General features: G+C 67.2%; 56 protein-coding genes, 1 tRNA gene and 1 riboswitch (2 of these 58 only partly in view). Of the genes, 23 read left to right on the top strand and 34 right to left on the bottom strand.

The features are described from left to right. Positions 1 to 152: the start of a hypothetical protein gene (locus MKI84_RS12770; RefSeq protein ID WP_241619968.1), read on the bottom strand. Its footprint begins 622 nt before the window's first position; the window shows 152 of its 774 coding nt (coding positions 1-152); it begins with the start codon at positions 150 to 152; its stop codon lies off the left edge, out of view. Here MKI84_RS12770 and MKI84_RS12765 point away from each other — a divergent pair, their 5' ends adjacent. Together MKI84_RS12765 and MKI84_RS12760 are read left to right on the top strand one after the other, a co-directional pair. Beyond that, positions 153 to 635: a hypothetical protein gene (locus tag MKI84_RS12765; RefSeq protein ID WP_241619966.1), complete on the top strand. Its 483-nt coding sequence runs from the start codon at positions 153 to 155 to the stop codon at positions 633 to 635. A 107-nt stretch (positions 636 to 742) separates the two neighbouring features. Then, a complete protein-coding gene (locus tag MKI84_RS12760) occupies positions 743 to 1,339 on the top strand; it encodes a superoxide dismutase (protein ID WP_241619965.1) in 597 nt (198 codons plus the stop codon). A gap of 96 nt (positions 1,340 to 1,435) precedes the next feature. Here MKI84_RS12760 and aqpZ read toward each other — a convergent pair whose 3' ends face one another. The 3 genes from aqpZ to MKI84_RS12745 all read right to left on the bottom strand — a co-directional run bounded on the left by aqpZ (position 1,436) and on the right by MKI84_RS12745 (position 3,720). Next, positions 1,436 to 2,134, bottom strand: coding sequence for an aquaporin Z (gene aqpZ / locus MKI84_RS12755; protein ID WP_241619963.1), 699 nt, complete (start codon positions 2,132 to 2,134; stop codon positions 1,436 to 1,438). A gap of 186 nt (positions 2,135 to 2,320) precedes the next feature. Next, positions 2,321 to 2,662 carry a hypothetical protein gene (locus tag MKI84_RS12750; RefSeq protein WP_241619961.1) on the bottom strand — a complete coding sequence of 114 codons (342 nt, stop codon included), beginning with the start codon at positions 2,660 to 2,662 and terminating at the stop codon, positions 2,321 to 2,323. 68 nt (positions 2,663 to 2,730) lie between these two features. Further along, positions 2,731 to 3,720 (bottom strand): zinc transporter ZntB, encoded by a 990-nt coding sequence (locus MKI84_RS12745; RefSeq protein ID WP_241619959.1) that lies wholly within the window; start codon positions 3,718 to 3,720, stop codon positions 2,731 to 2,733. A gap of 179 nt (positions 3,721 to 3,899) precedes the next feature. Here MKI84_RS12745 and MKI84_RS12740 point away from each other — a divergent pair, with 179 nt between their 5' ends. After that, the gene (locus MKI84_RS12740; RefSeq protein WP_241619957.1) at positions 3,900 to 4,265 is read left to right on the top strand and encodes a hypothetical protein; all 366 of its coding nucleotides are present in this window, start codon (positions 3,900 to 3,902) and stop codon (positions 4,263 to 4,265) included. A gap of 60 nt (positions 4,266 to 4,325) precedes the next feature. On the opposite strand, the gene folK is transcribed toward MKI84_RS12740, so the two are convergent. Then, the gene (gene folK, locus MKI84_RS12735; RefSeq protein ID WP_241619955.1) at positions 4,326 to 4,892 is read right to left on the bottom strand and encodes a 2-amino-4-hydroxy-6-hydroxymethyldihydropteridine diphosphokinase; all 567 of its coding nucleotides are present in this window, start codon (positions 4,890 to 4,892) and stop codon (positions 4,326 to 4,328) included. Next, positions 4,882 to 5,733, bottom strand: a complete 852-nt coding sequence (gene folP, locus MKI84_RS12730; RefSeq protein WP_241619953.1) for a dihydropteroate synthase — start codon at positions 5,731 to 5,733, stop codon at positions 4,882 to 4,884. The genes folK and folP overlap by 11 nt, the downstream gene beginning before the upstream one ends. A gap of 160 nt (positions 5,734 to 5,893) precedes the next feature. Between folP and MKI84_RS12725 the strand changes: the two genes are divergently transcribed. The 3 genes from MKI84_RS12725 (at position 5,894) to MKI84_RS12715 (ending at position 9,817) form a co-directional block, all read left to right on the top strand. Continuing rightward, a complete protein-coding gene (locus MKI84_RS12725; RefSeq protein ID WP_241619951.1) occupies positions 5,894 to 7,426 on the top strand; it encodes a helicase HerA-like domain-containing protein in 1,533 nt (510 codons plus the stop codon). A 137-nt stretch (positions 7,427 to 7,563) separates the two neighbouring features. Beyond that, a complete protein-coding gene (locus MKI84_RS12720; protein WP_241619949.1) occupies positions 7,564 to 8,946 on the top strand; it encodes a M20/M25/M40 family metallo-hydrolase in 1,383 nt (460 codons plus the stop codon). A 10-nt stretch (positions 8,947 to 8,956) separates the two neighbouring features. Then, a complete protein-coding gene (locus MKI84_RS12715) occupies positions 8,957 to 9,817 on the top strand; it encodes a branched-chain amino acid aminotransferase (RefSeq protein ID WP_241619948.1) in 861 nt (286 codons plus the stop codon). Positions 9,818 to 9,881: 64 nt separating this feature from the next. On the opposite strand, the gene MKI84_RS12710 is transcribed toward MKI84_RS12715, so the two are convergent. Further along, on the bottom strand, positions 9,882 to 10,085 hold the full coding sequence (locus tag MKI84_RS12710) for a CsbD family protein (protein ID WP_241619946.1): 204 nt from the start codon (positions 10,083 to 10,085) through the stop codon (positions 9,882 to 9,884). 97 nt (positions 10,086 to 10,182) lie between these two features. On the opposite strand from MKI84_RS12710, the gene meaB reads away from it, so the two are divergent. The 3 genes from meaB (at position 10,183) to MKI84_RS12695 (ending at position 12,379) form a co-directional block, all read left to right on the top strand. After that, positions 10,183 to 11,175, top strand: coding sequence for a methylmalonyl Co-A mutase-associated GTPase MeaB (meaB, locus tag MKI84_RS12705; protein WP_245404763.1), 993 nt, complete (start codon positions 10,183 to 10,185; stop codon positions 11,173 to 11,175). Between the two features lie 146 nt (positions 11,176 to 11,321). Continuing rightward, positions 11,322 to 11,729 (top strand): response regulator, encoded by a 408-nt coding sequence (locus tag MKI84_RS12700; protein ID WP_241619944.1) that lies wholly within the window; start codon positions 11,322 to 11,324, stop codon positions 11,727 to 11,729. Positions 11,730 to 11,746: 17 nt separating this feature from the next. After that, positions 11,747 to 12,379 carry a pyroglutamyl-peptidase I gene (locus tag MKI84_RS12695; protein WP_241619943.1) on the top strand — a complete coding sequence of 211 codons (633 nt, stop codon included), beginning with the start codon at positions 11,747 to 11,749 and terminating at the stop codon, positions 12,377 to 12,379. Here MKI84_RS12695 and MKI84_RS12690 read toward each other — a convergent pair. Together MKI84_RS12690 and MKI84_RS12685 are read right to left on the bottom strand one after the other, a co-directional pair. Beyond that, entirely contained in the window at positions 12,357 to 12,686 is a 330-nt protein-coding gene (locus MKI84_RS12690) for a c-type cytochrome (RefSeq protein WP_241619941.1), read from the bottom strand. The two genes, MKI84_RS12695 and MKI84_RS12690, sit on opposite strands and share 23 nt — an antisense overlap. Before the next feature lie 80 nt (positions 12,687 to 12,766). Further along, positions 12,767 to 14,077, bottom strand: a complete 1,311-nt coding sequence (locus tag MKI84_RS12685; RefSeq protein ID WP_241619939.1) for a PQQ-dependent sugar dehydrogenase — start codon at positions 14,075 to 14,077, stop codon at positions 12,767 to 12,769. A gap of 320 nt (positions 14,078 to 14,397) precedes the next feature. Here MKI84_RS12685 and MKI84_RS12680 point away from each other — a divergent pair, with 320 nt between their 5' ends. Together MKI84_RS12680 and MKI84_RS12675 are read left to right on the top strand one after the other, a co-directional pair. Then, the gene (locus tag MKI84_RS12680) at positions 14,398 to 15,324 is read left to right on the top strand and encodes a sulfite exporter TauE/SafE family protein (protein ID WP_241619937.1); all 927 of its coding nucleotides are present in this window, start codon (positions 14,398 to 14,400) and stop codon (positions 15,322 to 15,324) included. Continuing rightward, on the top strand, positions 15,321 to 16,094 hold the full coding sequence (locus MKI84_RS12675; protein WP_241619936.1) for a TIGR02186 family protein: 774 nt from the start codon (positions 15,321 to 15,323) through the stop codon (positions 16,092 to 16,094). Before MKI84_RS12680 ends, MKI84_RS12675 begins: the two co-directional genes overlap by 4 nt. A gap of 6 nt (positions 16,095 to 16,100) precedes the next feature. On the opposite strand, the gene MKI84_RS12670 is transcribed toward MKI84_RS12675, so the two are convergent. Together MKI84_RS12670 and MKI84_RS12665 are read right to left on the bottom strand one after the other, a co-directional pair. Beyond that, positions 16,101 to 17,537, bottom strand: a complete 1,437-nt coding sequence (locus MKI84_RS12670) for an AtzE family amidohydrolase (RefSeq protein ID WP_241619934.1) — start codon at positions 17,535 to 17,537, stop codon at positions 16,101 to 16,103. Beyond that, positions 17,534 to 17,740, bottom strand: coding sequence for a DUF4089 domain-containing protein (locus MKI84_RS12665; RefSeq protein WP_241619932.1), 207 nt, complete (start codon positions 17,738 to 17,740; stop codon positions 17,534 to 17,536). Before MKI84_RS12665 ends, MKI84_RS12670 begins: the two co-directional genes overlap by 4 nt. A gap of 180 nt (positions 17,741 to 17,920) precedes the next feature. On the opposite strand from MKI84_RS12665, the gene MKI84_RS12660 reads away from it, so the two are divergent. From MKI84_RS12660 to MKI84_RS12645, 4 genes are all read left to right on the top strand, one after another. After that, positions 17,921 to 17,997: transfer RNA gene (locus tag MKI84_RS12660), tRNA-His, on the top strand. Between the two features lie 206 nt (positions 17,998 to 18,203). Beyond that, complete coding sequence (locus tag MKI84_RS12655; protein WP_241619930.1) at positions 18,204 to 19,250, top strand: c-type cytochrome; 1,047 nt, start codon at positions 18,204 to 18,206, stop codon at positions 19,248 to 19,250. Positions 19,251 to 19,342: 92 nt separating this feature from the next. Next, on the top strand, positions 19,343 to 20,797 hold the full coding sequence (locus MKI84_RS12650; RefSeq protein WP_241619929.1) for a DHA2 family efflux MFS transporter permease subunit: 1,455 nt from the start codon (positions 19,343 to 19,345) through the stop codon (positions 20,795 to 20,797). A 105-nt stretch (positions 20,798 to 20,902) separates the two neighbouring features. After that, entirely contained in the window at positions 20,903 to 21,190 is a 288-nt protein-coding gene (locus MKI84_RS12645; protein WP_241619927.1) for a hypothetical protein, read from the top strand. 107 nt (positions 21,191 to 21,297) lie between these two features. On the opposite strand, the gene MKI84_RS12640 is transcribed toward MKI84_RS12645, so the two are convergent. Beyond that, positions 21,298 to 22,131 (bottom strand): universal stress protein, encoded by an 834-nt coding sequence (locus MKI84_RS12640; protein ID WP_241619925.1) that lies wholly within the window; start codon positions 22,129 to 22,131, stop codon positions 21,298 to 21,300. A 193-nt stretch (positions 22,132 to 22,324) separates the two neighbouring features. Here MKI84_RS12640 and MKI84_RS12635 point away from each other — a divergent pair, with 193 nt between their 5' ends. From MKI84_RS12635 to MKI84_RS12625, 3 genes are all read left to right on the top strand, one after another. After that, positions 22,325 to 23,113, top strand: a complete 789-nt coding sequence (locus MKI84_RS12635) for an ABC transporter permease (protein WP_342593634.1) — start codon at positions 22,325 to 22,327, stop codon at positions 23,111 to 23,113. A 60-nt stretch (positions 23,114 to 23,173) separates the two neighbouring features. Beyond that, entirely contained in the window at positions 23,174 to 24,364 is a 1,191-nt protein-coding gene (locus MKI84_RS12630) for a winged helix-turn-helix domain-containing protein (protein WP_241619923.1), read from the top strand. Between the two features lie 47 nt (positions 24,365 to 24,411). After that, positions 24,412 to 24,530: riboswitch (TPP riboswitch) on the top strand. 83 nt (positions 24,531 to 24,613) lie between these two features. Next, entirely contained in the window at positions 24,614 to 25,561 is a 948-nt protein-coding gene (locus MKI84_RS12625) for an ABC transporter substrate-binding protein (protein ID WP_241619922.1), read from the top strand. A 71-nt stretch (positions 25,562 to 25,632) separates the two neighbouring features. Here MKI84_RS12625 and MKI84_RS12620 read toward each other — a convergent pair whose 3' ends face one another. The 6 genes from MKI84_RS12620 to phnC form a co-directional block, all read right to left on the bottom strand. Continuing rightward, the gene (locus MKI84_RS12620) at positions 25,633 to 27,375 is read right to left on the bottom strand and encodes an ABC transporter ATP-binding protein/permease (protein WP_241619921.1); all 1,743 of its coding nucleotides are present in this window, start codon (positions 27,373 to 27,375) and stop codon (positions 25,633 to 25,635) included. 172 nt (positions 27,376 to 27,547) lie between these two features. Next, entirely contained in the window at positions 27,548 to 27,760 is a 213-nt protein-coding gene (locus MKI84_RS12615; protein ID WP_241619920.1) for a hypothetical protein, read from the bottom strand. A gap of 145 nt (positions 27,761 to 27,905) precedes the next feature. Next, complete coding sequence (locus MKI84_RS12610; protein WP_241619919.1) at positions 27,906 to 28,142, bottom strand: hypothetical protein; 237 nt, start codon at positions 28,140 to 28,142, stop codon at positions 27,906 to 27,908. 129 nt (positions 28,143 to 28,271) lie between these two features. Beyond that, complete coding sequence (gene phnE, locus MKI84_RS12605; RefSeq protein WP_241619918.1) at positions 28,272 to 29,099, bottom strand: phosphonate ABC transporter, permease protein PhnE; 828 nt, start codon at positions 29,097 to 29,099, stop codon at positions 28,272 to 28,274. 182 nt (positions 29,100 to 29,281) lie between these two features. After that, a complete protein-coding gene (phnD, locus tag MKI84_RS12600; RefSeq protein ID WP_241619917.1) occupies positions 29,282 to 30,283 on the bottom strand; it encodes a phosphonate ABC transporter substrate-binding protein in 1,002 nt (333 codons plus the stop codon). Positions 30,284 to 30,297: 14 nt separating this feature from the next. Continuing rightward, a complete protein-coding gene (gene phnC / locus MKI84_RS12595; RefSeq protein ID WP_241619916.1) occupies positions 30,298 to 31,158 on the bottom strand; it encodes a phosphonate ABC transporter ATP-binding protein in 861 nt (286 codons plus the stop codon). A 335-nt stretch (positions 31,159 to 31,493) separates the two neighbouring features. Between phnC and MKI84_RS12590 the strand changes: the two genes are divergently transcribed. Beyond that, complete coding sequence (locus MKI84_RS12590; RefSeq protein ID WP_241619914.1) at positions 31,494 to 31,958, top strand: DUF6790 family protein; 465 nt, start codon at positions 31,494 to 31,496, stop codon at positions 31,956 to 31,958. Between the two features lie 48 nt (positions 31,959 to 32,006). On the opposite strand, the gene MKI84_RS12585 is transcribed toward MKI84_RS12590, so the two are convergent. Then, positions 32,007 to 32,378, bottom strand: coding sequence for a nuclear transport factor 2 family protein (locus MKI84_RS12585; protein ID WP_241619912.1), 372 nt, complete (start codon positions 32,376 to 32,378; stop codon positions 32,007 to 32,009). Positions 32,379 to 32,510: 132 nt separating this feature from the next. Next, the gene (locus tag MKI84_RS12580) at positions 32,511 to 34,169 is read right to left on the bottom strand and encodes an electron transfer flavoprotein-ubiquinone oxidoreductase (RefSeq protein ID WP_241619910.1); all 1,659 of its coding nucleotides are present in this window, start codon (positions 34,167 to 34,169) and stop codon (positions 32,511 to 32,513) included. A 106-nt stretch (positions 34,170 to 34,275) separates the two neighbouring features. Here MKI84_RS12580 and MKI84_RS12575 point away from each other — a divergent pair, with 106 nt between their 5' ends. Then, on the top strand, positions 34,276 to 35,148 hold the full coding sequence (locus MKI84_RS12575) for a uracil-DNA glycosylase (RefSeq protein ID WP_241619908.1): 873 nt from the start codon (positions 34,276 to 34,278) through the stop codon (positions 35,146 to 35,148). Here the strand turns inward: MKI84_RS12575 and MKI84_RS12570 are convergent. After that, positions 35,145 to 35,798, bottom strand: coding sequence for a ribonuclease HII (locus MKI84_RS12570; RefSeq protein WP_241619906.1), 654 nt, complete (start codon positions 35,796 to 35,798; stop codon positions 35,145 to 35,147). The two genes, MKI84_RS12575 and MKI84_RS12570, sit on opposite strands and share 4 nt — an antisense overlap. Before the next feature lie 142 nt (positions 35,799 to 35,940). On the opposite strand from MKI84_RS12570, the gene MKI84_RS12565 reads away from it, so the two are divergent. Then, positions 35,941 to 36,564, top strand: a complete 624-nt coding sequence (locus MKI84_RS12565) for a MarC family protein (protein ID WP_241619905.1) — start codon at positions 35,941 to 35,943, stop codon at positions 36,562 to 36,564. Between the two features lie 7 nt (positions 36,565 to 36,571). Here the strand turns inward: MKI84_RS12565 and MKI84_RS12560 are convergent, their stop codons facing one another. From MKI84_RS12560 to MKI84_RS12540, 5 genes are all read right to left on the bottom strand, one after another. Continuing rightward, positions 36,572 to 37,453, bottom strand: a complete 882-nt coding sequence (locus MKI84_RS12560; RefSeq protein WP_241619904.1) for a dienelactone hydrolase family protein — start codon at positions 37,451 to 37,453, stop codon at positions 36,572 to 36,574. Positions 37,454 to 37,920: 467 nt separating this feature from the next. Next, the gene (gene groL, locus MKI84_RS12555) at positions 37,921 to 39,561 is read right to left on the bottom strand and encodes a chaperonin GroEL (protein WP_241619902.1); all 1,641 of its coding nucleotides are present in this window, start codon (positions 39,559 to 39,561) and stop codon (positions 37,921 to 37,923) included. A 74-nt stretch (positions 39,562 to 39,635) separates the two neighbouring features. Further along, positions 39,636 to 39,932, bottom strand: a complete 297-nt coding sequence (gene groES / locus MKI84_RS12550; protein WP_013165451.1) for a co-chaperone GroES — start codon at positions 39,930 to 39,932, stop codon at positions 39,636 to 39,638. A 265-nt stretch (positions 39,933 to 40,197) separates the two neighbouring features. Beyond that, positions 40,198 to 40,683 carry a phasin gene (locus MKI84_RS12545; RefSeq protein WP_241619900.1) on the bottom strand — a complete coding sequence of 162 codons (486 nt, stop codon included), beginning with the start codon at positions 40,681 to 40,683 and terminating at the stop codon, positions 40,198 to 40,200. A 255-nt stretch (positions 40,684 to 40,938) separates the two neighbouring features. Next, positions 40,939 to 41,304, bottom strand: a complete 366-nt coding sequence (locus MKI84_RS12540; RefSeq protein ID WP_241619899.1) for a phasin family protein — start codon at positions 41,302 to 41,304, stop codon at positions 40,939 to 40,941. Positions 41,305 to 41,606: 302 nt separating this feature from the next. Between MKI84_RS12540 and MKI84_RS12535 the strand changes: the two genes are divergently transcribed. Then, positions 41,607 to 44,462, top strand: a complete 2,856-nt coding sequence (locus MKI84_RS12535; RefSeq protein ID WP_241619897.1) for a PAS domain-containing sensor histidine kinase — start codon at positions 41,607 to 41,609, stop codon at positions 44,460 to 44,462. Between the two features lie 5 nt (positions 44,463 to 44,467). Here the strand turns inward: MKI84_RS12535 and MKI84_RS12530 are convergent, their stop codons facing one another. Then, the gene (locus MKI84_RS12530; RefSeq protein ID WP_241619895.1) at positions 44,468 to 46,267 is read right to left on the bottom strand and encodes an AsmA family protein; all 1,800 of its coding nucleotides are present in this window, start codon (positions 46,265 to 46,267) and stop codon (positions 44,468 to 44,470) included. A 264-nt stretch (positions 46,268 to 46,531) separates the two neighbouring features. Between MKI84_RS12530 and MKI84_RS12525 the strand changes: the two genes are divergently transcribed. Next, positions 46,532 to 48,499 carry an acetoacetate--CoA ligase gene (locus MKI84_RS12525; RefSeq protein WP_241619894.1) on the top strand — a complete coding sequence of 656 codons (1,968 nt, stop codon included), beginning with the start codon at positions 46,532 to 46,534 and terminating at the stop codon, positions 48,497 to 48,499. Positions 48,500 to 48,508: 9 nt separating this feature from the next. Here MKI84_RS12525 and MKI84_RS12520 read toward each other — a convergent pair whose 3' ends face one another. The 7 genes from MKI84_RS12520 to MKI84_RS12490 all read right to left on the bottom strand — a co-directional run. Beyond that, the gene (locus MKI84_RS12520) at positions 48,509 to 48,892 is read right to left on the bottom strand and encodes an Ig-like domain-containing protein (protein WP_241619892.1); all 384 of its coding nucleotides are present in this window, start codon (positions 48,890 to 48,892) and stop codon (positions 48,509 to 48,511) included. Between the two features lie 107 nt (positions 48,893 to 48,999). Continuing rightward, a complete protein-coding gene (locus tag MKI84_RS12515) occupies positions 49,000 to 50,664 on the bottom strand; it encodes an ABC transporter permease (RefSeq protein WP_241620160.1) in 1,665 nt (554 codons plus the stop codon). A gap of 106 nt (positions 50,665 to 50,770) precedes the next feature. Then, positions 50,771 to 51,754, bottom strand: coding sequence for a Fe(3+) ABC transporter substrate-binding protein (locus MKI84_RS12510; RefSeq protein ID WP_241620158.1), 984 nt, complete (start codon positions 51,752 to 51,754; stop codon positions 50,771 to 50,773). Between the two features lie 254 nt (positions 51,755 to 52,008). Then, positions 52,009 to 52,485, bottom strand: coding sequence for a bacterioferritin (bfr, locus tag MKI84_RS12505; protein ID WP_241619890.1), 477 nt, complete (start codon positions 52,483 to 52,485; stop codon positions 52,009 to 52,011). 142 nt (positions 52,486 to 52,627) lie between these two features. Continuing rightward, entirely contained in the window at positions 52,628 to 52,864 is a 237-nt protein-coding gene (locus MKI84_RS12500) for a (2Fe-2S)-binding protein (RefSeq protein ID WP_241619888.1), read from the bottom strand. Positions 52,865 to 53,023: 159 nt separating this feature from the next. Next, complete coding sequence (locus MKI84_RS12495) at positions 53,024 to 53,686, bottom strand: GNAT family N-acetyltransferase (protein WP_241619887.1); 663 nt, start codon at positions 53,684 to 53,686, stop codon at positions 53,024 to 53,026. Between the two features lie 35 nt (positions 53,687 to 53,721). Beyond that, positions 53,722 to 54,039 carry the end of a M16 family metallopeptidase gene (locus tag MKI84_RS12490; RefSeq protein WP_241619885.1) on the bottom strand. Its footprint extends 972 nt past the window's final position, so 318 of the gene's 1,290 nt are visible here — the last part of the coding sequence; its start codon lies off the right edge, out of view — the gene reads right to left on this strand; the stop codon is at positions 53,722 to 53,724.

Genomic DNA, 54,039 nt, shown 5'->3' with positions numbered 1-54,039 from the left:
TCGGGCTCAAGGCGACGGGCGCTGACAGGAGCGGGCGCCGGCTCGGGCTCGGGCGCCGCCGGACGAGCCGGCGGAAGCGGGTCGAGCCTCAGCGGCGGCATCGTCGGCGCCGGCTTATGTTCGGGCTCGGGCTCGTCGAGGCGCGCGGCCATATGCCGTTCCTCATGCCCGCCCAGACCGGCATGGTCGGCATCGAGATGATCGGGATGTTCCTCGTCGGGCTCGAAATGCAGCACGCCGTCCAGCTTGTTGGCAACATCAACGACCGCGCGCTGAATGAAGCCGAGCGCGAAAAGCACCAACCCGCCGACGAAGACAATACTGCCGACCGTAAACAGGGCGGCCCCGGAAGTTGTCTCGGACGAACCGAACCCAATAGCGCCCAGGACGATACCGATGGCGGCAACCGCAACGCCGACGCCGATGATGACTGCACCCATAAAGAAACTCCGCCGAGCCGATTCGCCGTCGGCTTTTTCTACGCGACTTTACGTCCAGCACGGACTTTACGAAAGCTCTGCGGTGCGCCTGCACGATCGAAGCGGCATTCTTTGGGCGACAACGATCGGAAACGGCACTTTCCCCACTCCATCGGCAGTCATTTCGTCGCAAGCGACACTTTTGGTTGTCGGTGAGCCAAGACCGACCTATCTAAATCAACGCCGATCCCGCGCGGTGCTCCCCGCATCCGTCGGGAAAGCCGCGCTGCGGCCGGCCGGATTTCATTTTGCGGAGAGCTTCAATGTCCTTCTCGCTGCCCGACCTGCCCTATTCCTATGACGCACTTGCGCCGTACATGTCGCGCGAGACGCTCGAATACCACCACGACAAGCACCATCTCGCCTACGTGAACAACGGCAACAATCTGCTGAAGGGCACCGAGTGGGAAGGCAAGTCGCTGGAGGAGATCGTCAAGGGTTCCTTCGGCAAGAACGCCGGCCTGTTCAACAATGCCGGCCAGCACTACAACCACCTGCACTTCTGGAACTGGATGAAGCCCAATGGCGGCGGCGCCATTCCGGGCGAGCTTGAGAAGAAGATCGTCGAGGACCTCGGCTCGGTCGAGAAGTTCAAGGAAGACTTCATCCAGGCCGGCACCACCCAGTTCGGCTCCGGCTGGGCCTGGCTCGCCGTCAAGGACGGCAAGCTCGTCGTCGCCAAGACCGCGAATGGCGAAAGCCCGCTGGTCACCGGCGCCACCCCGATCCTCGGCGTCGACGTGTGGGAGCACTCCTACTACATCGACTACCGCAACCGTCGCCCGGACTACCTCAAGGCGTTCGTCGAGAACCTCGTGAACTGGGACTACGTGGCCGAGCTGTATTCCAAGGCGGTCTGAGCCCTTTCATCGAACCTGCGAAACCGCCGGCGCCTCGCGCCGGCGGTTTTGTTTTGCCCGGTCGGTCGAGGGCCGGTGGCGCCGGCCTTGCGGGCATCAGTCCTCAGTGTGCAGCCAGCGCGCCACGAAGCCGGCAATGACCGCTCCGAGAATCGGCGCCACCCAGAACAGCCAGAGCTGGCCGACATATTCGCCCCCGGCGAACAGCGCCGGCCCCGTGCTGCGCGCCGGGTTCACCGATGTGTTGGTCACCGGGATCGAGACGAGGTGGATCAGCACCAGCGCGAGACCGATCGGAATGCCGGCAAAGCCCACGGCAGCACCCTTGGAGGTGGTGCCGATGATGATGAACAGGAAGAAGAACGTCAGCAGCGTTTCGATCGCGAAGGCCGAACCGAGGCTGTACTTGCCCGGGCTCAGATCGCCATAGCCGTTCGAGGCGAAGCCGCCCGGCGTCCAGCCGGCCTGGCCGGAGGCGATGACATAGAGCATGGCCGCCGCTGCGATGGCGGCGATCACCTGCGCGACGACGTAAGGCAGGACACCGCTGGCGGGAAACCTCCCGGCGGACCACAGCCCCACCGTCACCGCCGGATTGAAATGTCCCCCGGAAATATGGCCGACGGCATAGGCCATGGTGAGAACCGAGAGGCCGAACGCGAAAGCGACACCGAGAAAGCCGATGCCCAGCTCAGGAAAAGCCGCCGCGAGCACGGCAGAGCCGCACCCCCCGAAGGTTAGCCAGAAAGTGCCGAAGAATTCCGCGGTCAGTCGACGTGAAAGACTGGACGTCATGGTGATTTCCTCTTGGACATCCCCCCACGGTTACGTTACTCCAGTACCAAGCCCTAAGCAATGCGCGGCGCGTGACCGCCCGAGCCGGTCGCGGCGACTTGGGCGGCGCCTATCCGCCCCTATCCCAGCGAACACGCGGCGTCAGCTGGACATGATTGCCGTTTGGGAAGATCTGCCGTCCGTCACTCAGCCGGCATAAGGCCGGCGCGGGCGCGGCTGGTCGCTCAACACGCAGTAATCGTTCCAGAAATTGTACTGGAACGCCGAGCGCCACTGATAAAGCCAGTTGTCGCACTCCGCGCGCGTGCGGAAGCATCCCGAGACGGTGCGCGTGTCGAGACGGTTGAGATTGAGGCCCCATTGGCGCTGGCCGGTGAAATGCCCGTACCATAGCTTCGAGGGCGGGATGCTCCGCGCCATCGCGGTGCAGTCGCCACCGGGAAAGGTCCCGGTGAATTCGTAGGCTTCCGCCGCCCCTCCGAGCCCGGCCGCCAGCAGGCCGGCGGCAAGCACTGTGCTCACGCGCATGATCGAACTCCCGCCGGCCACCGCCGGCGCGCCATTCTACGCCGGCAAGGGCCACCGTGCCATCGCGTTCAGATCCAGCGCGCCCAGCGGAACAGCCCGACGGCCATGGCGACCCCGGCGAGCGTCGCGAGCACCGTCACGGTCCAGAACCCGCCGGGATCGTCGGAGCCGGGAATGCCGCCCACATTCATGCCCATCAGCCCGGTCATCAGCGTCAGCGGGGCGAACACCACGGTCACCACGGCGAGAATGAGCATGGAGCGGTTCATCTGCTCGGCGCGCCGTTCCACCATCTGGTCGTAGATCACCGCCGCGCGGTCGCGCACCGAATCCAGTTCCTCGGCGAAGCGCGTCACCCGGTCCGCCGCCTCGCGCAGGCGGTTGCGGTCGCGCCCGGTCAGCCAGGCGGCATCCTCGATCGAGAAATGGTTGAGCGCCTCCCGCTGCGGGGCGATGTAGCGGCGCAGGATGATGGCAACGCGCCGCAACTCGGCGACCTTCGGGCTGAGTGTGGACAGCGTCATGTTGAAGACGTTCTCCTCCAGCTCGTCCGCCTGCTCCGCCAGCGTGGTGATCACCGTGTCCATGCGGTCGACGAGGCGCAGCGACAGGTCGGCGATGAATTCGCCCGGCGTGCGCGGCGCCCGCCCGCGCGCGAGCGCATCCTCGAAATCCGCCACCGCCGACAGCGCGTGGGTCCGCACCGAGATGATGCGCGTCGGCTCGACCCAGAAGCGGATCGAGTGCATCTCGTCGGGCAGCGAATAGGGCATCAGGTTGATGCCGCGCAGGTTCAGGAACGCGCCGCTGTCGAACAGCAGGCAGCGCGGGCGCGTCTCCTCGGCGGTGAGCGATTCCGCGATGCCCGGCTCGATGGCGGGGTCGGCCTGGAGCCAGGGCTGCCGGCGCCGTTCCAGAAGTTGCAGGCTGATCCAGACGAAGGACCCGTCATCGGCCCGGCACCCGGCGCGAACCTCGTCCCAATTCAGGCGCCGCGCCCCGCCCCGCCCGTCGAACGCCCAGGCCGAGATCACGCCTTCGCTGTCGTAGTCCGGCAATCGTGAAGCTCCGCGATGGATGGGAATGAACAGGCGATGAATAAGGGCACAGCCATTCGTTCAGTTTGATGAACCTTTTGCAACAGCCGGTTCAGTTTGGGTTCGCGCAGGCAAGCGTAGCGTCCCCTTCACAGACGGCCATTCCGGCCGGAGCGCACCGCGAACGCCCAGAGGACATCATGATCCGCTTCGCAAAGGCTACCAAGATTGCCGCCCTCGCCTGTGTCGGCCTCACCCTCGCCGCCCTGCCCGCCGCAGCGGGCGGTCGCCATGGCGGCTGGGGCGGGCCGGGTTATGGCGGTCCGGGCTGGGGTGGTCCCGGCCCCGGTTACGGCCGTGGCTGGGGCGGGCCGCCGCGCGGCTATTACGGCCCGCGCCGCAACAATAACGGCGCCGCCATCGCCGCCGGCGTCATCGGCGGGCTGGTGCTCGGCGGTATCGCTGCCTCGGCCTACAACAACCAGCCGCGCTGCTGGGTCCAGCCCCAGACCTTCTATGACCGCTACGGCCGCCCCTTCTACCGGGACGTCGAAGTCTGCCGCTGAGTGTTTTCAGTTGAAGCGGTCGCAAGAGGCGGTGGAGCGATCCACCGCCTTTCTGCGTTTTCAGGCGCCGTCGAGCGGGTCGAGCTTGACGATGCCTGAGCGGTCGAGCCCCGCCAGCGCGTCGGTCACCTTCACGCCGCCGATCACCAGATCCGGCGCCAGCTCGCTGAGCGGGATCAGCGCGAAGGCGCGCTCCATCATGCGCGGATGCGGGATTTCGAGGTCGGGCTCGGCGATCACCTCATCGCCATAGAGCAGGATGTCGATATCAATGGTGCGCGGCCCGAAGCGCACCTCGCGGGTGCGGTCGCGCCCGAAGGCGTGCTCGACGCCGAGCGCCATGTTGAGCAGCTCCCGCGCGGAGAGTTCGGTCTCCACCGCCACCACGAGGTTGAGATAGGGCCCCTGCGGCACCGGCCCCCAGGGCGGGGTCTCGTAGAGCGAGGAGCGGGCGATGATCTTCAGCCCGATCCGCGCGATCAGCCCCACCGCCTTGGCCATGGTGCCGGCGCGGTCGCCGAGATTGGAGCCGAGGCACAGATAGGCGATGCGCTTGTGCACATGGCGCGGCCGGCGGACGAAGAAGTCGGGCGGCGAGGATTTAGCGGGCCGATCTTTAGGAAGCATTTCGGATCGCCTCCGTCACCCGCGCGGCCTGCACATGCTCGGCAACATCGTGGACCCGGATCATCGCGCAGCCGGCCATGATGCCGATGACGTTGGAGGCGATGGTGCCCGGCAGGCGCTGCGCCGGCGTGGTGTCGATCACCTTGCCGATCAGCGATTTGCGCGAGGTGCCGAGCAGGATCGGGAAGCCGAGCCGGCCGATTTCGTCCAAGCTGGCCAGCGCCTTCAGATTCTGCTCGAAGGTCTTGCCGAAGCCGATGCCGGGATCGAGGCTGAGGCGGTCGGGCCGGATGCCGGCCTTGGCCGCGCGCTCCAGCGCCTGCTCGAAGAAGGCGAGCATGTCGGCCACGATGTCGACCGAGCCATCCACCACCGCGCGATTGTGCATCGCCACCACGCCCGCCCCATGCGCGGCCGCGACCGGGGCCATTTCCGGGTCGCCCATCAGCCCCCAGATGTCGTTGACGATATGCGCGCCGCGCTTCAGCGCCGCTTCCGCCACCCGCGCCTTCTGGGTGTCGATCGAGATCGGCACGTTCACCGCCTCATCGCCCGCCAGCGCCTCCAGCACCGGCAGCACGCGCGCCATCTCTTCCTCGGCCGGCACCGGCGTATGGCCGGGCCTCGTCGATTCGCCGCCGATGTCGAGGATATCCGCGCCCTCCGCCACCAGCCGCCGGGCATTCATCAGCGCGTCGTCCAGCGCCGCGCTGCGCCCGCCATCGGAGAACGAATCCGGGGTCACATTGAGAATGCCCATCACCAGCGTGCGCCCAGCATAGTCGAGCGTGCGGCCGCGCGCGTCGAACTGGCGGTGCGGAGGTGGGGAAAGCGCGGGCATGGCTGAACCGGTATTTGAAGAAACCGCCCTTCCAATCGCCCGCACCGGCGTGGAAGGCAAGCGTTTCCGCCGGCCCGCCGTTCTTCCTCTCAAGGCGACTTGCCGAACCCGGTCGGGCTGCGCTCTATAGGCACACGAAGTACGGTCGCGGGAGAAGCGCATGTCCGGGGATATCGACGGCAAGATCTATCTCGGTCTGTCCGAAAAGCCGGAATATCTGACCCTCAAGCTCGCCAACCGCCACGGCCTCGCCACCGGCGCCACCGGCACTGGCAAGACGGTGACTCTGCAGACGCTGGCCGAGGGGTTTTCGCGCGCCGGCGTCCCCGTCTTCGCCGCCGACATCAAGGGCGACCTGTCCGGCGTCTCCATGCCCGGCGAGGGTCAGGACTGGATCCTCAAGCGCTGCGAGGAAATCGGCGTCGAATACATGCCCGACGAATTCCCCGTGGTGTTCTGGGACCTGTTCGGCGAGCAGGGCCACCCGGTGCGCGCCACGGTCTCGGAAATGGGCCCGCTGCTGCTGGCACGGCTGATGAGCCTCAACGACGTGCAGGAAGGCGTGCTGAACGTGGTGTTCCGCATCGCCGACGAGCAGGGCCTGCTGCTGCTGGACCTCAAGGACCTGCGCGCCATGCTGGCCTTCACGGCCGAGAACGCCTCCAAGCTCACCACCACCTATGGCAATGTCTCCTCCGCGACGGTGGGCGCCATCCAGCGTTCGCTGCTGGTTCTGGAAAATCAGGGCGCCGACAAGTTCTTCGGCGAACCGGCGCTGAAGATTTCCGACCTGATGCGGGTGGACCGCCGCTCGGGTTACGGCACCATCAACCTTCTCGCGGCCGACAAGCTGATGGGTTCGCCCCAGCTCTACGCCTCGTTCCTTTTGTGGCTGCTGTCGGAACTGTTCGAGGAGCTTCCCGAGGTCGGCGACCCGGACAAGCCGAAGATCGTGTTCTTCTTCGACGAGGCGCATCTCCTGTTCGACGAGGCGCCCAAAGCCCTGCTGCAGAAGGTCGAGCAGGTCGTGCGCCTCATCCGCTCCAAGGGCGTCGGCGTCTATTTCGTCACCCAGAACCCGCTCGATGTGCCGGAGAGCGTGCTCGCCCAGCTCGGCAACCGGGTGCAGCACGCGCTGCGCGCCTTCACCCCGCGCGACCAGAAGGCGGTCAAGGCCGCCGCCGACACCTTCCGCCCCAACCCGAAGCTGAACACGGCGCAGGTTATCACCGAGCTCGGCAAGGGCGAGGCGCTCATCTCCATGCTGGAGGGCAACGGCACGCCCTCCATGGTGGAGCGCACGCTGATCGCCCCGCCGGCCGGGCGCGTCGGGCCGGTGACGCCGGAACTGCGCAAGCTCGCTATCGAGCGCTCGCCGCTCAAGGGCATCTATGACGAGACGCTGGACCGCGAGTCGGCCTATGAGGTCCTCACCAAGCGCGCCGAGGCGAACGCGGCAGAGGAAGCGCCGCCGGCCGGCACGATCAAGCCCGGGCCCGACAAGGCCCCGGTGGAGGCCGATTCTGGCGGCGGCGGGCTGCTGGGCAGCGTGCTCGGCGGCATTTTCGGCACGCCCTCGCGCGGGCGCATGAGCATGGGCGAGCAGGTCACCCGGCAGGTCGCCCGCGAGGTCACCAATCAGGTGACCAAGGCCATTCTGCGCAATGTGCTCGGCGGCGCGCGACGACGATAGTTCCGCTCACCTTTTCAACGCATCCCGGCCGTCGCAAGGGCGAGGCCGGGCCCGCTTATCGTGCTGCCGGTCCCGGACATGGCCTTTCGGCCGCCGCGATGACGGCAGACAGAATTGAAGAACAAAGGACACTTCCGATGACCGATCTCGACCGCGTTCTCGCGCAGGTGGACGCCGATCTCGACGCCAGCCTTGAGCGTCTGTTCGCCTTCCTGCGCATCCCGTCGATCTCGACGGACCGCGCCTATGCGCAGGAGTGCCGCCGTGCCGGCCAGTGGCTGGTCGACGACCTCGCCTCGCTCGGCCTCAAGAGCACGCTCAACGACACGCCCGGTCACCCCATCGTCACCGGCCGCTCCGAGATGGGCGCGGCCAAGCGCGTGATGTTCTACGGCCATTACGACGTCCAGCCGGTCGACCCGCTGAACCTGTGGGACAACCCGCCTTTCGAGCCGAAGATCGTCGACGGGCCGGACGGCACAAAGCGGATCGTCGCGCGCGGCTCCTCCGACGACAAGGGTCAGGTCATGACCTTCGTCGAGGCCTGCCGGGCCTATCTCAAGGTCGCCGGCACGCTGCCGGTGGACGTGACCATCATGGTCGAGGGCGAGGAGGAGAACGGCTCCGGCAACCTGCCACCCTTCCTCGCCGCCAACAGGGACGCGCTCAAGGCCGACCTCGCCCTCGTCTGCGACACCGGCATGTGGGACCCGCAGACGCCCTCCATCGTCATCTCGCTGCGCGGGCTGATGCATGACGAGATCGTCATCACCTGCGCCGATCGCGACCTGCATTCGGGCTATTACGGCGGCGCCGCCGCCAACCCGCTGCATGTCCTCGCGAAAATCCTCGGCGAGGTCCACGGGCCGGATGGGCGCATCACCATTCCCGGCTTCTACGACGGCGTGATCGAGCCGCCGGATCATGTGAAGGCGGAATGGGCGAAGCTCGACCTCACGCCGGAGAACTTCCTCGGCCCGATCGGCCTCGCCAATCCCATCGGCGAACAGGACCGCTCGCTGGTCGAGATGATCTCCTCGCGCCCGACTTTCGAGGTCAACGGCATGTGGGGCGGCTATCTCGGCGAGGGCTCCAAGACCGTCATCCCGTCCATCGCCACCGCCAAGATTTCCTGCCGCCTCGTCGCTGATCAGGACCCCGTGCAGGTGCGCGACGCCGTGCGCGCCTATGTGCGCTCCCGTCTCCCGGCCGATTGCAAGGTCGAGTTCCTCGGCGGCGAGGGTTCGCGCGCGGTGGCGGTCTCCCACGACAACCCGGACCTCGCCAAGGCGGCGCAGGCTCTGGCGGACGAGTGGGGCAAGGCGCCGGTCACCGTCGGTGAAGGCGGCTCGATCCCGATCGTCGGCCATTTCAAGAAGACGCTCGGGCAGGACACGCTGCTGGTCGGCTTCGCGCAGGATGACGACCGCATTCACTCCCCGAACGAGAAATACGATCTCGCCTCGTTCCACAAAGGCATCCGCAGCTGGGTGCGCATACTCGCCGCGCTGGCGGCGTGAGGACAACATCATGAGCAACTGGTCGCAGACCTGGACCTTTCTCGACGGCGAATGGCAGGAGGGCAATGTCGCCATCATGGGCGTGCGCACCCACGCCGCCTGGCTCGGCACCTCGGTGTTCGACGGCGCGCGCTATTTCGAAGGCGTGATGCCGGACATCGATCTCCACGCCGCCCGCGTGAACCGCTCGGCCGTCGCCATGGGGCTCAAGGCCGTTGTGCCGGTGGAAAGGTGGATCGAACTGGCGTGGGAAGGCGCGAAGAAGTTCGCGCCCGAGACCGCGCTCTATATCCGCCCGATGTACTGGGCGGAGAGCCCGGGCGCGCGCACGGTCGACGCCGACCCGGAGTCCACCCGCTGGTGTCTCAGCCTCTACGAGGCGCCGATGCCGGAGCCGGGGCGCGGCACCTCGATCACGCTCTCCCCGTTCCGCCGCCCGACCATCGAATGTGCGGTGACCGACGCCAAGGCCGGCGCGCTCTATCCCAATAATGGCCGCGCGCTGGTCGAGGCCCACAAGCGCGGCTTCGACAATGCCGCCCTGTGCGATTTCCTGGGCAATGTCGCCGAGCTGGCCACCGCCAACGTGTTCATGGTCAAGGACGGCGTCGCCTTCACGCCGGCGATCAACGGCACCTTCCTCGCGGGCGTCACCCGTCTGCGCAGCATCGGGCTGATGCGCGAGGCCGGCATCGAGGTGCGCGAAATGGCGCTGAAGTGGGACGACTTCAAAGGCGCGGACGAGGTGTTCACCACCGGCAATTATTCCAAGGTCGCCCCGATCACCCGCGTCGAGGACCGCGACCTCCAGCCCGGCCCGGTGTTCCGCAAGGCCCGCGAACTGTACTGGGATTTCGCGCACGGGCGCTGACAACGCGAATGGCCGGGACAAGCCCGGCCATGACGTCGTTCGCTGGTGCCGTGGCGAGGCCGCGTCACATGCGGAAGCGGCTGCCCCAGTCGTCGACCTGCCGCTTGGCTTCGTCCTTGGCGATGCCATAGCGCTCCTGCAGGACGCCTTCGAGTTCCTCGCGCTTGCCGTGCAGGCGGTCGAGGTCGTCATCGGTCAGCTTGCCCCACTGCTGGCGCACCTGGCCCTTGACCTGCTTCCAGTTTCCTTCGATCCGATCCCAGTTCATCGCTGTTCTCCTGATGTTGGGGGAATGGTGTCAGCCTCGCCTCGTCAGGCGAATATCCGGCTGCTAGCATTGCCGGGATAACGCGCAGGTCCGGCTTTTGATCCAGAGCACCCTCCTTCCCACGCCCGAACAGCTTGCCGACGGCGTGCGCGGAGGCAGCCGCGCCATGCTGGCGCGCGCCATCACGCTGGTGGAATCGCGCAAGGAGAGCCACCGCGCGCTGGCCGAGCAACTGCTGCAGCTGCTGCTGTCGGAAACTGGCCGTGCCACGCGGGTCGGCATCACCGGGGTTCCCGGCGTCGGCAAGTCGACCAGCATCGATGCGCTCGGCGCCTATCTGCTGGGCGAGGGCCACCGGGTGGCGGTGCTGGCGGTCGACCCCTCCTCCACCCGCACCGGCGGCTCGATCCTCGGCGACAAGACCCGCATGGCGCGGCTGTCCATGGATGAGCGCGCCTTCGTGCGCCCCTCCCCGTCCGCCGGCACGCTTGGCGGCGTCGCGGCGCGCACGCGCGAGACCCTGCTGCTGTGCGAGGCCGCCGGCTATGACGTGGTGCTGGTGGAGACGGTCGGCGTCGGCCAGTCCGAGACCGCGGTCGCGGACATGACCGACACCTTCCTGGTGCTGATGCTGCCGGGCGCCGGCGACGAGCTTCAGGGCATCAAGAAGGGCATCATCGAGCTCGCCGATATCGTCGCGGTCAACAAGGCGGATGGCGAGAACGCGCTCCGCGCGCGGGCGGCGGCGAGCGAATATCGCGCCGCGCTCCATGTGCTGGGCGGACGCGAGGCACATTGGCAGGTGCCGGTGCTCACCTATTCGGGCCTCACCGGCGAGGGCATTGCCGCGCTCTGGGGGCAGGTGCTGCTACATGGCGAGCGGGCGCGGGCAGCAGGCGCGTTCGACGCCAAGCGGCAGGCCCAGCAGGTGAAATGGATGTGGACCCTGTTCGACGAGCGGCTGCGCGCCCGCATGCACGGCGACGCCGCCCTGCGTGCCCGGGTGCCGGAGATCGAGCGGGCGGTGGCCGACGGCCGGCTGGCGCCCACGCGCGGCGCGGCGGAAATCGCTCGGCTGCTGGGACTCTGAGACCAAAATGCCGCACTCGCCGTAGTTCGACCGTATAGTTGTGCAAACTTCTGGTAGGCAGGAATTCACCGCGCCCTCCCCCGGCTTGTGTCGGATCTATCCACCACTCATCCGGCGACCACGCCGGAGAAGGGAATGGCGACACGATGACAATTCCGAACCCGCTGAATGGCGCGCGCATCTTCATCGTCGAGGACGAGTCGCTGGTGGCCCTGATGATCGAGGCCATGGTCGAGGAACTCGGCGGCCAGGTGATCGGCAGCGCCCGGCGCATCGATGAAGCGCTGGATTTCGTCGGCTCCAGCCACGAACAGATCGACATCGCCCTGCTCGACATCAATCTCGGCGGCATGCACAGCTACGAGATCGCCCAGGCCGTGACCGGGTGGGGCATCCCGCTGGTATTCTCAACCGGCTATAATGACGGCTCGATCATCGAGGAATGGCGCAGCCAGCCGCTGCTGAGCAAGCCATTCCAACTCGCGGAGCTTCAGGCGGCGCTCGGCAACGCCATCGCCTCCCGCACCTCTGCCTCGCGCACCTCCGCCGCCTAGCTGCCGCGCAGCCTGCGATGGACGCGATCGGGCCGCGCATCCTCATCACCGGCTTCGGCCCCTTCCCCGGCGCGCCGGTCAATCCGTCCGCCGCCCTCGCGCGTCTGCTGGTTCGGCCGGGCAAGAGTGCGCGCGAGCTTCTGGTGCTTCCCACCACATGGGCGCAAGCGCGGGGCTTCGGCGAGGAGCTGGAGCGCCGCCAGCCGGACATCGTGCTGATGATCGGCCTCGCCGCGCGCCGGCGCGCGCTGTGCGTCGAGACCCGCGCGGTCAATCACGCCGGCGGCTTCCCGGACGTACGGCGTCGTCGGCCCGCCAGCCGCGCGCTGCGGCGCTTCGGCCCGCGCGAGATCGCCTGCGCGGCAGCGCCGGTGCCGCTGGTCCACGCGCTGCGGCAGGCCGGCCTTCCGGCGCGGGTCTCGCGCGATGCCGGTCGCTATATCTGCAACGCGCTCGCCTTCGAGGCCTATGGCTGGGCGGCGCGCGATTCCGGCCGGCTCGCCATCTTCGTGCACATCCCCTCGCCACGCTCCGCCCTGCCCCGCGCCCGGATGGCGCACGGCATGGCAGCGCTGCTCAAGACGCTGGAAGCGCAGTTCGCCGCCCGGCAGCGGGCCTCGCGCGGGCCTATGGCGGCGTCTGAACGGTAATCTCGATCGAGGCGTACCAGGCGGCGAGGTTGGCGATATCGGAATCGCTCAGATCCTTCACCACCACCGTCATCATCTCGTTGCTGCGCTTGCCGGAGCGGAACTCCTCCAGCGCCTTGGCGAGATACATCTCGACCTGCCCGGCGAGATTGGGCGCCTCGGGATGCTGCGACATCCCGTTGGTGCCGTGGCACACGGCGCATTGGGCGGAAGCCATCGTCCGCCCGGCCCGGGCATCCTGCGCCTGGACGGGCGCGCAGAGCATGATCGATACCGCCGCGAGCGGCACGGCATAAAGTCGCGTCATAAAGGTTTCCCGGCGTAGGTCAGAACGAGGAAATACTCCGCCCCGCGGCCCCTCATGCGGCCGCGGGGCGGTCGGTTTGATCACTCGCCGTAGGAAATGCGGTAAATCGCACCCGACGTATCGTCGGCGACCAGCAGCGAGCCGTCATTGAGCTGCGCCACCGAGGCGGGCCGCCCGAGATACTCGCCGTTCTTCAGCCAGCCTTCCGCGAAAGGCTCGCTCTTGGCCGCCGTGCCGTCCTCGTTCAGCGTGGTGAACATCACCCGCGCACCGACCGGGGTCGTGCGGTTCCACGAGCCGTGCTGCACCGAGAAGATGCCGCCCTTGTACTTCGCCGGGAACTGGTTGCCGGTGTAGAACGTCATGCCGAGATCGGCGGCATGGGCCACCATCTCGACTTCCGGCTTCACCGAATCCGCCGGCGGGGTCTTGTCCTTGTACTCGGCCGTGCGCACCGAGCCGCCGCCATAATAGGGGAAGCCGAAGGTCTGGCCGACCTTCACCGCGCGGTTCAGTTCGCCGGGCGGGATGTCGTCACCCATGCCGTCGACCTGGTTGTCGGTAAACCACAGGGTCTTGTCCTTCGGGTTGAAGTCCATGCCGACCGAGTTGCGCACGCCCCAAGAATAGACATTCCGGTTCTTGCCATCGCGGTCCATCTGCACGATGCCGCCAATGCCCCATTTCTTGTAGAGGTCGTATTTCTCCGGCGCGAACACGTTGAAGGGCTGGCCGAGCGTGATGTAGAGCTTGTCGTCCGGCCCGATGCGGCAGACGCGCGCGGTGTGGTTGTAGGATTCCTCTTCCTTGGGAATGAGTTCACCCTGCTTCACCACCTCGAAGGCCGCGACGTCCGGCCCCTCATAGAAGAACTCCGCGGCCGGGAACAGCAGCACGCGGTTCTGTTCCGCGACGAAGAGGAAGCCGTCCTTCGAGAAGCAGACGCCATGCGGCAGCTTCATCTGGATCGAGGGCGCGAACGGCTTCACCTCGTCGGCGACCCGATCCTTGTCGCGGTCGGTCACGGCCCAGACCTTGGTCTTGCGGGTGCCGACGAACACCACGCCGGTGGTCGGCCCCACCGCCATCTCGCGCGCATCCGGCACGATGGCGTAGAGCGCGATCTTGAAGCCGTCGGGCAGCTTGATGCCGGAAAGGGTCTTGTTCAGGGCGGCGGCACGCGGCCCGCCCTGCGGCACGGTCACCATTTCCAGCGGCGTGTCGGTCGCCTGGAAATTGGAAAGCTTGTTCAGGTTTTCCGTGGACTGCGCGAGAGCCGGCCCCGTGGCGGCCGTACCGGCCAACAGGGCTCCCGCGAACATCGTGGATGCGAGCAATATGGACGCGCGCGACTTGCTGGCCGCTCGCGCGCGGCGCCGGTTATTGATCATGTAGTCCTCCCAGAACTCGAACCTCGAACGGGCTCGTTAACGGGCGGCACGCTAGCACGATGGAAATTTACGTTAAGTCAGTTTCAATGACCTATCTAACGAATACATGATATGTATTTGAAAAATTTTGCGATTGCTCGCCATAGTACAATGCTACTCCGAGGAACGCACCATACGTTATAATTTCACACCTTATTCCTAATACCAGAGCCCGCCAGCCAGCCCTGCGGATCGGTCGACGCGTGACGCGCAATCATGCCCTGTTAGCGAAATCCTGCTAAGCGGGGGCATCTATCCCCTGCGGACGGGAATCATCTGGCGTGACGATCTATCTGCCGATCGCCGAACTTCCGGTGAACATCTTCACCCTCCTGGCGCTCGGCATCGCCGTCGGGTTCATCTCCGGCATGTTCGGGGTCGGCGGCGGCTTCCTCATGACGCCGCTGCTGATCTTTCTCGGCGTCTCCCCGGCCGTGGCGGTGGCCAGCGTGTCCACCCACATGGCGGCCTCGTCCTTTTCCGGCACGCTGAACTATCTCCGGCGCAAACTGGTGGACGTCCAGCTCGGCCTCGTCCTGCTCTCGGGAGGCCTCACCGGCACATTGGCCGGCGTGGTCGTGTTCATGGTGCTGCGCCGCTACGGCCAGCTCGATCTGGTGATCGCGGTTTCCTACATCACGCTGCTCGGCGCCATCGGCTCGCTGATGGTGATCGAGAGCCTGCGCGCGCTCATCCGCAACTGGCGCGGGCAGGCCGTGCAGGTGCGGCGGCCGGGGGCGCATCCGTGGTTCCTGCGCATGCCGTTCAAGATGCGCTTCCGCCAGTCGCGCATCTATGTCTCGATCATCCCCGTGGTGACGATCGGCTTTGCTATCGGCTTTCTCGGCGCGCTGATGGGTATTGGCGGCGGCTTCATCCTGGTGCCGGCGCTGATCTATCTGCTGCGCGTGCCAACGCTGACCTCGGTCGCCACCTCGCTGCTGCTCACCCTCGTCACCATGGTCGCCGCCATCGTGATGCACGCCGTGCTCAACCAGACCGTGGATGCGGTGCTCGGTTTGGTGCTGATGATCGGCGGCACCATCGGGGCGCAGTTCGGCGCGCGGGCCGGGCAGTCGATGAAGGCGGAGAATCTGCGCCTGCTGCTCGGCCTTCTGGTGCTCGCCGTCGGCATCCGCGTCGCGGTCGACCAGATCGCCCGCCCGGCGGATCTCTATGCCGTCACCATCAACGAGGGCGCGCGATGATCGCCCCCCTCGCCCGCCTGCTCGTCCTCGCGCTGCTGCTTGCCGCCGGCCCGGCGGGCGCGACCGAGCTTGTCCTGTCGCTTTCCAAGCCGCGCGTCACCATCACCTCCAGCTTCACCGGCGACAGTATCGTGCTGTTCGGCGTGATCGAGCCGGGCGCCGATGCGCCGACCGATGTGACCTATGACGTGGTGATATCGGCGCGCGGGCCCAATGAGAGCTTCGTCACCTGGCGCAAGGAACGGCGCTTCGGCCTGTGGACCAATGGCGACAGCCGCACCTTCGTCGCCGCCCCCTCCTATCTCGCCGTGCTCAGCAACCGGCCGCCAGCGCAGATCGCGGCACCCGACATCTTGCGGCAGGAACAGGCCGGCTTCGCGCAGAACCGCCTGCTGCAACGCCTCGGCACCGATTACGCTGACGTCGTGCCCGGCGACCCGTTCCGGCAGGCCTTCCTGCGGGTGAAGCAGACGCAGGGCCTCTATCTGGAGCGCACCGACGCTGTGGAATTCCTTGCCCCGCGCGTGTTTCGAGCCGCCATCCCGCTGCCCGGCATCGCCCCGGTCGGGCGCTACGATGTGGTGGTCAAGCTGTTCGCGAACGGCGACATGCTGAAGCGCGGCGCCACGACGCTCGATGTCGCGAAGGTCGATTTCGAGCAGGCGGTGGCGACCGCCGCGCAGGACCACGCCTGGCTTTACGGGATCGTCACCGCCCTCGGCGCGTTGATGGTCGGCTTCATCGGCAACCTCGTGTTCCGTCGCGACTGACCACCCTCAGAGCACCGGCTCGGGCGCATAGGCGATACCTGCTGCCTCCAGCGCGGCGGCTGCCCGCAGGGCGATATCCTCCCGCCACGGCGCCGCGATAAGCTGCACCGCGATCGGGAGCGGGTCCCCGCTCGGGATCGGCACGGCGGCGACCGGCAGGCCGATGAAGGAAATCGGCTGGGTGTAGATGCCGATATTCGGCCGCACCAGCATCTCCTTGCCGTCGAGCACGAAGGTCTTCTGTCCGCTCAACGGCGCCGGCACCGGGGTCGCCGGGGCAATCAGCACGTCATACTGCGCGAACAGCTCCAGCGCGCGGGCGTGGAACCAGCGGCGGAACTTCTGTGCCTTGACGATCCAGTGTCCGGGCAAGGCCGCGCCCGCCAGCAGCCGCTCGCGCACCGCCGGGTCGAAATCCGGTCCCCGCTCGCGCAGCCGGTCGATGTGCAGCGACGAACCTTCGGCCATGGAGATGATGAAGGCGCTGGCCCGCGCCCGCTCGACCTCCGGCAGTTCCACCGTATCGACGGCGCCCAGCACCTTCGCCGCGCGCGCCACCGCCGCGAAGGCCTGCGGCATGCCCGCCTTCGCGAACCAGCCTCCGAGCACCGCCACCCGCAGGCCGTCGGCACCGCGCGGCAGCTCCGGCAAGGTCGGGCTTGCCGGGATGTCGGGCATGGCCTCGTCATCGCGGTCATGGCCCAGCATCGCATCATAGGCGCTCGCCAGATCGGCGACATTGCGGGCGAACGGACCGAGATGGTCGAAGCTCGCGACGAAAGGAAAGGTGCGGGCGCGCGAGAGCCGGCCATAGGTCGGCTTCAGCCCGAAAATGCCGCTGAAGGAGGACGGCACGCGGATCGAGCCATTGGTATCCGAGCCAAGCGCGAGCGGCACCAGCTTGCCGCCGACCGCCGCCCCCGAACCGCCGGACGAGCCGCCGGACATATGGGCGAGGTCGTGCGGATTGCGGGAATCGCCGTCATGGGCGTTTTCGCCGGTGAAATCATAGGCATATTCGCCCATGTTCAGCGCACCCACACAGATCGCCCCGGCCGCCTCCAGCCGCTCCACCAGCGCCGCGTCGCGACTGGCGGGGGCATGGTCGCGATTGATCTTGGAGCCGGCGACGGTGACGACGCCCGCAAGGTCGAACAGGTTCTTCACCGCGAAGGGCACGCCGGCCAGCGGGCCCAGCGCCTCGCCCTTCGCGCGGGCGGCGTCCAGCGCGTCGGCGCGGGTGCGGGCGCGCTCGGAGGCGACATGGGTGAAGGCGGTAAGCAGCGGATCAGCCTGCGCGATCCGCTCCAGCGTTGCCTCGACGATGGCGCGGGCCGAAACCTCGCCACCGCGCACGGCGGCGGCGATCGTCAGCGCCGGCCCGGCAGCAAGGTCGTTCGCATCGAGGCTGACGGCGTCCGTCTTGGTTGTGTCCGCGCTCATGGCACATAGACCGGAGCGGGCTCCGCCTCGTCGGACATCGGGAAGCTCATCACCAGATCGCCCATTTGCGCGGCAATGGTGAAGTGCATGAGCACCCGCTCGCGCAGTTCCGGCTCGACCGGCAATGCCAGCAGGTCGAGAGTGGCGTCGAGATGGGTCGCGAGCCGCGTATCCGGCCCTTCCGTCGGTATCACTTCGCTCACGCACGGCTCCTCTGAACCCGGCGGGACGCGTTGTCCCTCGCCCCATTGCATACAGGAAGCATGCCATAATCGCAGAGCTGGCGGCGGCCGCTGGGGATGTTTTCCACTACCCGCATCTGCGCGCGGCGGCGGCCTTGCAAAGCGTGAACTCCCCGAGTAGGTTCCGCGCCGTTCTGGCATGCAGCTGTAGCTCAGTTGGTTAGAGCGCCGGTCTGTGGAACCGGAGGTCGGTGGTTCGAGCCCACCCAGCTGTACCAGAAAAGATCCGGGAGCCTTGGCGCGCAGCGCCGGCTCCCCTTCCCATGCCGGAATCTCCCCATAATTCGCGCGATGTCCGCATGGCGCCTTGAATCGTTCCAAAGCATGATGCAGGTCCCTCGGCACCGCCGCGACGCCGGTCCGGGAGGTACGGCGCGCTGATATCCGGCCCCGTGCAGGCATGCGTTCGCGCGGACCGCCCCTCATGTCCACCCGCTCCCGCGCCAGCCTTCCAAGCACCGCGCTTACATTGGCTAGCCTCGCCCTTGCCGTCGCGCTTCTGGCTCTCCCGCTCACGCTGCTTGCACAGCCCATCGCGTCGGACGCTCCGGAAAAGGTCGTCGTCTGGGATGTTCCCGCCTTCGACGAGCTGCCGGATGACGCGTTTGGCCGATTGGCGCGCTACGGGCGCTCGGTGATCGAAGCGACCTATGCCCATGTCGGCCCCGCCGTCGGCGACCCGCAGGCGCGCTACGCCGGCAATAATCTCGCCTGCGCCAATTGCCATCTTGCCGCCGGGCTCAAGAAATTCGGCCTGCCGCTGGTCGCCGCCTCGGCGGATTATCCGGCCTACAGCACGCGCAGCGGCGAGGTCGCCTCGCTGTTCGACCGGGTGAACCAGTGCATGAGGCGCAGCATGAACGGGCGCCCCATGCCGGCCGATGCCCGGCCCATGCAGGCCATCCTTGCCTATCTCGACGTGCTCTCCGCCCATATCCCGGCCGATGAAGCGATTGCAGGGGGTGGTGCGGGCAACATGCCGGAACTCGCCCGCGCGGCCGACCCGGCACGCGGCGCGCCGCTCTATCAGCAGCATTGCGCGGATTGCCATCGCCGCGACGGGCTCGGCGTGCGCCGCAACGAGGCGCTGCCGCAGCGGGGCTATGCCGTTCCCCCGCTCTGGGGCCCCGACAGTTTCAACGACGGCGCCGGCCTCGCTCGCCTGATCACGCTCGCGAACTTCGTCCATGACAACATGCCGAACGGCACCTCCTGGGTGCTGCCGACACTGCCGCCGGAGGAGGCTTGGGATGTCGCCGCCCATGTGCTCGCCCAGCCGCGCCCGGCGATGGCGAATCTCGACGCGGATTTCCCCGATCTGCTGCTGAAACCGGTCGACACGCCCTACGGCCCCTATGCCGACGGCTTTCCCCAGGCGCAGCACCGTTTCGGCCCGTTTGGCCCGATTCGGGCCGAGATCGCCCGGCTGAAGGCCGAGCGCGGCAGCGTGCCAAATCCGAACGCGCGCTAGCCGCTTCCCACGCCGCATCTGGCCACCGCCGATCCCGCCCGCTAGACTTCCGGCCCGCTATCTTGCCGCCCACGCTTCAGCCGGAGTCCGCCGTGTTTCGCGAGCCTGAACCGCTTCCGGCCATCGCGAATCGCCCGTCCTATGTCTGGATCGTGGTCGGTACAGTCTGCATCGGGGCCTTCATGGGCCAGCTGGATGCCAGCATCACGCAACTGGTGCTGCCGGCACTGGAGGCGAGTTTCGACAGTTCCGTCGATGTCGTGAGCTGGGTAGCGGTGGTCTATCTGGTGACGGCGGCCGCCACGCTGCCACTGTTCGGGCGCCTTGCGGATCTTTATGGCCGCAAGCTGCTGTACACGTTCGGCTTTCTGGTGTTCGTGCTTGGCTCCGGCCTGTGCGGCTTCGCGACCTCGCTGGAAGCGCTTATCGCGGCGCGGGCCCTGCAGTCGATCGGCTCGGCCATGCTCACAGCGAACAGCGTCGCCATCGTGGTCTCGATCGCCAGCCATTCCAATCGCGGCAAGGCTCTGGGCATTCAGGCGGCGATGCAGGCGGTCGGCCTGTGCGCCGGGCCGACACTGGGCGGGCTCATCCTCAGCGCTCTGGACTGGCGCTGGGTGTTCTGGGTCAATGTTCCGGTCGGATTGATCGGTGCGGCCATCAGCTGGTTCGTCCTGCCGGTGACCACGCTGCCGGAACGGCGGGGGCGGTTCGACGGTTTCGGCGCGGTGCTGCTGGTGCCCGGTCTCGGCGCGCTGATGCTGGCGGTCAACCAGGCCGGGTCCTGGGGCCCGGCATCGCCGGCCATCCTCGCCAGCGCCGGCGCGGCGGTCCTGCTTCTCGGCCTGTTCGTCTGGCATGAGGGCCGCACGCGCGAGCCGCTGGTGTCGCTGGCGCTGTTCCGGCGCCCGGCCTTCAGCCTCGGCAACGCGGCGAGCCTGCTCGCCAACGCCATTCTGTTCGCGCTCTTCTTCCTGATGCCGTTCGCCTATCAGCGCGTCTTCCATCAGGATGTGCTGGCCGCCGGGCTCTACCTCACCGCCATCCCGATTGCGCTCGCTTTGCTCGCCCCGCTCAGCGGCGCGCTGTCGGACCGTATGGGCTACCGCGCCTTGTGCACGGCCGGCATGCTGGTGGCGGCGGCCGGGCTGATGCTGCTGCACAGCCTTCTGGCGAGCCCCGAGGCCAGCGTGGCGATGATCACGCTCGCCCTCGCCCTGATCGGCGTCGGACAAGGGCTGTTCTTTGCACCCAACAACAACGCCATCATGGGCAGCGCGACCAGCGACGAGACCGGCGAGGCCGGCGGCGTCATGAACGTCACCCGGAACATCGGCACCAGCCTCGGCATCGCGGTTGCGGCGGCGCTGCTGTCCTGGCAGTTGCGAGCGGGCGGCTCGCCCGTCGCCTCGACCCACCTCGCCCCGCCGGCCGAGTTGCTCTCGGCGATCCGACTGGTGGTGGCGGTGCTGGCCGGCGGCGCGCTGGCGGCGGCGCTGGCCTCGTTCGTTCGGCCCGCGCCGCGCGGAACGGACACGCGCAAATGAAGCTTCCCCTAGGTCGGCTATGGTAAGTTGATGTCATCAGCCGGTGGGCGCCTCGCTGAAAAGCCGTCGCCCACCCATCAACCGAAGCGTTTTCGAGGACCTGTCATGCGTGCCGCACTGCTTTCACTTCCCTTCGTCCTGCTCGCCGCTCCCGCCTTCGCCCAGGGCATGCCGAACTCGCTGAACATGACCTGTTCGGCCACGCGCGCCATGGTCCAGCAGCAGGGCGCCGTGGTGATCGCGACCGGCCCGAACGTGTATCAGCGCTATGTCGCGGACCAGCGCTATTGCGATTATGGCGAGGAGACCTATCCGGCCTGGATCCAGACGCAAGATCAGTCGCAGTGCTATGTCGGCATGGAGTGCAAACAGCCGATGCATAGCGACCGCTGAGCCACGCCGGACATGAAAAAGGCCGGCCCGGGCATTCCGGACCGGCCTCAGGCGCCGTCAGGCGCCGAATGAAAGGCGAGGCACCGAGCGAGGCGCCCCGCGGTCGCTCAATGCGCCAGCAGCAGCGGCACCGTCATGCGGTCGAGCATGTCGCGCGTCACGCCGCCAAGCACGAACTCGCGCAGACGCGAATGGCCGTATCCGCCCATCACCACGAGGTCGATGTCGCGTGCCGCCACTTCCTTCAGCAGAACATCGACGATGCCCTCATCTCCGGTCGGCACCAGCCGGCGCAGCTCGACATTCTTGTCATGGCGCGACAGATGGCGGGCAAGGTCCGCTCCCGGCAGGGCGTTCGGCTTGTTGCGGCCGGTATCGACGACCACCGCCTCGACAAAGTCGGCGTGTTCGAGCAGCGGCCGGGCCTCCGCCACCGCGCGCGCGGACGCGCGCCCGCCGTCCCACGCCACCATGATGCGCTTGGCCGAGAACGGCTTGGACTGGTTGCGCGGCACCAGAAGCACCGGCCGGCCCGAATCGAACAGCACCGCCTCGGCGATCACTTCCTCGGAGCCGAGATTGTCCGGGTCTGCCTGACTCACGATGGCGAGGTCGTAAAGCCGCGCCATGATGGCAATCTGCTCGGCGGCGCCGCCGGGGGTGCCGTCAATCGTGCGCACCTCTCCGGTGATCTCCAGCGAGCGCGTGGCCTCGCCGAAACGTGCAACCGCCTGATCGGCCAGGCGCTTGCCTTCCGCGCGCTGCGCCTCGATGAAATCGGTCGAGAACGCCTCCGTATAGACCGGGGGAACGTCGATCTCATAGCTCACCGCGACGCCGGTGAGATGAGCCCCAAGCCGCGCCGCGGCGGACACCGCATAGTCCACGGTGCTGTCCGGCCCCTCGCCACTGCGCAGGCTGACGAGAATGTCCTTGATCATATGCACTCCTCCCGTTCTTGATTTCGTTGATCTTTTGCACCCGAACACATGTGGCGGCATTGACGAGCGTCAATATGATGACCTTACGTCATGCCGAAATGTCGCATAAACGCCCTACCTTGGCACCATGCGCGCTGTCGCCCCGCATCCGGGCCATCGCTATAAGAACACAGCAGGCACCGGGAACTAAGACATGAAAGCGACGCGCAGTGAGGCGCATGAGCGACCGCTGGCCGCCCTCGTCCGGGCGCTCGCCGTCTGTCTCGCGCTGCTTGGGCTGTGGGAGGCGCTGGTCCGGCTTCTGGTTATCCCGGCCTATATCCTGCCCGGCCCGCTGCGCATCGCCATGGCAATGTGGAACAATGCCGGGGTGCTGGCTCACAATGCCGGAATCACGCTCGGCGAGATGCTGCTCGGCCTGCTCAGTGGCAGCACGCTCGGTATCGCCTGCGCCCTGCTGATGGCGGGCTCAAGCACGGCGCGGCGCGCGCTGCGCCCGGTGCTGCTGGTGGCGCAAGCCTTGCCGGTCTTCGCCATCGCCCCGCTTCTGGTGATCTGGTTCGGCTTTGGCCTCGCCTCCAAGATCGTGATGGCGAGCCTCATCATCTTTTTCCCCGTTGCCTCGGCATTTCATGACGGGCTCGCGCGCACCGATCAGGGGCTGATCGACATTGCCCGGCTGCACGGCGCCGGCCCGTTCGCCCTGCTGCGGCACATCCGCATGCCGGCCGCTTTGCCGGCGCTGGCTTCGGGGTTGCGCGTCGCCACCGCCGCAGCGCCGATCGGCGCGATCGTCGGCGAATGGGTCGGCGCCTCGGCGGGGCTCGGCTATCTCATGCTTTATTCCAACGCGCGGATGCAGACCGACATGGTGTTCGCCGCGCTCGCCATCCTGCTTGTGGTGGCGCTCGGCCTGTTCGCGCTGGTCGACCGCGCACTCACCCGCGCCCTGCCCTGGGCGCCAGAGACGCTGGCGCGGTAAAGCCACTGGCACGGGCCGGAGGCCACTTGGAACGAAACAGGAACTTTGCCAAGATGGGTCATGCCGATTCACCTCTCCAATGAAGACGCCCGCCGCATCTTTCTCGCCCGGCAGGGCCTGTCCGCCCCGCCGGGCCGCGCGCTTTCCAAGGCGGGGCTGCTGGAGCTGATCCACCAGATCGGCTTCGTGCAGGTTGACAGCATCGCGACCGTGGAGCGGGCCCATCACCACATCCTGTTCGCCCGGGCGCAAAGCTACCGGCGCGAGCAGCTGACGAGGCTGCTCGAAAAGGACCGCGCCCTGTTCGAGCATTGGACCCACGATGCCGCGATCATCCCCAGTGCCTTCTTCCGCTACTGGAAGCACCGCTTCGCCCGTGCCCGTAGCAGTCTGGCGGAACGCTGGCGCAGCTGGCACGAGAACGGCTTCGAAGCTTACGTCGACCACGTCCATGAGCGCATCACCTGCGAAGGCCCGCTGATGGCGCGGCACTTCGAGGCCGAGAAGCGCCCGCCCGGCGGCTGGTGGAACTGGCACCCGGAGAAGACCGCGCTGGAATATCTCTGGCGCACCGGCGCGCTCTCCATTGCCGGGCGTGAGGGTTTCCAGAAGGTCTATGACCTGACCGAGCGCGTCATCCCCGCCGCCGACCGCGAAGGCGAGGTGCCGGAAGACGCCTTCATCGACTGGGCCTGCACCAGCGCGCTGGAGCGTCTGGGCTTCGCCACCCATGGCGAGATCGCCGCGTTCTGGGACCTGGTGTCGCCCGACGAGGCCCGCGCCTGGGTCGCCGCCAACGCGGAACGGCTGGAGCCGGTGATGATCGGCTGCGAGGACGGACGCAACCGCGCCAGCCACGCGCTGGCCGGCAGCCGCGCGGTCTTCGACGCCCTGCCCGCTCCGCCGGCCCGACTGCGGGTGCTCTCGCCGTTCGACCCGCTGCTGCGCGACCGCGCGCGGGCGCAGCGCCTGTTCGGCTTCGACTACCGCATCGAGGTGTTCGTACCCGCCCACAAGCGGGTCTATGGCTATTACGTGTTCCCGATCCTCGAAGGCGATCGCATGATTGGCCGCATCGACATGAAGGCGGACCGCAAGGCCGGCGTGCTGGAGGTTAAGCGCCTGTGGCTGGAGCCGGGGGTGCGCGCCTCCGCCGGCCGCCTCGCCCGCCTCGACGCCGAACTCACGCGCCTTGCCCGTTTCACCGGCGTGGAAGGCGTGCGCTATATGGAGGGCTGGCGCGGCGCGTGAATGCCCGCCCCGCCCATTTGCCGTGGCATACCGAGCCTGCTAACCTTTGCCCGTCCGAGGGGTGTCCCGCGATTCAGTGATGGATCAAGGGGCTGAGATGGCAGCCGCCAGACCCTTTGAACCTGATCCGGGTCATGCCGGCGAAGGGACGGAGCCAAGGCGGGGCCGCTCAGGGGTTCGATCGAACCGGGTCGCCGCCGGAAGATCCCCCAAGCTCATGTGCCGGGTCTCCATTCTGGGAGGAGATCCATGTTGAAGAACACACTTGCCGGCGCCGCCCTGGCCTGCGCGCTCGCCCTCACCGCCGTTCCCGCCCATGCCGCCGAAAAGCTGACCGTGCTGCTGGACTGGTATGTGAACCCCGACCACGCCCCGCTCATCATCGCCAAGGAGAAGGGGCTGTTCGAGCAGCACGGTCTGGATGTGACGCTGGTGCCGCCGGCAGATCCCTCCGCTCCGCCGCGCCTTGTCGCCGCCGGACAGGCCGAGATCGCGGTCAGCTACCAGCCGAGCCTCTACCAGTCGGTCGCCGAGGGGCTGCCGCTGGTCCGGTTCGGCACGCTGGTCTCGACCCCGCTCACCGCGCTCGTCGCGCTCAAGGACGGGCCGGTGAAGTCGATCGCCGACCTCAAGGGCAAGACGGTCGGCTATTCGGTCGCCGGTTTCGAGGACGCACTGCTCGGCACCATGCTGACCGACGCCGGGCTGAAGCCTTCCGATGTCACCATGATCAACGTGAACTTCGCCCTGACCCCGGCCCTGATGGCCGGCAAGGTGGATGCGGTGATCGGCGCCTATCGCAATTTCGAGCTCACCCAGATCAAGCTGGAAGGCAAGGAAGGCGTCGCCTTCTTCCCGGAAGAGCATGGCGTGCCGGTGTTCGACGAACTCATCTATGTCGCCCACAAGGACAAGCTGGCCGATCCGCGGCTCAAGAAGTTCCTCGCCGCCGTCGAGGACGCGACGATCTACATCCTCAACCACCCGGACGAGGCGTGGAAGCTGTTCGTGAAGGCCAATCCCAAGCTCGATGACGAACTGAACCGCACCGCCTGGACCGACACGCTGCGCCGCTTCGCCCACGCCCCGGCGGCGCTGGACAGCGAGCGCTACGCCCGCTTTGCCACCTTCATGCAGCAGCACAAGCTGATCGAGAAGGTCGAGCCCGTCTCGACCTACGCCCCGGTCCTCCCCTAGGCGCCTTCGGGCCTGACGACGTCATGGCCGGGCGCGTCCCGGCCATCCACGCCTTTGCATCGTCGCCGCGTTCACGCCGCGACGCCGGCGATGTCCATCAGCCGTGCCGGTCCGTCCGCTGCGCGCTCCAGCCGTATATGGCGCTGGTGCAGATCCAGCAGGGTCGAGCGGTGGCCGATGGAGAGAAGCGCGGTGGACGGCAGGCGCTCGGCGATCAGCCGGTACAACGCATCTTCGCCCGGCTCGTCCAGCGCCGACGTCGCCTCGTCCAGCAGCAGCACATCCGGCTTGATAAGCAGCGCGCGTGCCACCGCGAAGCGCTGCTGTTCGCCACCCGACAGGATGGACGACCACAGCCCGCGCTCATCGAGGCGCCCGGCAAAGGCGTCAAGCCCCACCGCCTGCAGCACCTCGCGCAGGGCGTCGTCGGAATGGTCCACGGTCGCATCGGGATAGGCCAGCGCCCCGCGCAACGACCCGACCGGCAGATAAGGCCGCTGCGGCAGGGTGAGGATGCGGGCGCCCGGCGCCAGCGTGAGTTCGCCATGACCATATGGCCAGATGCCGGCCATGGCGCGCAGCAGCGTGCTCTTGCCCGAGCCCGACGGCCCGGTCAGCAGCACCCGCTCACCGCGCCCGATGCGCATGCGATCGGCCGTCACCAGCACCCGCCCGTCGGGCAGGCGCACCTCGAAGCTGTCGAGCCCCAGAATCGCGCCATCGCCCGCCGCCTCCCGGTGGAAGCCTATCGCACGCGCCTCGGCCTGCGTGACCGCGACCGAGTTCTCGAAGCCCACCAGCCGGTCCACCACCGCCTTCCACTCCGCCAGCGAGGAATAGGCGGTGATGAAGAACGAGAACGAACCCTGCACCTGCCCGAAGGCCGAGGAGGTCTGCATGAGCTGGCCAAGCGTGATCGTTCCGGCGAAATAGGCCGGGGCTACCACGATGAAGGGGAAGACATTGGAAATCTGGCCATAGCCGGCGGTGAACCAGGTCAGCCGCTTCTGGGCAATCATGATGCCCCAGAAATTGTGCACCACATGGGAGAACCGGGAGAGCAGCCGCGCCCGCTCGGTCGCCTCGCCATCCATCAGCGCGATCTGTTCGCCATGCTCGCGCACGCGCACCAGATCGACGCGGTAATCCGCCTCGAAGCGCTGCTGGTTATAGTTCAGCCCGACCAGCACCCGGCCGATGAGATGGGTGAGCCAGGTGCCGACCGCGGCATAGGCGAAGGCCGCCCAGACCAGATAGCCCGGCACCCGCCATTCCCCGCCGAACAGGCTGAAGCTGAAATCACCCGAGAGCCCCCACAGGATCACCGCGAAGGAGGTCAGCGTCATCACCGCGTTGAGCAGCCCCATGAACAGGCTGAGCGTCTGCGCGATATAGGCCTGCACGTCCTCGGCGATACGCTGGTCGGGGTTGTCGGCGGTGTCGCCCTTCAGTCGCATAAGGTAATGCGTCTTGTCCGCCAGCCACCCGGAAAGATAGCGCTCCGTCATCCATGTGCGCCAGCGTATCTCCAGCCACTGCCGCAGGTAGAGCTGATAGACCGCCACGACGATCGCTCCCGCCGCATAGAGCATGAACAGCCAAAGCTGATGGGTGAAGGCGGCGAAATCCTTCTCCTGGATCGCGTTGTAGAACGCATTATTCCATTCGTTGATGAGGACGATGGCATAGACCCAGGCGACTTCCAGCCCGATCACCGCCGCGAGCAGCGCGCCACCGCGCCATTTATCCTCGCCACGGAAATAGGGCGAGGACAGACGCCAGAAATCGGCGAGAAGAGAGAGAAAACCACGCAAGCGGAGCACTCCGGCGGCAAGGATGCGCAAAGAAAAGACGGCGCGCACGCGACACGCCGTCTATCAGTCATCGAAAACGATGCGGGCGGGAGAATGACGATCAAATTAATAATCGGAAAGCTTTGGCCGAATATTTAAAAGACGCGGCCGGCTTCCACTGGCAAAGCGTCCCTCAGGAGCGCGTCTCGCCTGCCGTGGCGATGAGTGCGGCACCGCCGGCATCGCTCGTCGTCGGCTCGACCAGCCAACGCCCGGACGCCGCCCCGGCCACATGGACCGGCTGCGCGCTGGGTTCGCTTCGCCGGTCGGCATAAGCGCCGGCCGCCGCGAGGATCGCGATCGATGAGAGCGCGAGAAAAAGTTTGGCGAGCACGATCTTGTGCATGGTCTCTCTCCATCCCCGCAAGGTCGACCGCCTGGTCAGACCGTGACGAGAGGAGATTACATCATGCGCGGACGCCATTCATGATACGAGAACGCATCGAAATAATTGCGTTCGTGCAATTTTGAAACACCGAGCTTCTGTGACCTCAGCTCTTCGGCTTGGCCGTGCTGGCGGCCGGCGCCTTTTCCGGCGCGGCCTTCTGGGTGTGGAACACCCGCCCCCAGGGCTGACGGGACTCGTGCAACGTCTGCCAGAACGCTTTGCGGTCATCCTTGCTGCGGCCGCCGGCCGAGGCCGCCGTCATCCCTCCGAGGCCGAAAGAGGCAATCAGAGCGACCGCGATAACGGTACGGGACGCAACGGGGCGATGGTGATGAGACATGATGAATGTTTCCCTGAACAGCCGCCCGGAATGAAGGGCGGCTTTCAGAGTCAGCTATGTCGTCAACGATTGAATCGTTACCGATGCGCGCGCATCCCTGCCCCGCATGTCGTGCATGCGCCGCGCGGCTCAGATGAAGCGTTTGCGGACTTTCTGGCTGACCATGTCCAGCAGCGAGACCGTAAGCACCACGATGATCAGGATCGCGGCGGCCTGCGAATAGAGAAAGCCGCGCATGGTCTCGTTGAAGGTCATGCCGATGCCGCCGCCGCCGACGATGCCGAGCACGGTGGCCGAGCGGACATTGGATTCGAAGCGGTACAGCGCGTAGGAAATCCACAGCGGCATTACCTGGGGGAGCACGCCGTAGATGATTTCCTGCAGCCAGGTGCCGCCCGTGCCGCGAATGCCCTCGACCGGCGCGGGGTCGATCGCCTCCACCGCCTCGGAGAACAGCTTGGCGACCACGCCGGTGGTGTGGATGAACAGCGCCAGCACGCCGGCGAACGGGCCGAGGCCGACGGCGGCAATAAAGATCAGCGCGAACACCAGCTCGTTGATGGCGCGGCAGGCATCCATGACCCGGCGGATCGGGAACGCCACCCAATGCGGCACCACGTTTTCCGCGGAGAGGATGCCGAAGGGGATGCCGACGATCACCGCCAGCACCGTACCCCAGATCGCGATCGCCAGCGTCTCCAGCATCGCGTCGAAATAGACATCCCAGTCGGTGAAGTCGGGGCGCAGGAAGTCGGCGCCGAGCGTCGCCATGTTGCCCGCATCGCGCACCAGCTGCGCCGGGTTCATCTCAGCCTCGTACCAGGCCGCGACCAGCACCGCGATGACGATGGCGCCCAGCGCGAGGCGCGTCAGCCGGGTGACGAGCGGCGTGACCGGCGGTGCGGGCATCGTGGCGAGATCGGCGGCGGTGCGGCGGGCGGCGTGGGAGACGGACATGCGAGGGTTGTTCCTTGGATCGTCATCCGGGGGATCGTCATCCCGCCGCGGCGGCGCCGGGGAGCCGGGATCGTGCTCCCGTCGGGTCGTGAAGGACATGACATCATCCCGGAGCGGCCATGAGGCCCTCCGGGATGACACAGGGTTTCTGAGGGCGGCGAGCCGGCAGGCCCGCCGGCGCCTCACATGGCGGGCAGCTTCTTCTGCTGCGCGTCGAGGTCGGCGAGCTGGGCGTCGATCTTCTTCAGCTCGGCGGCCTTCTCGTCGGCGGAGAGCTTGTCGTTCTTCTCGGCCTTGATGCGGGACTTGAACAGTTCAAGCTGGCGGATCGGGATCAGCTGCGCGTCGGAGGAGGCGAGGAACGGACCCCAGCCGTCCGAGGTCTTGGCGAGCACGGCGCGGGCATGCTCGATTTCTTCCGGCGTGCCGTTGCGGCCATAGGTCATGAAGAAGGTGTAGATCTTGGCCTTGAGGTCGGCCGGCAGATCCTTGCGCCACACGATCGGGTCGCCGGCGATCATCGGCGAGCGCCACACTTCCTTGATCTTCGCCGCTTCCGCCGGGCGGGTCTGCTCAAGGCGGGTCATGTTCTCGGTGTTGTTGGTCGCGAAATCGACCTGCTTGTTGGCGACCGCGAGCAGGTTGCCTTCATGGTTCGAGGTCACGACTCGCTTGTAGCACTTCGTCGGGTCCACGTTGTTCATGGCGAACACGTAGTAGCTCGGCACCAAATTGCCCGAGGTCGAGTTCGGGTCGCCATTGCCGAAATTGTAGCCCTTGGTGCAGTCCAGCACGTCCTTCAGATTATTGATGTCGTTACGGTCGGCATTGGTAACGATAAGCGAGTAATAGCCCGAGGAACCGTCCGGCTTGGCGGTCTTGACGAACACTTCGCCGTTGGAGCGGTCCACCGCCTCCATGGCCGACTTGTTGCCGAACCACGCCACATCGACCTTCTTGAAGCGCATGCCTTCGATCACGCCGGCATAGTCGCCGACGAAGAACGGCTTCACCGGGACGCCGATCGCCTTTTCCATGTCCTTGAGCAGGGGCTCGAAGCTCTTGGCAAGGTTGGCCGAGGATTCGGTGGAGATGAAGCCGAAGTTCAGCTCCTTGATTTCCTGCGCCGCCAACGGGGCGGTGAGGCCGGCGAGCACGAGGCCGGCCGCGAGAATGCGCTTCATGGGGGTCGCTCCTGTCAGGATACGGTCTGGGTGACGGGGGTCTCGGCCGGCACGGAGGCGCCGACGGCAAACTGGCTGGGCAGGATCAGCTCCTCGGCGCTGGCGCCGTAGAGCTCGGTCAGGAACGCGGCGTTGATCTGCGAGGCCGGCCCGTCGAACACGACGCGCCCGGCATCCATCGCGATCACGCGGTCGAAATAGGCGGTCGCGTAGTCGACCTGATGCAGCGAGACCACCAGCGCGATGCCGTGGTCGCGGCTCATGGTCACCAGCGTGTCCATCACGCGCTTGGCCGATTTCGGGTCGAGCGAGGCGATGGGCTCGTCGGCCAGCACCAGCTTGGCGCCCTGCACCAGCGCGCGGGCGATGGCGACGCGCTGCTGCTGGCCGCCGGAAAGCTCGCGGGCGCGCTTGGCGGCATGGGCCTGGATGCCGACCTCGGCGAGCGCGGCATAGGCGGTGCGCCGTTCATCGGCATTGAACAGGCCCAGCGTGCCGCGAAACGCGTTCATCCGCCCCAGCGCCCCGACCAGCACGTTGGTCAGCACCGTCAGCCGGCCGGAGAGCGCGAATTGCTGGAACACGAGGCCGATATGGCGGCGGGCGCGGCGCACCTCGCGCGACAGCCGGCCGCCCTGCTGCACGCTCACTCCGAAGGAGCGCACCATGCCGGTGCCCGGCGCGCCCTTGTCGGCCAGCACGAGGCCGGAGGCGATGCGGATCAAGGTCGATTTGCCGGAGCCCGACGCCCCGATCAGCGCGACACGTTCACCGTCATTGATGGTGAGCGTGACGTTGTCCACGGCGCGGAGCTGAGAACCGGCAGTGACGCCGTAGGTCTTGCTCACGCGGTCGAGTTGCAGCGCAGCCGCCATAAGTGCTCCTCGTCGGCCCCATCGTTGGAGAGGGGGTTAACGATGGCAGGTGATGGCGGGATGAAGGTTTGATTACGTTTCGATGACGCGGTGCCGGAACGCCGCCCGCAGCCGTCTGCGCGGTCCGGACGCGCACATGACGCCGCCGCCGGCCCGCGCGCTCTATAAACGTTTTATGTCAAAGGGATAAGCACCCCATCAGGTACGGGGGACCTCGCCACGAGCACCGGGTTGTTGTTTTCAGAGCACAAAACGCGGTTCCGGCGTTTCCTCCCGAGGCCATGATGCTCTAGGCTGGTGTACGGACACCGCCTTGTCCGCCGGAGTTCTGTCACATGGTCTATTACGCCGTCATCGCCCTTACGATGGTCATCCTTCCCGTGCTCTCGATCGCATCGGAACTGGTGAGCAACGGTACGCTTGCCGGCCTGCTCGGCATCTTCACCAAATGGTTCGTGTTCTGGGCCGTGGGCGTGCGGCTGGTGCTGGCGGGCGTGTCGCAGATCCTGCGGCCGGGCTATACGCTCAAGCATATTCTCGGCGTCGACGAGCCACGCGCCTATGTCATCGCGCAGGAACTCGGCTTCGCCAATCTCGCCATCGGCGCGGCGGGGCTGATTTCGCTGCTGCTGCCCGGCTGGTCCCTTCCGCTGGCCTTCATCGGCGGCGTGTTCCTCGGCCTCGCCGGCTACAACCACATGCGCCGCCCCGCGCGCAACATGCGCGAGAACGTGGCGATGGCCAGCGACCTGTTTGCCGCCGCCATCCTCGCCGCCGCCTTCGTGCTCAGCCTGTTCTGACACGCCGCCGGACGGAGACGATCCTCTCCCGGACGATCGTCTCCCGCCTCATTCCGTCACGGGCGGCGGATCGATGAAGACGTGAAGTTCCGTGATCAGGCCGTCCGCGACCCGTGCGACGTCGCTGCCCGTGACGATGACCTGCCCGGGAGGGCCGCCCCGCCAGCGCGCGAGCGCGAGGCCATGATGCTCCAGAGGCGTTGCGACCGGCTCGAAGCGAAACCCCTCCGGTAATTGCCCGAGCAGCGCGCCGACCGTCTCGGAAATCGCCTCGTGGCCGGTCACCTCACGATCGGGCTCATACAGCACCGCGTCGGGATGATAGAGCCGGCTCAGCGCGGCCAGCCGGCGCGCGGGGTCTCGTTCATTCCAGACCTCGTCGAGGTTGGTTTCGAGCAGGCCTGCCGCGTCCGTACCCATCATGCGCTCCTCCGAGCCATTCGCCACCCGGATGAAGCCGCTCGTCGCGGTTCCCGTCCGATGGCTGTGCTTGTCGGGGGATGCTAGCCCGGCGGGCGAGCCATGCCCAGCCGCGCGCTGTCGGTTTCGACCTCACATATTGGGGTAGTTCGGCCCGCCGCCACCTTCGGGGGCGACCCAGGTGATGTTGCCGTTCGGGTCCTTGATGTCGCAGGTCTTGCAGTGCACGCAGTTCTGCGCGTTGATCACGAAGACCTCATCGCCGCCCTTCTCAACCCACTCATAGACGCCGGCCGGGCAGTAGCGCGCCGATGGCCCGGCATAGATATCGTGCTCGGACGCCTTCTGGAGCGCCATGTCGGCGACCTTCAGGTGCACCGGCTGGTCTTCCTCATGGTTGGTGTTCGACAGGAACACCGAGGACAGCTTGTCGAAGGACACGACGCCGTCAGGCTTGGGGTAGTCGATCTTCTTCGACGCCGCCGCCGGCTTCAGGCTGGCGGAATCCGGTTTGCCGTGCCCGAGCGTGCCGAAGAGCGAGACGCCAAACAGGGTATTGGTCCACATATCGAGCCCGCCAAGCGCGATGCCGGCATAGGTGCCGAGCTTCGACCATAGCGGCTTGACGTTGCGCACCTTCCACAGGTCGCGGCCGATGTCGGAGGCGCGCCAGCCGGCCTCGTAGCCTTCCAGCACATCACGCTGCCGGCCGGCGGAAAGAGCCGCGGCGGCCTGCTCGGCCGCCTGGATGCCGGAGAGCACGGCGTTATGGCTGCCCTTGATGCGCGGCACATTGATGAAGCCGGCGGCGCAGCCGAGCAGCGCCCCGCCCGGAAATGCCAGCTTCGGCACCGACTGGAAGCCGCCTTCGGTGATCGCCCGCGCGCCATAGGCGAGGCGCTTGCCGCCCTCGAAGGTGGAGCGCACCAGCGGATGCGTCTTGAAGCGCTGGAACTCCTCGAACGGCGCCAGCCACGGATTCGAATAGTTGAGGTGGACCACGAAGCCCACCACCACCTGCCCGTCCTCCAGATGATAAAGGAACGAGCCGCCGCCCGTGGCATTGCCGAGCGGCCAGCCGAAGGAATGCTGCACGAGGCCGGGCTGGTGCTTCTCCGGCGCCACCTTCCACAGTTCCTTGAGCCCGATGCCGTATTTCTGCGGCTCGCGGCCCGCGTCGAGCGAGAAGCGGGCGATGAGCTGCTTGGAGAGCTGGCCGCGCGCGCCTTCGGCGAACAGCGTGTACTTGCCGCGCAGTTCCATGCCGCGCGTGTAGCGGTCGGTCGGCTCGCCGTCGCGGCCGATCCCCATGTCGCCCGTGGCGACGCCTGCCACCGCGCCGTCCTCGTACAGGACTTCGTTGGCGGCGAAACCGGGATATATCTCGACGCCGAGTTCCTCCGCCTTGCTGGCGAGCCAGCGCGCGACATTGCCGAGCGAGCCGATATAGGCGCCGTGATTGCTCATCAGCGGCGGCATCAGCGCGTTCGGCAGGCGCAGCCCGCCGGCCGGGCCCAGCAGGTAGAACCGATCGTCCGTCACCGGGGTCTTCAGCGGCGCGTCCGCGTCGTCCCGCCAGTCCGGGAACAGCCGGTCGAGGCCGATGGGATCGATCACCGCGCCGGAAAGGATATGCGCGCCGACCTCCGAGCCCTTCTCGACCACGACCACCGACAGCGCCTCGTCGAGTTGCTTCAGCCGGATCGCCGCCGCCAAGCCCGCCGGGCCCGCACCGACGATGACGACGTCGTAGTCCATCGCCTCGCGCTCGGGCAGTTCGGCCGCACTCATTCCATCCTCCGGGCATGCACAGATCAGGGGGCATTGCGCTGATTGGACTTCTTCCACGCTTGGGCCGGCCTGACAATCAGCTGTTGGATCGAATAGAATGACCGGCATGAGCCTTGCCCCCACCGAACGCGACATCCTTTCCGACATTCTCGCCTTCCACGTCGAAGCGGGCGTCGATGCCGCGCTTGGCGAGGTACCGGTCGACCGCTTCGCCGAGAGCGCGGCGGAGCAGGCCGCCCGCGCCGCGCCGCGCCCCGCGCTCCAGTCCGCAACGGCTACGGCCCCCGCTGAGCCGAGATCTGCCCCGGCCGCGCGCGCGGTGCCCGCCGCTCCCCGGCCATCGGCCCCTCCCGCTGCGCCGGAGCTTGCCCCGCCGGACCTCGCCGCCACCGAGGCACGCGAAGCCGCCGCCGCCGCCCCGACGCTGGAGGCGCTGCGCGAGTTGCTGGAGCGTTTCGAAGGCTGCCCGCTCAAGCACACCGCAACCCGGCTGGTCTTCGCCGACGGTAACCCGCAGGCGCGGCTGATGCTGGTCGGCGAGGCGCCGGGGCGCGACGAGGATATCGAGGGCAAGCCGTTCGTCGGCCGCTCGGGAAAGCTGCTGGACCGCATGCTGGCCGCGATCGGCTTTGACCGCTCCTCGGCCTATATCGCCAATGTCGTGCCGTGGCGCCCGCCGGGCAACCGCACGCCGACCCCACAGGAAACCGCGATCTGCCTGCCCTTCATCCGCCGGCAGATCGAGCTGGCGAACCCGGATGTGCTCGTGTGCCTCGGCGGCCCTTCGGCCCAGACCTTGCTCGGAATCAAGGACGGCATCACCAAGGCGCGCGGGCGCTGGATGGAGTATGATACCGGCACGCGGACCATTCCCGCGCTTGCCACCTTCCACCCGGCCTATCTGCTGCGCACCCCGCTCGGCAAGCGCATGGTCTGGCGCGATTTCCTCGCCGTCGAGGCACGGCTGAAGCCGGACTAGACGGCGTCCACCGTCCGCGCCAGCCGCGCCCGGATCGGGGCGAAGGAGACGCGGTGGTGAATACACGCGCCCAGCGCTTCCAGCGCGGCGGCGTGCTCGGCGGTGCCGTAGCCCATATGCCGTTCGAAGCCATAGCCCGGATGCTGCCGGCCGAGTTCGCCCATCAGCCGGTCGCGCGTCACCTTGGCGACGATCGAGGCGGCCGCGATCGAGGCGACCAGCCCGTCGCCGCCGATGATCGCCCGCGCCGCGCAGGCGACGGGCGGCACGTCGCGCCCGTCCACCAGCAGCAGGCGCGGCGCGCGCGGCAGCCCGGCGCAGGCCCGCGCCAGCGCCCAGAGCGTTGCCTGCCGGATATCGGTTGCGTCGATGCGGGCCGGCGGCGCGAAGGCGAGCGAAACCTCGGCGCTGGCGCAGATGATCTCGAACAGCGCCTCGCGCCGGGAAGCGCTCAGCTTCTTGGAATCGTCGAGCCCTTCGGGCACCCGCTCGGGATCGAGGATCACCGCGGCCGCCACCACCGGCCCCGCCCAGGGCCCGCGCCCCACCTCGTCGGCTCCCGCGACCGGCATCTCCCCGGCGGCCAGGGCCGTGCGCTCGGTGGCGAAATCGGGCCATCTACGCGGCGCCTTCACGCTGGGTGCCCGCATGCCGCTCTCCCTGGTTCCCGTCGGCGGCCCCGAATCCGCCCGCATCCACGCCCACCCCATAGCACGGCACGCAATGTGTTGGGCCAGCGCGCGCAGATGGCCTAAGACGAAGGTAAGGCGACGACAACAGGCAGATCAGGCAATGAATTGGTCGGAACGTATTCAGGAATTCGTGACGCTGTGGGTGGTGATCGACCCGCTCGGTACGCTACCGGTGTTTTTCGCCGCCACCGCGATGCTGGACGCTGCGGGGCGCAAGCGCGCGGCGCTGCTGTCGGTGTTCATCTCCTTCGGCGTTCTGGTGTTCTTCGCCCTTGCCGGCCACTGGCTGCTGCGGGCGATGGACGTCTCGATCGAGTCGTTCCAGATCGCGGGCGGCATCGTGCTGTTCCTGTTCGCGCTGACGATGATCAGCGGCTCGGGTCACGGCAATCCCGACCCGCAGGTCGAGACCAACCCGCTGGACGTCGCGATCTACCCGCTCGCCATCCCGTCCATCGCCAGCCCCGGCGCCATGCTGGCGGCCGTGGTGCTGACCGACAATGCCCGGCACAATTTCCCGGACCGGCTGATGACCATCGCCACCATGGCGATCGTATTGGGGATCACGCTGGTCATCCTGCTGGCCGCGGGCCGCATCTCGCGCATCATCGGGCGCGGCGGCGGCTCGATCATCAGCCGCGTCATGGGCATGATCCTCGCCGCGCTCGCGGTCGATCTCATCCTCAGCGCCTCGGCCAAATGGCTGAACCTGCCGCCGATCTGAGCGGCGTTCAGATTTCCACCGGCGGCGGCGCGCCCAGATGTTTGGCGAGAAACGCCCCGGTCCGGCTCCAGGCGAGTTCCGCCGCCTTGGGATCATAGCGCGCGGGATTGGTGTCGTTGTTGAACGCGTGATTGGCGCCGTCATAAATATGGACGGTGTAGTCCTTGCCGGCCGCCTTCAGCGCCGCCTCATAGGCCGCGATGCCTTCATTGATGCGGGCATCGAGCCCGGCATATTGCAGCAGCAGCGCGGCCTTGATGTCCGGCACCCGGTCGAGCGGGGGCTGCGCGCCGTAATAGGCGACGCCAGCCTTGAGGTCGGGGCTCGCCTCGGCCAGCAGGTTCACCATGCCCCCGCCCCAGCAGAAGCCGACCGCGCCGACATTGCCGGTTGAAGCGGTGTGGGCGGAAAGGAAGCGCACCGCGTCCACCGCGCGCGCCACGGTGGTCGGCCGGTCGAGCGCGGCGATCATCTCGCGCGCCTTGTCTTCGTCCGCCGGCGTGCCGCCATCGGGCGAGAGCAGGTCGACGCCGAAGGCAAGATAGCCTTCGAGCGCGAGGCGGCGGGTGACGTCCTTGATGTGCGGATTGAGCCCGCGGTTCTCATGGATCACCAGCACGGCCGGCCGCTTCGCGTCGACGCGGCGGGCGCGGGCCAGAGTGCCGGTCACCGGCGTGCCGGCGGAGAGATATTGCTCGGTGGAGATGTCGAGGCGCGCGTCGTTCTCCGGCACGATCGCGGCGCGGGCATAGTCGTTCTGGAGCAGTGGGAGCATCGCGGCGGCGGCGGCGAGGCTACCGGCCAGCGAGGCGAGCCGGTCCATGAACTCCCGCCGGCTGATCTGGCCATGGGTGAAACGGTCGTAGAGATCGATGATGCGCTGGTCCATCTGCACGCCTCCCTGTTCGCACGAGCCTGAACCCTAAACACGGCGCACGCACATCAGAATTAGGGGAGCGGTATGGAGGGGCCGATAGTGGTGGCGAGACGACCGTCGCCTCCGCCAGCCGCCTCGCGGCCGGGCCCTCTCGCAGGCGTCATCCCAAACGGTGGAACGACCGATCCGGAATCGTGGACATCGGGGACGTGATCCCGACCCTCAGCTGTGCTCGGCCGGGATGGCGGAGTGAGAATTGATCGCCCAAACGAGAAAGGGCGCGGCTCGCGCCGCGCCCTTTCATAGATCGAAGAGGCGGATTTCGTCAGAAATCCATGCCGCCACTGAAGCCCGGCCTGCCGGGGTTCAGCACTCGGGACCGCGTGGGCGGAGTGGATCTCGTCAGAAATCCATGCCGCCACCGAAACCCGGCCTGCCGGGCTTCAGCACTCGGGACCGCGTGGGCGGAGTGGATCTCGTCAGAAATCCATGCCGCCCATGCCGCCGCCGCCCGGCATCGCCGGACCGGCGGAAGCGGGCTTCGGCAGGTCGGCGACCATGGCCTCGGTGGTGATCAGCAGGCCGGCGATCGAGGCGGCATCCTGGAGAGCGGTGCGCACGACCTTGGCCGGATCCACGATGCCGGAGGCGATCATGTCCACGAACTCTTCGGTCTGGGCGTTGAAGCCGAAGTTCTGGTCCTTCGACTCCTGCACCTTGCCGACCACGATCGAGCCTTCGACGCCCGCGTTCTCGGCGATCTGGCGGATCGGCGCCTCAAGCGCCTTCAGCACGATCTTGATGCCGGCCTGGATGTCGGGATTGGCGGAGGTCAGCTTCTCGACCGCCTTCTTGGAGCGCAGCAGCGCGATGCCGCCGCCGGGAACGATGCCTTCCTGCACCGCCGCGCGGGTGGCGTTCAGCGCGTCGTCCACGCGGTCCTTCTTCTCCTTCACCTCAACCTCGGTCGCGCCGCCGACGCGGATCACCGCGACGCCGCCCGCGAGCTTGGCCAGACGCTCCTGGAGCTTTTCGCGGTCGTAGTCCGAGGTGGTCTCCTCGATCTGCTGCTTGATCTGGCCGACGCGGCCCTCAATGTCCTTCTTCTTGCCGGCGCCATCGACGATGGTGGTCTTTTCCTTCTCGATGATCACCTTCTTGGCGCGGCCGAGCATGGCGAGCGTGACGCTCTCCAGCTTGATGCCGAGCTCTTCGGAGATGACCTGGCCACCGGTCAGGATCGCGATGTCTTCCAGCATGGCCTTGCGGCGGTCGCCGAAGCCCGGAGCCTTCACCGCCGCGACCTTCAGGCCACCGCGCAGCTTGTTGACGACGAGCGTGGCCAGAGCCTCGCCCTCGACGTCCTCGGCCACGATCACCAGCGGCTTGCCGGACTGAACGACCTGCTCGAGCACCGGCAGGATGGCCTGAAGCCCGGAGAGCTTCTTGTCGAAGATCAGCAGATAGGCGTCTTCCAGATCCACGAGCATCTTCTCGGGATTGGTGACGAAATAGGGGGAGAGATAGCCGCGGTCGAACTGCATGCCCTCGACCACTTCAAGCTCGGTCTCGGCGGTCTTGGCTTCCTCGACGGTGATGACACCCTCATTGCCGACCCGCTGCATCGCGCCGGCAATCATCTCGCCGATCGACGTATCGCCATTGGCGGAGATCGTGCCGACCTGCGCCACTTCGTCGGTCGACTTCACCTTCTTGGCGCGCTTGACGATGTCCTTGATCGCCTCGGTGGTGGCGAGGTCGATGCCGCGCTTGAGGTCCATCGGGTTCATGCCGGCGGCAACCGACTTCGCGCCTTCACGGACGATCGCCTGGGCGAGCACGGTGGCGGTGGTGGTGCCGTCGCCAGCGAGGTCATTGGTCTTCGAGGCCACTTCGCGCACCATCTGGGCGCCCATGTTCTCGAACTTGTCCTCGAGCTCGATCTCCTTGGCGACGGTGACGCCGTCCTTGGTGATGCGGGGAGCGCCGAAGCTCTTGTCGATGACGACGTTGCGGCCCTTGGGGCCGAGGGTCACCTTCACCGCATTGGCGAGGATGTCGACGCCGCGCAGCATCTTGTCGCGCGCTTCGACGGAAAATTTTACTTCCTTGGCGGCCATGAGGCTCACTCCTGAATGGGGATCGTTCAGCCCGCCGCCAGGGCGGGCCGTCGCGTCAGGCAATCAGGCCGGCGTCAGCCGACGATGCCCATGACGTCGGATTCCTTCATGATCAGCAGGTCCTGGCCGTCGATCTTGACCTCGGTGCCCGACCACTTGCCGAACAGAACCTTGTCGCCCGCCTTGACGTCGAGCGGGACCAGCTTGCCAGCCTCGTCGCGGCCACCCGGACCCACGGCGACGACTTCGCCCTGCGAGGGCTTTTCCTTGGCGCTGTCGGGGATGATGATGCCGCCAGCGGTCTTCTCTTCCGCGTCGAGGCGCTTCACCACGATACGGTCGTGCAGGGGGCGGAATTTCAGCTTGGCCATGGGTGGTTCCTCGGTCTTCCTGTCTCGCGCCGGCGCGGCGCTTCGTGAGCGGACGTCTTGGCACTCACGGATACCGAGTGCCAGCCGCTGCGGAGATAGGCAGGCCCAGAAACTGTGTCAAGGCGAAGGCAATCGGAGTTTTTGCCGGCGAAGGCGAAACTTTTCGCGGCATCCGCCATGCCGTCGACAGCGGCGCACGAAAAACCCGGCCTGCGGAACAGGCCGGGTTCTGAACTCTACGCAACGCTACGCTACAGAAAGGAGGTCAGCTGACCTTCTTGATGTTCTTCTCGACCGAGGCCTTGATCGGCTCGGCGGTCTCGGTCGCGACCTTCTGGGCGATCACGGACAGTTCCTTGGCCTGGGCCGAGAGCACGTCAAACTGCTTGCGCAGGTGGCCGGTGGAAAGCTCCACGGCCTCGGAGACGCTCTTGGTGCCGAGCAGGGCGCCGAAATAGTCGAAGGTGGCATTCATGTTGGCGCGCAGCGACTCGAGCGCGACGGCATTGTACTCGGCGACGCCCTTGGAGGCGGTCGAATAGGTGTCTTCCAGCATGTCCGTGGTTTCCTCGGCGCTCGTCTTCAGCTTCTCATAAGCCTCGCGCGCATTCTGCACGCTCTTCTCGGCGATTTCGCGCACGGCGGCGGGCACTTCGAGATTGGCCAGATCGATCTTGGGAACAGCCGCCTCGAAAGCAGTGGTGGCGGCCTTGACAGTCTTTTTGGCGGAAGGAGCAGCAGCCTCAACCATTGGAATCTTCCTCGGTGGTTCGCGATTGCATCGGAAAGCCCGCATCTGCCCTCGCGAGTGGGCAATCAGGGCACGCGACCCGGAAAGACGCGGCCAACAGCTTTTCGCCCTCGACCCTCCCGACATCGCAACAAACTAATTGTGCACTGCAATATCATATTGCAATGCACAATCAAGAAAAATCCTCAGGAAAACGCACCAGGGCGGCGATTGGTTCGCCTACGCCCACATTTTGCGCCGCACGCGATCTCGGCGTCAGAACTTGAGCCCGGGTGCGGAAATGCCGGCACGGCCGAGAACCTTGGCCTGCTCGGAAAGCCGATGAACCTGCTCCGTGACGAACTCGGCATGGAGCCGTGTCCACTCCTCCATCGTCTGCGCCTTGGCGAGGCGCGAGGCGAAATCGAAGCTGGCCGCGATGTTGGTCTCGGCGAAGCCAACGCTGGTGCGCCCGAGTTCGCGGGCATTGTCATGGGCAGCGTCCACCTGCCTTCCGGCATCGTCGAACGCCTTGTGCGCCGCGGCGATCAAGCCGTCCACCGCTGCGCGAGCCTGATCGACCCCCTGCTCGGCGACGCTCCGCAGCTCATGCGGAATTTCGAGCTTCGGATTATTGGCCATCCTGAACCTCCCGTTAAGTTATCTGCCCAATCTAACGGCGGTCGGCATATGTACCATTCGCGCTGATGCCTACGACTAAAGTATCATCTCGCCCCGGAAAGGCAACGCGGCCGCCGCATCGGCGGCGGTAGAATTTCCGTTAACCGGTATCAGTGGCCAGAAGTTAACCGGAACATGCGAAGCTGCGATGTCGCTGGCCTGCCGCCATGACAAGCACTGCCGGCGGGCATTATGATGCATTTCCTGCGGCTGCGGACCGCACAACAGGCCGGCATGTCGCCGGGGGGCAATTTCTGACGACCATGAGCATTCCCACCGACGGCCCCGCCTCTCCCGCCGCCTCTGGTGCGGACGAGGCCTTGCGCGCGCTGGCGGCCACGGCCCTTGCTGCCGCGGCGCCGACGCTGCTCATGCGTACCGACGGACAGCTCCTTGCCGCCAATCCGGCCGGCCGCGCGCTTCTTGGCGCGCGCGGGGCCGGTGACCTGGCGCCGATCCTCACCCGGCTCGCCCCGACGCTGCGGCCCGGCCGCGCGCCACGACTGGAGCGGCTGCGCCTGCCCGGCAGGCTGACGCCCACCACCTTCGCCTGCTCGCTGATCACGGTCGAGGGTGGCAAGGCGCTGCTGATGACCTCGCTCGAACTGGCGCCGCACCGGCTTGCGCCGGGCACCGAACCGCAGGTCCGCCCGGCGGAAGACATGCTCCCGGCCGCCGCAACGCCCTCCCCCTCCGCGCCGCGTCCCACGCCGGAGCCGCCGGCGCTTACCTTCTCCTTCCCATTGCGCTTCACCTGGCAGACCGGCGCCGATGCGCGGCTGAGCCATGTCGACCCGCGCCTTGCCAGCGCGCTCGGGCTGCCGGCGGAAAGCCTGCGCGGACGGGACTGGCTGGCGCTAGGCGCCGCCGTGGCCCATGAGGCGGTGCTCGCCGGGCGCAGCTTCAGCCATCTGCCGATCACCTTGACCGCCCCGCGCGGCGATGCGTTCGCGGTCGAACTCGGCGGCGCCCCGGCGCGAGACGAGGGCATGCGCGGCTTCGGCGTGGTGCGGCAGCGGCTCGACGCCGTAACGCCCGCCGCAGCGATGCCCGCGGCGACCGCCCCCGTCACCCCGCCCGTGACGGCGACGCCGGCCACCCTCCCGACGTCGGAAGCGGAACCGAAACCCGAGGCCTCACCGGCAGCGCTCACGCTCCGGCCCCCACCGCCTGAGGTCTCCCCTGCTCCCCCGGAGCCCGTGGCGCCCGAGACGCTGCCCGTGCCGGCAGCCCCGTCGGCCGAGCCTGCAGTGCGGGTCACTCTGTCCGTCGTTCCGGCCTCGCCAAATGTCGTGCCGCTGCGCTCCGCAGAGACCGCGCGCGGCGATGGTGCCCGCAGCTCCTGGGACGGGCTGTCGAATGGCGAGCGCAACGCGTTCCGTGAGATCGCCCGCGCGCTCGGCGCGCGGCTGGAGGGCGTGGACGACGAACTGCCCACCGATCCTGTCGCTGGCGAGCCGGGTGCGAACGACGCGGAACCGGCCGATTTCCTGCGCATGCAGGATCCTGAAACGCAGCTGCCCGCGTCCGCGCCGGAGGTCGAGCCCCTCCCTGTTGCAGAACCCGTCGGCGCCCCCCCCATGGTGGCCGAGCCTGAGCCTGAGCCGGCCCCGGCGCCCGAGCCCGAGGGTGTCCGCCGCGTCCTCGCGGAAGGCGAGCGCCCGGTGCTGGAGCGCCTGCCGCTCGGCGTCATCGCCACGCGCGGCGATCGGCTTCTATTCGCCAACCGCACCTTGCTGGACTGGACCGGGCATGCCGACATGGCCGAGCTGGAGGCCGCCGGCGGCCTCGTCACCCTGTTCGGCGCGCCGGTGCCGGCCGAGACGCCCGATGGCAGCGCGCTCGCCCTGCTCGATGCCGATGGCCGCTCTCTGCCGGTCGAAGCCCGCCTGATTTCCGCGCCGTGGGAAGGCGGCACCGCGCTCGTCTATCTGCTGCGCCGCCTCAACCCGGCTCAGGAAGAGCGGCTGCGTCAGGCCGAGCTCGCGCTGCGCGAAGCCGAATCCATCTCCCGCGAGCTGCGCGCCATTCTCGACACCGCCACCGACGGCGTGGTGCTGATCGACGCCGCCGGCACGGTCCTGTCGATGAACCGCCCGGCCGAGGCGCTGTTCGGCTTCGATGCGCAGGACGTGCAGGGCGAGAACTTCACCCTGCTGTTCGCACCCGAGAGCCAGCGCGCGGCGGTGGACTATCTGGACGGCCTCGCCTCCAACGGCGTCGCCAGCGTGCTCAATGACGGGCGCGAGGTCATCGGCCGGGTGCGCGAGGGCGGGCTGATCCCCCTGTTCATGACCGTCGGCCGGGTCGGCGACGATTCCTCGAAGTTCTGCGCCGTGCTGCGCGACATCACCCAGTGGAAGCGCGCGGAAGAGGAACTGACCGAGGCCAAGCGGCTGGCGGAGCGTGCCAATCTCGCCAAGTCCGACTTCCTCGCCAAGATCAGCCACGAGATCCGCACCCCGCTCAATGCCATCATTGGCTTCTCGGAAGTGATGATGGAGGAGCGCTTCGGCCCGATCGAGAACCAGCGCTACCGCGACTATCTGCGCGACATCCACGCCTCGGGCGGGCACCTCATCTCGCTGATCAACGACCTGCTGGATCTGTCCAAGATCGAAGCTGGCAAGCTCGACCTCGCCTTCACCAGCGTGGCGCTGAACGAGATCGTGCAGCAATCCATGGCGATCATGCAGCCGCAGGCCAACCGGGAGCGCATCATCATCCGCTCCTCGCTCGCCGCCGACCTGCCGCCAGTGGTGGCCGATGCGCGCTCGATCCGCCAGATCGTGCTGAACCTCGTGTCCAATTCGATCAAGTTCACCAAGCCCGGCGGGCAGGTCATCCTGTCCACCGCACTGACCGAGGGCAGCGAAGTGGTGCTGCGCGTGCGCGACACCGGGATCGGCATGTCGGAAGCCGATATCGCCGTGGCGATGGAGCCGTTCCGCCAGCTCGCCACCTCCGGCCGCGCCGGCTCCGGCGGCACCGGGCTCGGCCTGCCGCTGACCAAGGCTCTGGCCGAGGCCAACCGCGCCAACTTCCACATCCGCAGCGCGGTCGATGCCGGCACGCTGGTCGAGATCACCTTCCCCTCGACGCGCGTGCTGGCGGAATAGACGGCCTAAGGCAGCGGGGCGGCGACACCGAAGGTGTCGAGCTTGCCGCCGAACAGCGGCCGTGCCGCGCCGGAGCGGCGGATCAGCGCCTGCGGGTCCGGCAGCAGCACCGGGCGCTCCCATGAGCCGCGCACCATGAAGGGCAGGTCGAACGCCGCCGGTTCGGCCGCGCGCACCAGTTGCGCTGTGCCTTCGAGGTCGAGGTCGCGCCGCGCGAGGTCGGCGTCGCCGTTCAACTCGATCCGCAGCTTGGTGCTCTCGATGTTGAGGTGCTCGACATGGGCGATGCCCTCATGGATCTGCGCGCTGAAATCGATCGTGTCATAGGGCGTGCGCCCGCCCCGCAGGTCGCCCACACCGGAAAGCGGGCGCTGCTCCAGCCGTGAGAGGATGCGCGACACGTCGATGCCCGTCAGGGCACCCTGGGTGCCGGTGAGGCTGGCGCTGCCGCCGAGGCGGCCGACCAGTTCGGCGATGCTGGCGCCCGAGGCGCCGAGATTGATGCGGAACGAACCGGTCCCCTCCAGGCGCTGCGAGCGGAACAGGTCGCCCAGCGCCTGCGCCAGCGAGACGTCCTCACCGGCCAGTTCCACGCGGACATCGGTTCCCTGTTCCAGCGGGGCGATCTGCGCCGTGGCGCGGAAGGTGCCCTGCCACGCTTCGGAATCGCCAATGGCCAGCGTCAGCTTGCCCGCTTTCAGCACGGCGCTCGCGGCCAGCTTGTCGAGCCGCGTCGTGCCGGCATGAACCTGCGCGGCGGAGAAGCGCAGATCGACGTCGAGATCCTTGAGCCGATCGAGCTTGATCGTCTCCCGGCTCCAGGCCCCGCCGTCCGGCTCCGCCAGAACCGGCTGCCCATAGGGCGACAGGTCGACCGAGGCGCTTGCAAAGGAGCCTTGCAGCCCGGTACGCCCATTGCCGGAACGAAGTGTGAAGCCGCCTTCGCTGACATTGCCGTCGAGCTCGATGCGCGCCCCGCTCAGTGTCGCGCCCTGGGCGGTCAGCAGCGTGTGGGCGCTGAGTGCGAACGGGCCGAACCCCTGCTCGGTCGGCGTCTCCAGGTCCAGCCAGTCGAGCGTCGCGCGCAGCCCGCGCGACGAGCATTCGAGCGCACCCTCGATCACCGGGCTGCTGGCAAGCCGCATCGTGCCGCCAAAGGAGAGCTGCCCCGGCGGGCCCGACAGCTTCACCTGAAGCTCCCCGGCCACGTCTTCCGCCAGCGCGGCAAGGCCGGACAGGTTCAGTTCGACGTCCAGCGGCTCGTCGCGCCAGATCAGGTGGCCGCCGATCGACAGGCGGTCGCCGCCGCGCCAGCTCAGGTCGAGATCGGTGTCGCCGAGCACCTCGCGGGCCTCGCCGTCCACCATCCTCAGGATGCGGCCGTCATAGATGCTGACATCGGCCCGCAGCCGGCTGCGGCCGAGGCCATGCAGCAGCGCCGTCAGGGCGCCGAGTTCGTCCTCGCGGTCGGCCAGCGTCAGCACCGGCTCGTGCAGTTCAATATGGTCGGCCTTGGTCTGCCCGGTGAGCAGCGGCAGCAGATCGAGCACGATGCGCGCCTGCGACGTCTCAAGCGTGGCGACGGTCGGGTCGCCGACGGTCAGCCCGTCAATGGTCAGCGCAGGCCAGGGGAAGGCGGAAAAGCGCACCGGGCCCTCGATCCGGGCTTCATGCCCGGCCGCCGCGCTCAGCAGCACCTGCGCTTCGGCGCGCAGCCGGGCCTCGGAGGCAAGCTTCGGCGCGAGCGCCGCCGCCACCAGCGCGAGCAGGACCGGCAGGAGAAGGATCGGGGCCAGTTTCTTCATGCAACGTGTCGATAAAGCCTGTCGGTGTCCGCGTATAGCGCCACCTCTCCACAGGCGGCCCGATGCGAAGGCAATTCACCAGATTCCGCCGGGCGATGCCGAGGGACGGGGCACCCGCCGGGGCAGCCGGACGGTGCCGCAACATCCCCTCGCTCTGTGTCTGTTTGATGGCCTGACAGACGACCTGTCGGACGCTATGAATTTGCAGCCGATAATAATGCTCCCTGCTTCGGGAAGCCGGTGGGAAATGGGATGGAGACCCTGATGGACATCGCCAATGACGCGCCGCTCTGGACCCCCTCGCCCGAGCGGATCGCCCGGAGCGCGATCACCCGCTTCATCGCGACCGTCAATGGCCGCCACGGAACCGGACTGAAGAACTACCGCGACCTGCATGCCTGGTCGATCGCCCAGCCCGGAGCGTTCTGGGACGAAATCTGGGAACTCGGCGACGTGATCGGCGACAAGGGCGGGCACAGCCTCGTCGACGGCGAGCGGATGCCCGGCGCGCAGTTCTTTCCCGACGCCACGCTGAACTTCGCCGAAAACCTGCTGCGCCCGCGCGACCCGACCAGCATTGCGCTGGTGTTCCGCGGCGAGGACAAGGCGGAGCGCCACGTCGCCTTCAGTGAACTCTGCGTGCTTGTCTCGCGCCTGCAGCAGGCGCTGCGTGCCGCCGGTGTCGGCGTCGGCGACCGCGTGGCCGCCACCATGCCCAACATGCCCGAGACCATCGCCATCATGCTGGCGGCCACCTCGATCGGCGCGATCTTCTCCTCCTGCTCCCCGGATTTCGGCGAGCGCGGCATTCTCGACCGCTTCAGCCAGATCGAGCCGAAGGTGTATTTCGCCTGTGACGGCTACTGGTACGCCGGCAAGCGCGTCGCGATCGGCGACAAGCTGCGCACCGTGGCGCCGCATCTCACCAGCGTCCGGCACACCGTCATCGTTCCCTATCTCGGCGAGGCGGCGCAGGTCGCCTCCGGCATCGCCAATGGCGTGGCGCTGGACGATTTCCTAGCGCCCTATGCGCCGCAGGCCCTCACCTATGAACGCCTGCCATTCAACCATCCCGCCTACATACTGTTCTCCTCCGGCACCACGGGCGTGCCCAAATGCATCGTGCACGGCGCGGGCGGCACGCTGCTTCAGCACATCAAGGAGCACCGGCTGCATTGCGACCTCGCGGCGGGCGACCGGCTGTTCTATTTCACCACCTGCGGCTGGATGATGTGGAACTGGCTGGTCTCCGGCCTCGCCAGCGGGCTCACGCTCTGCCTGTTCGACGGCTCGCCGTTCTCCCCGACGCCCGACGTGCTGTTCGACTTCGCGGAGAAAGAGCGCTTCGCCCTGCTCGGCACCTCGGCCAAATATATCGACTCGCTGCGCAAGGAAGGCGTGAAGCCCGGCGAGACGCACGACCTATCCTCGCTGAAGGCGCTGACCTCCACCGGCTCGCCGCTGGCACCGGCGGACTTCGCCTATGTCTATGAGGCGATCAAGTCCGACCTGCACCTCGCCTCGATTTCCGGCGGCACCGATATCGTGTCCTGCTTCGTGCTCGGCGACCCTACGGCGCCGGTGTACAAGGGCGAGATCCAGGCGCCCGGCCTCGGCATGGCGGTCGAGGTCTGGTCGGACGAGGGCAAGCCGGTCACCGGCGAGCGCGGCGAGCTGGTGTGCACCAAGCCCTTCCCCTGCATGCCGGTGATGTTCTGGAACGACCCCGAGGGCGCCAAGTACCGGGCCGCCTATTTCGAGCGCTTCCCGAATATCTGGTGCCATGGCGATTTCGCCGAGACCACGATCCATGGCGGGCTCATCATCCATGGCCGCTCCGACGCCACGCTGAATCCGCAGGGCGTGCGCATCGGCACGGCCGAGATCTACGCCCAGGCCGAGCAGGTGCCGGAGATCATCGAGAGCATCGCCATCGGCCAGGACTGGGACAATGACGTGCGCGTCGTGCTGTTCGTCCGGCTGCGCGAGGGCGTGACGCTCGACGCCGACCTCGAAAAGCGCATCCGCACCCAGATCCGCACCGGCGCCAGCCCGCGCCATGTGCCGGCGAAGATCGTCGCGGTCGCCGACATCCCGCGCACGCGCTCGGGCAAGATCACCGAACTCGCGGTGCGCGACGTGGTGCATGGCCGTCCGGTGAAGAACACCGAGGCGCTGGCCAATCCCGAGGCGCTGGCGTTCTATCGCGACCTGCCGGAACTGGCGACGTGAGCGGCGGCGTTATTTCACGCTGACGGTGATGCAGCCGGAAAGCACCGTGCCCGGAACCTTGGGCGTGGTGTTCCGGGTGCAGAAGCGGTCCTTGCCCTTGAAGCCGGCATTCGGCGTGTAGACAAGGCCGCTGCCGGTGACGGCGACCTTGCCGGACTTTGGCGGGGTCGTGACAGCCACGCTGTTCGCCGGAATGCGTGCCCCGGTCTGGTCGTTGATGACATTGGTGAAGCCGATGCGGCACGTCTTGTCCGCCGTGGTCATCTCGAACATGCCGGCCCCCTTGCCGCTGCCCCAGCCGCGTCCATTGCTGCCGGTGCAGGCGGCGTGGGCCGCGGTGGAGGCGAACAGGGTGACGGCGGCGCAGACAGCGAAACGGGTGGCAAGGTGCATTCCATGATCTCCCGATTTGTCTCGATCCCGTGATTATGGCGCCCGATCGGCATTACGCAACGTCCACCGCCCGCTGATGTGCCGCTGATGTGCCGCTGACGTGCCGCTCAGTCCGCCTGCGGACGGGAGAGCCGCGCCAGCAGGATCACCGGGGCAAGGCCGACCAGCACGATCAGCAGGGCGGCCAGCGCGCCGTCCTCGTAGGTACCGCGCGCGGCCTCGCCATAGACATGGCTCGCCAGCGTCTCGAAATTCAGCGGGCGAAGCATCAGCGTCGCCGGCAGTTCCTTCATGCAATCGACGAACACCAGCAGCGCGGCCGCCCCCAGCGCCGGCCGCAGCAGCGGCAGGTGAATGCGGCGGATCACCCCGCCCGGCGTCTGGCCGAGACTGCGGGCCGCCATGTCCATGCTGGTGCCGATCCGGCCATAGCCCGCCTCCAGCCCGCCAACCGGAATGGCGAGGAAGCGGATGACATAGGCGATGATCAGCGCCGCGCCGGAGCCGGAGATGAGGAGGCCGGTCGAGAAGCCGAAGACTTGCTTGCTCATGTCCGACACCGCGTTGTCGAACGCGGCGAGCGGCACCAGCAGCCCGACCGCCAGCACCGTGCCCGGCACGGCATAGCCCAGGCTCGACAGCCGCAGCGCCACTGACGACAGCGCCCCGCTGCGCGACGCCACCGCCAGCAGCAGCCCGCAGGCCAGCGCGATGCCGGTGCCGACCGCCGCGAACAGCGCGGTGTTCATCGCCTCGATCAGCACGGTTTCCGGCAGGCCGTGGAACATGAAGCGGCGCCACGCGCTGTGGAGCAGGTGGCCGGCCGGCAGCAGGAAGCCGAGCGTGACCGGCACGAGGCAGGACAGGAAGGCCAGCGCCCCCTGCCCCGCACTCAGCGTCCGGCGCACCGGAGGCCGCGCCCGCCCCCCCACATTGGCGACGGTGAGCCGGCGCCGGCCCCAGCGCTCCAGCGCCACCAGCCCAAGCATCAGCAAGAGCATGAACAGCGCGATCTGCGCTGCGCCCGGCAGGCTGGAGCGGTTCAGCCAGGTCGAATAGATCGAGAGCGTCAGCGTCTGGACGCCGAGGAATTCCGAGGCGCCCACATCGTTGATGGTCTCCATCAGCGCCAGTGTCACGCCGACCGCGATCGCCGGCCGTGCCAGCGGCAGCGCGATGCGCAGGAAAGTCTCCCAGGCGCCGAGCCCCAGCGTGCGCGCGGCATCGATGGCGGAAGCGGTCTGCACCAGAAAGGCGGCGCGGGCGGAGAGATAGACGTAAGGGTAGAGCACGAAGCCGAGCAGCACGATGCAACCGCCCAGCGAGCGCACCTCCGGCAGCCAGAGATCGCGGGGGCTCTTCATGCCGAACAGCGTGCGGATCGCGGTCGGGATCGGGCCGAGCGGGTGCACCGCGTCGACATAGACGAAGGCCTGGATGTAGGTCGGGATCGCGAGCGGCAGCAGCAGCAGCCATTCGAAGGCGCTGCGGCCGGGAAAGCGGCAGGTCGCGATCAGCCAGGCCGTGCCGGTCCCGACGCAACCGGCGATGACGCCGACGCCGAGCACCAGCAGCACGGTGTCCTTGAGGGCGACAGGGAGCACATTGGCGATCAGATGCGGCCACAGGTCGCCCGAGCCCCGCGCCGCGGTCCAGACCAGCGCCAGCAGCGGCAGCAGCACCAGCAGGACAATGGCAGCCGAGCCCCAGCGCAGGACGCGACGGGCATCGATGCCTTTCCTTGCTTGTGCCTGCAGCGGCAGGGTCGTCATTGGCACGCCACCATCCATGTCGTCGAAAGCACGACATCCCGAACCGGACGGCGCCGGCTCGGGATGCGATCGTCTCTATGCCGGACCATCGCCCGGCAGGGTATTGTCAGTTGTCGAAGCCCACCTTGTCGGCGAGGTCGGCGGCCGTCTTGCGGGCCGCGGCGAGCTTGACGAGATCGACATCGTCGACCTTTAGCGTGCCGAAAGAGGCGACGATCGGATCGACCGGCGCGCCGGGCACCACCGGGTACTCGAAATTGGCCTTGGCGTAGATTTCCTGCGCTTCAGGAGAGACGAGATATTCCAGCAGCTTGACGGCGTTGTCCTTGTTCGGGGCGTTCTTGGCCACGGCGGCGCCGGAGATGTTCACGTGGGTGCCGCCATTGTCGAAGGTCGGCAGCACGACGTTGATCGCCTCGGCCCACTTCTCCTGTTCGGGGCCGCCCTTGCCGGAACGCATCAGGCCAACATAGTAGGTGTTGGCGAGGCCGAGATCGCAGAGGTCGCCGAGGATGTCGCGCGCCACGTCGCGGTCGCCGCCGGCCGCCTTGCGGGCGAGGTTCGCCTTCACGCCCTTCAGCCACTCTTCCGCCTTGGCCTCGCCGTGATGGACGATGTAGGCCGCGATGAGAGCGACGTTATAGGGGTGCTTGCCCGAGCGGATGCAGACCTCGCCCTTCCACTTGGGATCGGCGAAATCCTCGTAGGTGATCGCGGTGAGGTCCTTCACGCGATCCTTGGAAACATAGGCGGCGCGGGCGCGGGCGGAGAGTGCGAACCACTCGCCATTGGCCCCGCGCAGATTGGCGGGGATGGCCTTGGCCAGGGTCTCGGAATTCACCGGCTGGACGACGCCCTGATCCACGAGGTCGAGCAGATTGCCGACATCCACGGTCATCAGCACGTCGGCGGGCGACGAAGCGCCCTCAGCCTTCACGCGCTCGGGCAGGCCGTCCTTCACGAAGACGCTGTTGACCTTGATGCCCGTCTTCTCGCTGAAGCTGTCGAACAGCGGCTTGGCGAGGCCGGGCTCGCGCGTGGTGTAGATATTCACCACCTCTTCCGCCTGCGCATGGACGGGCGCCAACATCGCCGCGGCGGCGAGAATCCCGCCAAATGCCGTGTGGCGCAGCAACGCGCCCGAGAACCGAAGTGCCATGCCTGTCTCCTCCAACCGTCCAAACTGAACCGATATCGAGGGTGGCGGTAATGGAGGCATTCCGTTCGGTCAATAAAAAGTAGTGTGATCTCAATAGCTTAGATTTATTCTAAATTTAAGGAAGCCCAATGAAAAAGGCCGACCCCGGAGGATCGGCCTTGTCGTAGAAAGGCTTGTCGTTGATCTCAGTCGAGATCGCCGATGTGATGCTGCGCGTAGAGCTGGAGGCCGAGCTTGCTGATAAGGTCGAGCTGGGTCTCAAGGAAGTCGATGTGGCCTTCCTCGTCCGCCATCAGTTCCTTGAACAGGTCGCGGCTGGGATAGTCCTTCACCTCGTCGCAATAGGACGCGGCTTCCTGGTAAAGCGCGCGGGCCTCGACCTCGGCGGCGAGGTCGCACTCGATCACTTCCTTCACGTCCTGGCCGATGCGCAGCGGGTCGAGCACCTGCAGATTGGGGAAGCCGTCGAGAAACAGGACACGGTCGATGAAGCGGTCCGCGTGCTGCATTTCCTCGATCGACTCCGCGCGCCACTTGGCGGCGAGCTTCTTGTAGCCCCAGTTGTCCAGCATGCGATAATGCAGCCAGTACTGGTTGATCGCCGTCAGCTCCGAACGGACGCCACGGTTGAGATACTCAATGACCTTGGGATCGCCCTTCATGGTCGCGACCTCTCCTGTTTGAATGCGCCGGTCATTGTTTAGAATAATTCCAAGAATCGCGCAAGGCAGCCGAAAGCCCCGCGCGCAAGATTCTCGACGCGGCACATTCCTCGAGCCGAGGATCGCGCAGAAGAGCGGAGGATTATTCGGCCGGCATGGCGTGGGAGGAGGCCGGGCATTCCAGCGGGCAGGCGCCGCAGCCCGACGTCGCCATCACATCATCGATCAGCTTGCGGATGGTGCGCGCGCAGCGCCCGCATTGCGGGCTGCATCCCAAACAGCGATAGACCTGCCCGGCCGTCCGGCACGGAGTCTCGGGAGTCGCTACGGCGTCGCGGACCTGACGATCCGACAGCACATTACACGAACACACAATCATCGCGAGGCGCTACCAAGTGATGCACTCATTAGAATAATTCTAAAGAGCCTTTTTCACTTAACTTCTCGCGCTATTCCCCGAGCACGTCAATCGGCAAAACCTGATCTGTCGATCAGTTGAACGCATCGACATTAGATTTTGATGTAGTTTTTATAAGTTCTAGACTTGGCCGCCGGCGCGCAGTGCGTTTTCGTCAAGAAGCACCGGACTTGCCGTTTCCACCCGTACAGGCCGCGCGATCACCGGATCGGTGCCGAGCCGCGCGAACAGCAGGTGGTCCTGCCACACGCCGTTGATGCACAGATATTCCCGCGCCCGCCCCTCGCGCTGGAAGCCGACGCGTTCCAGCAGGCGGATCGAGGGCACGTTGCCCGGCAGGCAGGCCGCCTCGATGCGGCGCAGGCCGAGGGTGCCGTGCGCATAGGGAAGCAGCGCGGTGACGGCGGCGCTCATGTAGCCCTTGCCGGCATAGGGCTCGCCCATCCAGTAGCCAAGGCTCGCGGTCTGCGTCACGCCGCGCCGGACATTTGAGAGCGACAGTCCGCCGAGCAGTACCCGGTCCGCGCTGCGGAACACGAGGAATGGATAGGCGCTATCCTCCCGCACATCGCGGGTATAGCGCCGCATGCGCCGGCGGAAAGCGCCGCGCGTCAGGTCGTGAACCGGCCAGAGCGGCTCCCATGGCGCGAGGAAATGGCGGCTTTCCTCGCGCAGTCCGGCCCACGCCTTGTAGTCCGACATCTGCGGCAGGCGCAGGAAAACCCCCTGCCCTTCGACCAGCGAAGGCGGCTCCTGCCAGGAAACGGTGCGGAACAGGGCCATGGACGAGGTCGCAGGTTCAGCCTTGCGCGGTGAAATCAGGCGTTCTTCCGGTTGAGACGTTCCGCGATGCGCGCCGCGGATTCAAGCGATTTTCCAGGCCCAAGCGCGGTAAAGGTCGGCCGGCCGCCGGCCAGCAGCGCGCGGCCGGCCGCTTTCGCGTCCTCCAGCGTCACCGCCTCGACCTTGGCGACGATCTCCTCCAGCGGGATGGGCCGGCCGAAGGCCAGCATCTGCCGGGCGAGTTGGTCGGCCCGCGCGCCGGAACTTTCAAGCGCCGCCAGCAGCCCGACCTTGGCCTGCGCCTTGGAGCGGGCAAGCTCGACCTCGCTCATCGCGTTCACGGTTTCCTCGAT

This window comes from Ancylobacter gelatini, from assembly GCF_022601675.1.
Classification (GTDB): Bacteria; Pseudomonadota; Alphaproteobacteria; order Rhizobiales; family Xanthobacteraceae; genus Ancylobacter; species Ancylobacter gelatini.
Note: the sequence above shows the minus strand (reverse complement) of the source record. Positions and strands in the feature narration are given on the sequence as shown.

What these genes read in the sequence shown, in the direction of transcription:
- MKI84_RS12765 (WP_241619966.1), top strand. Translation starts at nt 153, where the DNA reads ATGCCGTTCCTCATGCCCGCCCAGACCGGCATGGTCGGCATCGAGATG.
- MKI84_RS12760 (WP_241619965.1), top strand. Translation starts at nt 743, where the DNA reads ATGTCCTTCTCGCTGCCCGACCTGCCCTATTCCTATGACGCACTTGCG.
- aqpZ (WP_241619963.1), bottom strand. Translation starts at nt 2,134, where the DNA reads ATGACGTCCAGTCTTTCACGTCGACTGACCGCGGAATTCTTCGGCACT.
- MKI84_RS12750 (WP_241619961.1), bottom strand. Translation starts at nt 2,662, where the DNA reads ATGCGCGTGAGCACAGTGCTTGCCGCCGGCCTGCTGGCGGCCGGGCTC.
- MKI84_RS12740 (WP_241619957.1), top strand. Translation starts at nt 3,900, where the DNA reads ATGATCCGCTTCGCAAAGGCTACCAAGATTGCCGCCCTCGCCTGTGTC.
- folK (WP_241619955.1), bottom strand. Translation starts at nt 4,892, where the DNA reads ATGCTTCCTAAAGATCGGCCCGCTAAATCCTCGCCGCCCGACTTCTTC.
- folP (WP_241619953.1), bottom strand. Translation starts at nt 5,733, where the DNA reads ATGCCCGCGCTTTCCCCACCTCCGCACCGCCAGTTCGACGCGCGCGGC.
- MKI84_RS12725 (WP_241619951.1), top strand. Translation starts at nt 5,894, where the DNA reads ATGTCCGGGGATATCGACGGCAAGATCTATCTCGGTCTGTCCGAAAAG.
- MKI84_RS12720 (WP_241619949.1), top strand. Translation starts at nt 7,564, where the DNA reads ATGACCGATCTCGACCGCGTTCTCGCGCAGGTGGACGCCGATCTCGAC.
- MKI84_RS12715 (WP_241619948.1), top strand. Translation starts at nt 8,957, where the DNA reads ATGAGCAACTGGTCGCAGACCTGGACCTTTCTCGACGGCGAATGGCAG.
- MKI84_RS12710 (WP_241619946.1), bottom strand. Translation starts at nt 10,085, where the DNA reads ATGAACTGGGATCGGATCGAAGGAAACTGGAAGCAGGTCAAGGGCCAG.
- MKI84_RS12700 (WP_241619944.1), top strand. Translation starts at nt 11,322, where the DNA reads ATGACAATTCCGAACCCGCTGAATGGCGCGCGCATCTTCATCGTCGAG.
- MKI84_RS12695 (WP_241619943.1), top strand. Translation starts at nt 11,747, where the DNA reads ATGGACGCGATCGGGCCGCGCATCCTCATCACCGGCTTCGGCCCCTTC.
- MKI84_RS12690 (WP_241619941.1), bottom strand. Translation starts at nt 12,686, where the DNA reads ATGACGCGACTTTATGCCGTGCCGCTCGCGGCGGTATCGATCATGCTC.
- MKI84_RS12685 (WP_241619939.1), bottom strand. Translation starts at nt 14,077, where the DNA reads ATGATCAATAACCGGCGCCGCGCGCGAGCGGCCAGCAAGTCGCGCGCG.
- MKI84_RS12675 (WP_241619936.1), top strand. Translation starts at nt 15,321, where the DNA reads ATGATCGCCCCCCTCGCCCGCCTGCTCGTCCTCGCGCTGCTGCTTGCC.
- MKI84_RS12670 (WP_241619934.1), bottom strand. Translation starts at nt 17,537, where the DNA reads ATGAGCGCGGACACAACCAAGACGGACGCCGTCAGCCTCGATGCGAAC.
- MKI84_RS12655 (WP_241619930.1), top strand. Translation starts at nt 18,204, where the DNA reads ATGTCCACCCGCTCCCGCGCCAGCCTTCCAAGCACCGCGCTTACATTG.
- MKI84_RS12645 (WP_241619927.1), top strand. Translation starts at nt 20,903, where the DNA reads ATGCGTGCCGCACTGCTTTCACTTCCCTTCGTCCTGCTCGCCGCTCCC.
- MKI84_RS12640 (WP_241619925.1), bottom strand. Translation starts at nt 22,131, where the DNA reads ATGATCAAGGACATTCTCGTCAGCCTGCGCAGTGGCGAGGGGCCGGAC.
- MKI84_RS12635 (WP_342593634.1), top strand. Translation starts at nt 22,325, where the DNA reads ATGAAAGCGACGCGCAGTGAGGCGCATGAGCGACCGCTGGCCGCCCTC.
- MKI84_RS12630 (WP_241619923.1), top strand. Translation starts at nt 23,174, where the DNA reads ATGCCGATTCACCTCTCCAATGAAGACGCCCGCCGCATCTTTCTCGCC.
- MKI84_RS12625 (WP_241619922.1), top strand. Translation starts at nt 24,614, where the DNA reads ATGTTGAAGAACACACTTGCCGGCGCCGCCCTGGCCTGCGCGCTCGCC.
- MKI84_RS12615 (WP_241619920.1), bottom strand. Translation starts at nt 27,760, where the DNA reads ATGCACAAGATCGTGCTCGCCAAACTTTTTCTCGCGCTCTCATCGATC.
- MKI84_RS12610 (WP_241619919.1), bottom strand. Translation starts at nt 28,142, where the DNA reads ATGTCTCATCACCATCGCCCCGTTGCGTCCCGTACCGTTATCGCGGTC.
- phnE (WP_241619918.1), bottom strand. Translation starts at nt 29,099, where the DNA reads ATGTCCGTCTCCCACGCCGCCCGCCGCACCGCCGCCGATCTCGCCACG.
- phnD (WP_241619917.1), bottom strand. Translation starts at nt 30,283, where the DNA reads ATGAAGCGCATTCTCGCGGCCGGCCTCGTGCTCGCCGGCCTCACCGCC.
- phnC (WP_241619916.1), bottom strand. Translation starts at nt 31,158, where the DNA reads ATGGCGGCTGCGCTGCAACTCGACCGCGTGAGCAAGACCTACGGCGTC.
- MKI84_RS12590 (WP_241619914.1), top strand. Translation starts at nt 31,494, where the DNA reads ATGGTCTATTACGCCGTCATCGCCCTTACGATGGTCATCCTTCCCGTG.
- MKI84_RS12585 (WP_241619912.1), bottom strand. Translation starts at nt 32,378, where the DNA reads ATGGGTACGGACGCGGCAGGCCTGCTCGAAACCAACCTCGACGAGGTC.
- MKI84_RS12580 (WP_241619910.1), bottom strand. Translation starts at nt 34,169, where the DNA reads ATGAGTGCGGCCGAACTGCCCGAGCGCGAGGCGATGGACTACGACGTC.
- MKI84_RS12575 (WP_241619908.1), top strand. Translation starts at nt 34,276, where the DNA reads ATGAGCCTTGCCCCCACCGAACGCGACATCCTTTCCGACATTCTCGCC.
- MKI84_RS12570 (WP_241619906.1), bottom strand. Translation starts at nt 35,798, where the DNA reads ATGCGGGCACCCAGCGTGAAGGCGCCGCGTAGATGGCCCGATTTCGCC.
- MKI84_RS12565 (WP_241619905.1), top strand. Translation starts at nt 35,941, where the DNA reads ATGAATTGGTCGGAACGTATTCAGGAATTCGTGACGCTGTGGGTGGTG.
- MKI84_RS12560 (WP_241619904.1), bottom strand. Translation starts at nt 37,453, where the DNA reads ATGGACCAGCGCATCATCGATCTCTACGACCGTTTCACCCATGGCCAG.
- groL (WP_241619902.1), bottom strand. Translation starts at nt 39,561, where the DNA reads ATGGCCGCCAAGGAAGTAAAATTTTCCGTCGAAGCGCGCGACAAGATG.
- groES (WP_013165451.1), bottom strand. Translation starts at nt 39,932, where the DNA reads ATGGCCAAGCTGAAATTCCGCCCCCTGCACGACCGTATCGTGGTGAAG.
- MKI84_RS12545 (WP_241619900.1), bottom strand. Translation starts at nt 40,683, where the DNA reads ATGGTTGAGGCTGCTGCTCCTTCCGCCAAAAAGACTGTCAAGGCCGCC.
- MKI84_RS12540 (WP_241619899.1), bottom strand. Translation starts at nt 41,304, where the DNA reads ATGGCCAATAATCCGAAGCTCGAAATTCCGCATGAGCTGCGGAGCGTC.
- MKI84_RS12535 (WP_241619897.1), top strand. Translation starts at nt 41,607, where the DNA reads ATGAGCATTCCCACCGACGGCCCCGCCTCTCCCGCCGCCTCTGGTGCG.
- MKI84_RS12530 (WP_241619895.1), bottom strand. Translation starts at nt 46,267, where the DNA reads ATGAAGAAACTGGCCCCGATCCTTCTCCTGCCGGTCCTGCTCGCGCTG.
- MKI84_RS12525 (WP_241619894.1), top strand. Translation starts at nt 46,532, where the DNA reads ATGGACATCGCCAATGACGCGCCGCTCTGGACCCCCTCGCCCGAGCGG.
- MKI84_RS12520 (WP_241619892.1), bottom strand. Translation starts at nt 48,892, where the DNA reads ATGCACCTTGCCACCCGTTTCGCTGTCTGCGCCGCCGTCACCCTGTTC.
- MKI84_RS12515 (WP_241620160.1), bottom strand. Translation starts at nt 50,664, where the DNA reads ATGACGACCCTGCCGCTGCAGGCACAAGCAAGGAAAGGCATCGATGCC.
- MKI84_RS12510 (WP_241620158.1), bottom strand. Translation starts at nt 51,754, where the DNA reads ATGTTGGCGCCCGTCCATGCGCAGGCGGAAGAGGTGGTGAATATCTAC.
- bfr (WP_241619890.1), bottom strand. Translation starts at nt 52,485, where the DNA reads ATGAAGGGCGATCCCAAGGTCATTGAGTATCTCAACCGTGGCGTCCGT.
- MKI84_RS12500 (WP_241619888.1), bottom strand. Translation starts at nt 52,864, where the DNA reads ATGATTGTGTGTTCGTGTAATGTGCTGTCGGATCGTCAGGTCCGCGAC.
- MKI84_RS12495 (WP_241619887.1), bottom strand. Translation starts at nt 53,686, where the DNA reads ATGGCCCTGTTCCGCACCGTTTCCTGGCAGGAGCCGCCTTCGCTGGTC.